At 35.9% G+C, this 47,104-nt stretch carries 35 protein-coding genes, 4 tRNA genes, 2 rRNA genes and 3 pseudogenes; 33 read left to right on the forward strand and 11 right to left on the reverse strand.

Translation table 11 applies throughout. The annotated features are described in order from the left end of the window. The 5 genes from A9G24_RS09790 to A9G24_RS09810 all read left to right on the forward strand — a co-directional run. Nucleotides 1–510 (forward strand): 23S ribosomal RNA (locus tag A9G24_RS09790); the annotation flags it as partial. Nucleotides 511–636: 126 nt separating this feature from the next. Further along, a 5S ribosomal RNA gene (rrf, locus tag A9G24_RS09795) occupies nt 637–752 on the forward strand. 33 nt (nt 753–785) lie between these two features. Beyond that, nucleotides 786–862 (forward strand) — tRNA-Asp (locus tag A9G24_RS09800). 9 nt (nt 863–871) lie between these two features. Further along, a tRNA-Trp gene (locus A9G24_RS09805) sits at nt 872–947 on the forward strand. Nucleotides 948–1,079: 132 nt separating this feature from the next. Further along, nucleotides 1,080–1,418: a DUF413 domain-containing protein gene (locus A9G24_RS09810; RefSeq protein WP_065638849.1), complete on the forward strand. Its 339-nt coding sequence runs from the start codon at nt 1,080–1,082 to the stop codon at nt 1,416–1,418. Nucleotides 1,419–1,423: 5 nt separating this feature from the next. Here A9G24_RS09810 and A9G24_RS09815 read toward each other — a convergent pair whose 3' ends face one another. From A9G24_RS09815 to znuC, 3 genes are all read right to left on the reverse strand, one after another. Further along, entirely contained in the window at nt 1,424–2,947 is a 1,524-nt protein-coding gene (locus tag A9G24_RS09815; RefSeq protein ID WP_065638850.1) for a YifB family Mg chelatase-like AAA ATPase, read from the reverse strand. Nucleotides 2,948–3,070: 123 nt separating this feature from the next. Beyond that, on the reverse strand, nt 3,071–3,871 hold the full coding sequence (gene znuB, locus A9G24_RS09820) for a zinc ABC transporter permease subunit ZnuB (RefSeq protein ID WP_065638851.1): 801 nt from the start codon (nt 3,869–3,871) through the stop codon (nt 3,071–3,073). Then, a complete protein-coding gene (gene znuC / locus A9G24_RS09825) occupies nt 3,864–4,646 on the reverse strand; it encodes a zinc ABC transporter ATP-binding protein ZnuC (RefSeq protein WP_065638852.1) in 783 nt (260 codons plus the stop codon). Before znuC ends, znuB begins: the two co-directional genes overlap by 8 nt. A 93-nt stretch (nt 4,647–4,739) precedes the next feature. Between znuC and znuA the strand changes: the two genes are divergently transcribed. From znuA to A9G24_RS09865, 8 genes and pseudogenes are all read left to right on the forward strand, one after another. Then, nucleotides 4,740–5,696, forward strand: coding sequence for a zinc ABC transporter substrate-binding protein ZnuA (gene znuA / locus A9G24_RS09830; protein WP_218056284.1), 957 nt, complete (start codon nt 4,740–4,742; stop codon nt 5,694–5,696). A gap of 28 nt (nt 5,697–5,724) precedes the next feature. Continuing rightward, nucleotides 5,725–7,074 (forward strand): murein DD-endopeptidase MepM, encoded by a 1,350-nt coding sequence (gene mepM / locus A9G24_RS09835; protein WP_065638853.1) that lies wholly within the window; start codon nt 5,725–5,727, stop codon nt 7,072–7,074. 173 nt (nt 7,075–7,247) lie between these two features. Continuing rightward, nucleotides 7,248–9,539, forward strand: a pseudogene (gene mrcB / locus A9G24_RS09840) (bifunctional glycosyl transferase/transpeptidase); the annotation flags it as partial. A 15-nt stretch (nt 9,540–9,554) separates the two neighbouring features. Then, nucleotides 9,555–10,364, forward strand: a complete 810-nt coding sequence (gene mutM, locus A9G24_RS09845) for a bifunctional DNA-formamidopyrimidine glycosylase/DNA-(apurinic or apyrimidinic site) lyase (protein ID WP_065638855.1) — start codon at nt 9,555–9,557, stop codon at nt 10,362–10,364. A gap of 414 nt (nt 10,365–10,778) precedes the next feature. Beyond that, nucleotides 10,779–12,074, forward strand: a complete 1,296-nt coding sequence (gene tolB / locus A9G24_RS09850; protein WP_065638880.1) for a Tol-Pal system beta propeller repeat protein TolB — start codon at nt 10,779–10,781, stop codon at nt 12,072–12,074. 168 nt (nt 12,075–12,242) lie between these two features. After that, nucleotides 12,243–12,722, forward strand: a complete 480-nt coding sequence (gene pal, locus A9G24_RS09855; RefSeq protein ID WP_065638856.1) for a peptidoglycan-associated lipoprotein Pal — start codon at nt 12,243–12,245, stop codon at nt 12,720–12,722. A gap of 67 nt (nt 12,723–12,789) precedes the next feature. Beyond that, nucleotides 12,790–13,530, forward strand: coding sequence for a tol-pal system protein YbgF (gene ybgF, locus A9G24_RS09860; RefSeq protein WP_065638857.1), 741 nt, complete (start codon nt 12,790–12,792; stop codon nt 13,528–13,530). Nucleotides 13,531–13,661: 131 nt separating this feature from the next. Beyond that, nucleotides 13,662–13,737: transfer RNA gene (locus A9G24_RS09865), tRNA-Lys, on the forward strand. A gap of 112 nt (nt 13,738–13,849) precedes the next feature. On the opposite strand, the gene pepT is transcribed toward A9G24_RS09865, so the two are convergent. Next, on the reverse strand, nt 13,850–15,088 hold the full coding sequence (gene pepT / locus A9G24_RS09870; RefSeq protein WP_065638858.1) for a peptidase T: 1,239 nt from the start codon (nt 15,086–15,088) through the stop codon (nt 13,850–13,852). A 20-nt stretch (nt 15,089–15,108) separates the two neighbouring features. Continuing rightward, a pseudogene (locus tag A9G24_RS13390) lies at nt 15,109–16,673 on the reverse strand (AbgT family transporter). A gap of 650 nt (nt 16,674–17,323) precedes the next feature. On the opposite strand from A9G24_RS13390, the gene murJ reads away from it, so the two are divergent. Together murJ and A9G24_RS09885 are read left to right on the forward strand one after the other, a co-directional pair. Then, nucleotides 17,324–18,862 carry a murein biosynthesis integral membrane protein MurJ gene (gene murJ, locus A9G24_RS09880; protein WP_065638859.1) on the forward strand — a complete coding sequence of 513 codons (1,539 nt, stop codon included), beginning with the start codon at nt 17,324–17,326 and terminating at the stop codon, nt 18,860–18,862. Between the two features lie 76 nt (nt 18,863–18,938). After that, entirely contained in the window at nt 18,939–19,832 is an 894-nt protein-coding gene (locus A9G24_RS09885; RefSeq protein WP_065638860.1) for a hypothetical protein, read from the forward strand. 424 nt (nt 19,833–20,256) lie between these two features. Here A9G24_RS09885 and dusC read toward each other — a convergent pair whose 3' ends face one another. The 5 genes from dusC to A9G24_RS09910 form a co-directional block, all read right to left on the reverse strand. Then, nucleotides 20,257–21,228 (reverse strand): tRNA dihydrouridine(16) synthase DusC, encoded by a 972-nt coding sequence (dusC, locus tag A9G24_RS09890; RefSeq protein ID WP_065638861.1) that lies wholly within the window; start codon nt 21,226–21,228, stop codon nt 20,257–20,259. After that, entirely contained in the window at nt 21,225–21,998 is a 774-nt protein-coding gene (locus tag A9G24_RS09895) for a molybdopterin-synthase adenylyltransferase MoeB (RefSeq protein ID WP_065638862.1), read from the reverse strand. Before A9G24_RS09895 ends, dusC begins: the two co-directional genes overlap by 4 nt. Nucleotides 21,999–22,076: 78 nt before the next feature. Continuing rightward, nucleotides 22,077–23,396, reverse strand: a complete 1,320-nt coding sequence (locus A9G24_RS09900) for an amidohydrolase (RefSeq protein WP_065638863.1) — start codon at nt 23,394–23,396, stop codon at nt 22,077–22,079. Nucleotides 23,397–23,416: 20 nt separating this feature from the next. Then, nucleotides 23,417–23,866 (reverse strand): hypothetical protein, encoded by a 450-nt coding sequence (locus A9G24_RS09905; protein ID WP_065638864.1) that lies wholly within the window; start codon nt 23,864–23,866, stop codon nt 23,417–23,419. After that, nucleotides 23,863–24,654, reverse strand: a complete 792-nt coding sequence (locus tag A9G24_RS09910; protein ID WP_065638865.1) for a DUF3100 domain-containing protein — start codon at nt 24,652–24,654, stop codon at nt 23,863–23,865. Before A9G24_RS09910 ends, A9G24_RS09905 begins: the two co-directional genes overlap by 4 nt. A gap of 276 nt (nt 24,655–24,930) precedes the next feature. On the opposite strand from A9G24_RS09910, the gene aspS reads away from it, so the two are divergent. The 5 genes from aspS to A9G24_RS09935 all read left to right on the forward strand — a co-directional run bounded on the left by aspS (nt 24,931) and on the right by A9G24_RS09935 (nt 30,344). Continuing rightward, entirely contained in the window at nt 24,931–26,688 is a 1,758-nt protein-coding gene (aspS, locus tag A9G24_RS09915) for an aspartate--tRNA ligase (RefSeq protein ID WP_065638866.1), read from the forward strand. Nucleotides 26,689–26,697: 9 nt separating this feature from the next. Then, nucleotides 26,698–27,147: a dihydroneopterin triphosphate diphosphatase gene (gene nudB / locus A9G24_RS09920; protein WP_065638867.1), complete on the forward strand. Its 450-nt coding sequence runs from the start codon at nt 26,698–26,700 to the stop codon at nt 27,145–27,147. A 14-nt stretch (nt 27,148–27,161) separates the two neighbouring features. After that, complete coding sequence (locus tag A9G24_RS09925) at nt 27,162–27,578, forward strand: hypothetical protein (RefSeq protein ID WP_065638868.1); 417 nt, start codon at nt 27,162–27,164, stop codon at nt 27,576–27,578. Nucleotides 27,579–27,667: 89 nt separating this feature from the next. After that, nucleotides 27,668–29,131, forward strand: a complete 1,464-nt coding sequence (ubiD, locus tag A9G24_RS09930) for a 4-hydroxy-3-polyprenylbenzoate decarboxylase (RefSeq protein ID WP_065638869.1) — start codon at nt 27,668–27,670, stop codon at nt 29,129–29,131. A gap of 148 nt (nt 29,132–29,279) precedes the next feature. Continuing rightward, the gene (locus A9G24_RS09935) at nt 29,280–30,344 is read left to right on the forward strand and encodes an SEL1-like repeat protein (protein ID WP_065638870.1); all 1,065 of its coding nucleotides are present in this window, start codon (nt 29,280–29,282) and stop codon (nt 30,342–30,344) included. A 564-nt stretch (nt 30,345–30,908) separates the two neighbouring features. Here A9G24_RS09935 and ppc read toward each other — a convergent pair. After that, on the reverse strand, nt 30,909–33,554 hold the full coding sequence (ppc, locus tag A9G24_RS09940) for a phosphoenolpyruvate carboxylase (RefSeq protein WP_065638871.1): 2,646 nt from the start codon (nt 33,552–33,554) through the stop codon (nt 30,909–30,911). Between the two features lie 351 nt (nt 33,555–33,905). Between ppc and A9G24_RS09945 the strand changes: the two genes are divergently transcribed. The 13 genes and pseudogenes from A9G24_RS09945 to A9G24_RS10005 all read left to right on the forward strand — a co-directional run. Continuing rightward, entirely contained in the window at nt 33,906–34,397 is a 492-nt protein-coding gene (locus A9G24_RS09945) for an NADH-quinone oxidoreductase subunit J (RefSeq protein WP_065638872.1), read from the forward strand. A 1-nt stretch (nt 34,398) separates the two neighbouring features. Further along, nucleotides 34,399–34,701 (forward strand): NADH-quinone oxidoreductase subunit NuoK, encoded by a 303-nt coding sequence (gene nuoK / locus A9G24_RS09950; RefSeq protein WP_065638873.1) that lies wholly within the window; start codon nt 34,399–34,401, stop codon nt 34,699–34,701. A 107-nt stretch (nt 34,702–34,808) separates the two neighbouring features. Next, nucleotides 34,809–36,545 carry an NADH-quinone oxidoreductase subunit 5 family protein gene (locus A9G24_RS09955; RefSeq protein WP_176701196.1) on the forward strand — a complete coding sequence of 579 codons (1,737 nt, stop codon included), beginning with the start codon at nt 34,809–34,811 and terminating at the stop codon, nt 36,543–36,545. Nucleotides 36,546–36,562: 17 nt separating this feature from the next. After that, nucleotides 36,563–38,107 carry a complex I subunit 4 family protein gene (locus A9G24_RS09960; RefSeq protein WP_081303160.1) on the forward strand — a complete coding sequence of 515 codons (1,545 nt, stop codon included), beginning with the start codon at nt 36,563–36,565 and terminating at the stop codon, nt 38,105–38,107. A gap of 6 nt (nt 38,108–38,113) precedes the next feature. Beyond that, a complete protein-coding gene (locus tag A9G24_RS09965) occupies nt 38,114–39,856 on the forward strand; it encodes an NADH-quinone oxidoreductase subunit N (protein ID WP_065638875.1) in 1,743 nt (580 codons plus the stop codon). A gap of 185 nt (nt 39,857–40,041) precedes the next feature. Continuing rightward, nucleotides 40,042–40,371: a preprotein translocase subunit YajC gene (yajC, locus tag A9G24_RS09970; RefSeq protein WP_065638876.1), complete on the forward strand. Its 330-nt coding sequence runs from the start codon at nt 40,042–40,044 to the stop codon at nt 40,369–40,371. A 60-nt stretch (nt 40,372–40,431) separates the two neighbouring features. Next, on the forward strand, nt 40,432–42,288 hold the full coding sequence (secD, locus tag A9G24_RS09975) for a protein translocase subunit SecD (RefSeq protein WP_081303161.1): 1,857 nt from the start codon (nt 40,432–40,434) through the stop codon (nt 42,286–42,288). A gap of 15 nt (nt 42,289–42,303) precedes the next feature. After that, complete coding sequence (gene secF / locus A9G24_RS09980) at nt 42,304–43,299, forward strand: protein translocase subunit SecF (protein ID WP_065638882.1); 996 nt, start codon at nt 42,304–42,306, stop codon at nt 43,297–43,299. Between the two features lie 126 nt (nt 43,300–43,425). After that, nucleotides 43,426–43,501: transfer RNA gene (locus tag A9G24_RS09985), tRNA-Ala, on the forward strand. Between the two features lie 183 nt (nt 43,502–43,684). Continuing rightward, nucleotides 43,685–44,935 (forward strand): annotated as a pseudogene (locus A9G24_RS13395) (integrase domain-containing protein). 789 nt (nt 44,936–45,724) lie between these two features. Then, the gene (locus A9G24_RS09995) at nt 45,725–46,102 is read left to right on the forward strand and encodes a terminase small subunit (RefSeq protein WP_065638878.1); all 378 of its coding nucleotides are present in this window, start codon (nt 45,725–45,727) and stop codon (nt 46,100–46,102) included. Nucleotides 46,103–46,298: 196 nt separating this feature from the next. Next, a complete protein-coding gene (locus A9G24_RS10000; RefSeq protein ID WP_065579793.1) occupies nt 46,299–46,580 on the forward strand; it encodes an IS3 family transposase in 282 nt (93 codons plus the stop codon). Between the two features lie 11 nt (nt 46,581–46,591). Next, nucleotides 46,592–47,104, forward strand: a 513-nt coding sequence (locus tag A9G24_RS10005; protein WP_255307247.1) for an IS3 family transposase, incomplete at its 3' end; no start/stop codon positions are given.

Consider the following 47,104-nt stretch of genomic DNA (forward strand, 5'->3'; position numbering starts at 1 on the left):
TGATCCGGTGGTTCTGAATGGAAGGGCCATCGCTCAACGGATAAAAGGTACTCCGGGGATAACAGGCTGATACCGCCCAAGAGTTCATATCGACGGCGGTGTTTGGCACCTCGATGTCGGCTCATCACATCCTGGGGCTGAAGTAGGTCCCAAGGGTACGGCTGTTCGCCGTTTAAAGTGGTACGCGAGCTGGGTTTAGAACGTCGTGAGACAGTTCGGTCCCTATCTGCCATGGGCGTAGGAAAATTGAGAGGGTTTGCTTCTAGTACGAGAGGACCGAAGTGAACGCACCGCTGGTGTTCGGGTTGTGATGCCAATTGCATTGCCCGGTAGCTACGTGCGGAATAGATAAGTGCTGAAAGCATCTAAGTACGAAACTAGCCTCGAGATGAGTTTTCCCTGAAGAGATTCAGTAAGGTCCGTTTGAGACTAAGACGTAGATAGGTCAGGTGTGTAAGTGTAGTGATACATTGAGCTAACTGATACTAATGAACCGAGAGTCTTAACCTTACAACTCGGAGTTGTTTTGGGATTATGCGATTGATAGTATAAAAGTTGAAATAACAGTTTGTTCCGGATTGAGAGATTAGTGCAGATATGAGATAATGTAGCTAATTGAAAAGAGTACAGGATATGTCTGGCGGTAATAGCGCGGTGGTCCCACCTGACCCCATGCCGAACTCAGAAGTGAAACGCCGTAGTGCCGATGGTAGTGTGGGTATTACCCATGTGAGAGTAGGGTGCCGCCAGACTTTTAAATTTTATATATACACACCAAATTCGGTGGAGCGGTAGTTCAGTTGGTTAGAATACCTGCCTGTCACGCAGGGGGTCGCGGGTTCGAGCCCCGTCCGTTCCGCCACCTTTATTTAGGGGCGTAGTTCAATTGGTAGAGCACCGGTCTCCAAAACCGGGTGTTGGGAGTTCGAGACTCTCCGCCCCTGCCAAAAAATGACATATTGTTCTAATTTTATTCACTTGGTCACTTTCATCTATATAAATAAAAAAATTTTGTTTACAGATTAATTGAGTTAATTATAATTCTCGCCCAAACACTTTTACAATCTAGAGGATAGAACATGGCTGAGAGTTTTGTAAGTCAACAACGCTTTTTTGATAATAAAAATTATCCAAGAGGATTTTCCCGACACGGGGATTTTACTATTAAAGAAGCTTTGATTTTAGAAAAGCATGGTTGTGCTTTTAAAGATCTTGATGCAGAAACCAGAAATCCTTCTACTGCAGAAGAAAGATCATTTGTAGCCGTTTGCAAAGGTAAAAAGGAACCATCTACAGATTTTGAAAAAACGTGGCTGAAATATCTTTCTCGTATAAATAAACCAAAAAGGTTTCATACATTATCCGGTGGAAAACCGCAAGTTGATGTGAGTGATGATTTTGTAGATAGTGATGACTAATTCTTTTAACCAATGTTTTTGTGTAATTGAATTAGTAATCGATCCATAGAACGATAACTCAATGCTTCTGAAATGTGTTTTCGTTCTATGTTTTCTGACAAATCTAAATCAGCAATTGTGCGTGATACTTTCAATATTCGATGCCATGCTCGAGCAGAGAGTCCCAATTTTATCAATGCCTGCTCTAAATATTCATTATTTTCGTTCGACAACTGACAATAGCATTGAATTTCATTTGTACTTAACTGACTATTTAATTTATTGTTTCTTTTAAACTGAATATTTCTTGCCTGTAAAACTCGCTGTTTTACTGTTTCAGTTGATTCTGAAGAAGTAGCTATTTTACTCAGTGTACCTTTCGGTAGTAAAGGTACCTCAATAGAAATATCAAACCTATCAAGAAAAGGTCCTGAAAGTCGATTTAAATAACGTATAGTTTGTTGTGGTGTTGTTCTATTATGTGTTCCTTGATAATGCCCTGTTGGACTTGGGTTCATTGCAGCTATTAATTGAAACTTAGCGGGAAACTTTATTTTTGCATTGGCCCTTGAAATGATAATTTCACCCGATTCAATTGGTTCTCTTAAAGCGTCTAATACCTTTCGATTAAATTCAGGCAATTCATCTAAAAATAATACACCATTATGTGCTAGCGAAATTTCTCCTGGTTTGGGAATCGTTCCTCCACCAACTAGTGCTGCGGTTGATGCGCTATGATGGGGTGATCTAAAAGGTCTTTTCCGCCAATTTTTAATTGAGCCATTTGGGCTAACTAAACTGGTTATTGCTGCACTTTCAAGTGCCTCGTCATCAGACAGTTGAGGTAATAAGGATGTTAAACGAGTTGCTAACATCGTTTTCCCTGTGCCTGGAGGTCCAATTAATAATAAATTGTGGCCTCCTGCTGCCGCAATTTCTAAAGCTCTTTTGGCGTGTTCCTGTCCGATTACATCTTGTAGACTAGCTGAGCTATTGTCAACATCATGATATTCACGATATTGTACGGTTGGTAAATCAATTTCTTTGTATAAATACTGACATAACTCTAATAAATTATTAGTAATTAATGTATTATTTTGATGAATCAAAGATATCTCAGATTGGTTTTCAGCAGAAATTATTAAGGTACGCTTTTTCTTTTTGGAAGAAATAGCAGCAGGAATCGCTCCTTTTACCGCTCTAATATTTCCTGATAACGCTAATTCGCCTAGAAATTCATAATGTAATAAATCTTCTGTTGGAATTTGTTCTGTTGCGGCAAGGATAGCAATAGCTATTGGTAAATCAAAGCGGCTTCCTTCCTTGGGTAGATCTGCTGGAGATAAGTTTACCGTTATTTTTTTAGCTGGAAAGGTAAAACCGCTATTAATAATGGCACTTCTAACTCGATCTTTGGCCTCTTTAACTGTTGCTTCAGGTAAACCAACTAAGACAAAGCCTGGCAAGCCATTACTAATATGAACTTCTACGTTTATTAAGGGTGCTTGTATTCCAATAGATGCCCGCGTATAAATAATTGCTAGTGACATAGTTTCTAATTATTAATATGTTGAATTGTATTGTTATAATATTAGAAAATATCAAGCAACCCATTAAAGCCATTTTATTAATGGGATATGATACGCAATAAATAATACGATTTTGCGATGTTTTCAATTCTTTTTATTTAAAATGAGTTTTGAAATGAATAATGATATAAAAAATAGACAAGTATTACTTAATACTATTGATGGACCTGTTGGCGTGTCGTAAATAAATGAAAACATCAATCCAGTAATAACTGATAACATACCGATTATTATTGCAATTAATGCCATTGTTTCAGGGGTTTTCGAATAATATTTGGCGGTTGCGGCAGGAATAATAAGCAAAGAAGTAATAATCAGTGCTCCGACAAATTTCATCGATAGACCTATTGTTAACGCTAATAGTAGCGTCAAAAGTAATTTTGTGATTTGCACATTAATACCATGGCTAAAAGCTAATTCTTCACTCACAGTAATGAATAAAATGTTATTCCATCGCCAAAACAATAAGGCACCAATAAATGCTACACAAATAATAATTTGATAAAGATCTGAATATGTTACTGATAACAGATCACCAAATAAGTATCCCATTAAATCAATACGAATATTGCCTATTAAACTAATTACTACTAAGCCAAGCGATAATGCACTATGAGCCAAAATACCAAGTAAAGTATCAATTGGAAGTTGTTTTTGTGCTTCTAACCAAATTAATCCTAAGGCGAGTAGAAGAGTTATAAAAATGACAGCATAAAATAAATTGATATTCAGTAAAAATCCAAATGCGATACCAAGTAAAGCAGCATGTGATAACGTATCGCCAAAATAGGACATCCTACGCCAAACAACGAAAGTACCTAAAGGTCCTGTTATGCTAGTTAAGCATAATCCAGCTAATAGAGATGGTAATAGTAACTCAATCATTATTTTTCCTTTCATCGCTAGGCAAAACAATTACCTTATTTTGTTTAATAGGGGATTTGCAACAATCATATTGGTGATTGTGATGGTGTTTATAAACAGCAATTTGTGATGCATCATGTTGACCAAAAAGAGAAATAAATTCTGGGTCATTAGATACAATGGCTGGCGTACCAGAGCAACAGATATGATGATTTAAACAGATTACTTCATCTGTTTTTGCCATCACTAAATGAAGATCATGAGAAACCATTAAGACACCGCAATTAAACTGATTTTTAGCATCTACGATTAAATCATATAACAGTACCTGACCATTGACATCTACGCCTTGAGTTGGTTCATCAAGAATCAATAATTGCGGTTTCTTTGCTAAGGCTTGAGCTAGTAAAACACGCTGTAATTCACCACCCGATAATTGATGCATTGATGTATTGATTAAATATTCAGCTTTTACCATAGATAATATGTTAAGAATATCTTCGTTATTTAAATGCTTATTTAAGCGCATAAAACGTTTAACAGTAATAGGAAGAGTTGAATTTAAGTTGATTGACTGTGGAACATAGCCCATTGTTAAATTAGGTGAACGCCTGATTGTCCCTGATGTGTACGGAACTAACCCCAAAATGACTTTTACTAAGGTCGATTTACCTGCACCATTAGGGCCTAATAATGTAATAATTTGATTAAGATGTATTTTTAATGAAACGTCATATAATATTTTTCGATGCCCAACTTCTACCGAAATATTATCAAGCGAAATTAGTGGTGTCATATTATTAAAAGCCCTTGCCCATAAATACGTTATGTTATACCATAACAATGGTTAACTCTATTCTATCATACTTTATAAATATAGGATAATGATGTGAAAAAATATATTTTATTAAATTGTAAACGATTAGTCTCTTTTTTAAAAATACTTGTTTCATTAGTATTTATCCAAAGCATTGCTAATTATGCTAACGCGAAAATTGTTTCGTCGGTAAAACCGATAGGGTTTATCGCTGAAGCCATTGCTTCAGGAGTGACCGATACTGATATTTTACTTCCTGATGGCGCCTCTCCCCATACCTATAATTTAAAGCCATCTGATTTGGCTAAACTGAAGTCAGCTGAACTTGTGATTTGGGTTGGTGAAGATATGGAAGCTTTTATGCCAACAATCCTAAAAAGTATTGATAATCAAAATCAAATTGAATTAATGACAATACCAGAGATTAAAGTGTTATTACGAACTAGTCATGATGTTCATGAGCATGAAGAACATCATTCTGCTGATATGACTGCTCAAGATCACCATGGTGAATATGATGAGCATATTTGGCTTTCACCTAACATTGCTAAGATTATTGCGCAATCAATCCATGATAGGCTTATTACACTGTATCCAGATAAAAGTGTATTGGTTGATGAAAATTTGCGCGAATTCAATGTTAAGCTCGCAGAAATAGAACAAAACATTGCAAAAAAACTCATTACCGTACAAAATAGAGGGTATTTTGTGTTTCATGATGCGTATGGGTATTTTGAGGCACGGTTTGGATTAAAAAGACTAGGTAGTTTTACTATAAATCCAGCAGTTCAACCCGGTGTTCAAAAGGTTTATGCTATTCAACAAGAGCTCAAAGAACACAAAGCAGTATGTGTATTTCATGAGCCACAGTTTAGCCCAGCAGTTATTGAAAAATTAGTGGATGGAACAGATGTTCGAATTGGAGAATTAAATCCATTAGGAACAGGTATCGCTCTTTCCAAAGATGCATATTCACAATTTTTATTAAAATTAACACAGCAACTGTTGGATTGTTTAGATAGAAACTAGTTTTAATAATAAATAGTTAAGGTTAATTTTGGCAAGACGAATAAAATCCCCTGATATTGAAAAAAATAATTTTAAAACTCCCTATTTTTCAATATTAGGTGTTCTTTTTATTGTTATTTTATTTACCGTTCTGTGGCGTCCACTCAATTTGGATCGAACGGTTTATGTCCCTTTAAATCCTCAAGTTGAAACTACTGTAAATAATAACTCCCACTTACTTTCTGATGATGGCAGAATTGAGATGGTAAATGGAAAAACGGCTACAATTACCGAGTCATCAGATGTTCCTGAAGATGAGATTGTTAAAGATGAATTAGATGACATCGTTGATGATAAAGATAATTCGGTGCAATATACTATTGTGCGTGGTGATACTCTACATGATATCTTAATTCGCTATAATGTTAATCGAAATGATATTTATCAGTTAACGACTAAATTTAAACAACTCGCAAATTTAAGAATAGGCCAACAAATTAGCTGGACGACTGATGATAATCATAATTTGCAAACTTTTAGTTGGACAATATCAAGTAATAATATTCAAATCTATGAAAAATCGGGCGATAATTTTGTAGAAAGTTCTGAAGCCGCTGAAGTAGTGCCACAAAATGTTGTTATAAAAGGTGATATTAAAACTAATTTTGTTGCTGATGCTCGCAAAAATGGTTTAACCAGTAATGAAATTGGTATTATTACCCGCGCTTTACAGTGGCGTTTAGATTTTAGACGATTACAAGTTGGTGACAAATTTTCGGTTGTTTTAACACGAGAAATGCATGGTAAAAGTTTATCCAATAGCCAGTTGCTAGGTGTCCGTGTTAAAAATGGAACCAAAGATTATTATGCTATTTTAGCTGATGATGGTAAATATTATGACATCAACGGTAACAGTTTATCCCAAAGCTTTTTTCGTTATCCTTTAGCAAAAAAAGCGCGTGTTTCTTCTGGATTTAATCCACGACGGTTGCATCCAGTTACAGGACAAATAGCCCCTCATAATGGTGTTGATTTTGCGGTATCGCGTGGTACACCTGTATTATCCGTTGGTAATGGTGAAGTAGTCATTGCAAAGTATAGCGGTTCAGCAGGTAACTATATTGCTATCCGGCATGGTCGTCAGTATATGACCACTTATATGCACTTGGATAAAATTTTAGTCAAACCAGGGCAACAAGTTAAGCAAGGTGATAAAATTGGACTATCGGGAAACACTGGGCGTTCCACGGGGCCTCATTTGCACTTTGAATTACATATTAATAATAAGCCTGTTAATCCGTTAACTGCAAGCTTACCTATTTCGGAAGGATTAACAGGTAAGTCGAAAAAGGCGTTCCTGTCAAAAGTTAAAAGTGTTGGATCCCAGCTAAATTTTTAAATTTATGCATTTGTTTTATACTTAAATACCTACTTACCTGAAACTTTTTTACAAAAAGAAGAGCGAGGTATCCTTAAAAAAATTATGTTATCATAAGTTAATTTTATTGAATAATAAATGTTAGGTGCAGTTTGAATACATCAACTAAAACAGCAAAAAAACGATCTTCTAAAAAGACTAAAAAAAATAAAAAGCCTACACTTTGGCGACGATTCTTAACATTATTATTTAAGTTATTTCTCGTATTTGCTGCTGTGGCTATTATTTATGGTGTCTATCTCGATCAACAAATCAAAGAGCGGATTGATGGGAATGTGTGGGAGTTGCCCGCTGCAGTTTATGGGCAAATTATTGATCTTGAGCCTGATAGTGAATATAGCTTAAATGATGTGATTACAATGTTGGTTGGTGCACAATATCGTCAGCAAGAGACTAAAGCTACCCGCCCAGGTGAATTTATTGTAAAACATGATGCGGTTGAAGTTTATCGTCGGCCTTTTACTTTTCCTGATGGTGAAGAGCAAGCTTTTAGAGTCAGAATCACTTTTTATGAAAATCGTATCGATCGTATTACTAATCTAGAAACAGGACGTGATTTTGGATTGCTTAAAATTGATCCTAAATTAATTACTATGATGCATTCTCCAAATGGCGAGCAACGGTTATTTGTTCCATTAAAGGAGTTTCCTGATTCTTTGTTACAAACATTAGTTGCAACGGAAGATAAACGTTTTTATGATCATCATGGTGTAAGCCTATATTCTATAGGTCGTGCTATTTTTGTTAATTTAACAACAGGCCGTACCGAAGGTGGTAGTACATTAACTCAGCAAACCGTCAAAAATCTTTTTTTAACTAATGAGCGTAGTTTAAACCGTAAAATACGCGAAGCTTATATGGCACTGATTTTGGATGGCCGTTATAGTAAAGCGCGTATTTTAGAACTTTATTTAAATGAAGTATATTTTGGACAAGCGGGTAGTGAAGAGATCCATGGTTTTCCATTAGCTAGTCTTTACTATTTTGGTCGCCCAGTTAATGAACTTACATTGGATCAGCAAGCAGTGCTGGTTGGTATGGTAAAAGGAGCTTCGCTATATAATCCTTGGACACAACCTCAACAAGTTATCGAACGTCGTAATGTGGTTTTAAAACTGGCTGAGCAGCAAGGTATTATTGATGATGAGCTGTATACTTTATTAAGTCAGCGCCCACTAACAGTTCTACCTAAAGGTGGTGTGATTTCACCACAACCAGCATTTATGCAAGTTGTGCGCAGTGAACTTCGAAAACAATTAGGTGATAAAGCAGATCATTTGTCTGGTATGAAGATTTTTACTACCTTTGATCCTGTGGCTCAATCCGCAGCAGAGCAAGCGGTCACTAATGAAATTGAGAAACTACGTACATCAACCAATAAAGAATTACAAACAGCAATGGTGATTGTGAGTCGCGAGACAGGGGAAATTCGCGCTATTATTGGTAGCGCAGAGCCGCGTTATCCGGGTTATAATCGTGCTTGGTTAACTCAGCGAGCAATTGGTTCATTAGCTAAACCGTCAACTTATCTAACCGCACTTGGACAACCCGATCATTACCAACTTAATACTTGGCTTAACGATAATCCTTTGTCGATCAAGCTTGATGGTGGGGGATATTGGGAACCGAAAAACTATGATCGTAAATTTCGCGATCGTGTTATGTTGGTCGACGCCCTAGCGCTTTCACTCAATGTACCTACTGTTAATTTAGGTATGGCATTGGGGCTTGATGCAACAAAGAATACGTTACAAGCGTTGGGCGTACCAGCAGAGCGTATACCTAATTTACCATCAAGGTTACTTGGTGCTTTAGAATTAACACCGTTAGAAACTGCACAGATGTTTCAAACGATAGCTAATAATGGTCAACGTTCTCCACTTTCTATTTTAAGATATGTATTGACGGATAAAGGTGAGCTTGTTTATCAACGCTATCCACAACAGCTTCAGGCAGTATCTCAACAATCGGCTTATTTAACTACTTATGCTATGCAACAAGTGGTTAATTCGGGGACATCTCGTTCATTAAAAGCTAAATACGGTTCGTTTAATTTAGCGGCTAAGACAGGAACAAGTAATGATTCTCGTGATAGCTGGTTTACAGGGATTGACGGTAAAAATGTTGCTGTTATTTGGATTGGTTTAGATGATCATTCTCCAATGAAATTGACAGGAGCAACTGGTGCCTTAAAAATTTATAGTGAATATTTACAAAATAACCCACCAAAGAAATTAGTATTGCCACAGCCTCAAAATATTTTTATGGTGCCTATTGATAGTGATGGACAGTGGCAATGTAATGGAAGTGGCATTCGATCTTTACCTGTATGGACGATTAATCCTCAGAGCTTATGTACTGGCAATAAGCAGTCAGTGCCTGCTCAGCAAGCTCCAACTTGGGTTACAGACCTATTAAATAACTAGGAGGGGGGAAAGAATATGCCTGAATTACCAGAAGTTGAAACAAGTCGCCGAGGCATCTTACCGTATTTAAAGGGACAAACTATAGATAAAATTATTGTTCGACAATCTAAATTACGCTGGCCAGTGGATAGGGCTATAAGTAATGCTCATGGACAAGTGATTTTAGATATAAAACGTCGTGCAAAATATTTATTATTACAGCTATCTAACAATTGGATTGTGATTCATTTGGGAATGTCAGGTAGCTTACGTATTTTACAAAACCACCAAAAAGCAGAGAAGCACGATCATATTGATCTAGTTTTAGGAAATGGCGTCATATTACGTTATACCGATCCTAGGCGTTTTGGATCTTGGCTTTGGGCAAATTCATTAGGCGAAATATCTCAATTACAACATTTGGGACCAGAGCCTTTAAGTAATGAATTTACGGTGGAATATCTATTCGAAAAAGCCCGAAATCGTCAAGTACCCATTAAAAGCTGGATTATGGATAATCATATTGTGGTTGGAGTCGGTAATATTTACGCTTCTGAATCGTTATTTATGGCTAAAATTAATCCTAATCGCAAAGTCAACACTTTACAATTTAATGAATTTGAAAGATTGGTTGATTCCATTAAACAAGTTCTTACCAAATCAATTGAACAAGGCGGAACAACACTAAAGGATTTTCTTCAGTCTGATGGCAAACCTGGATATTTTGCTCAGGAGTTACTCGTTTATGGACGGGATGGCAAGCCATGCCTAATTTGTGGTACAGAAATAAAATCACAAAAAATAGGACAGCGTAATACTTTTTATTGTGAGAATTGCCAAAAATAATAGCATTTTTTTAACCAAAATTCTCATTTCCTTATGGTCGCTATCAAAATTATAAACTTTTTGATATATCCGCTCTTTTTCATGTATAAAAATATCTTTTCAAACTCTTTAAACCTTATTTAAATAGGATTAGTATAGGCACCTACAATAGAATAATTTTTTATTATTACTTTGAGTATTTTATATAGTAAAGCCATTATTATTACACAAATCTTTTTATTTTAAAGACTATGGACTTGTTACCAGATATCGGCTATCTTTCTCGCTACCAAATTGTTTATGTTTTGTGAAGTTTAGTATGTGGAGTTAGTTAACGGCAATATATTGATTTTCAAAGGTTTTATTTTCTGTTTTTTATCGGTTTATGTTTAATTTAACTCAATGTTTCTTGCTCTTATTAAGGAATTTAAGATGATCAAATTCGCTTCTCGCTTTTTGACAACTTGCTTTATTTTATTTTTTACCACGATGGCTAATTCTGAGGTCAGAATTATTATTACCGATGGTGTGAGTTCTGCTAAACCAATCGCTGTTGCTCCATTTAAATGGACTGGCGGTGGAGAACCTCCACAAATTATTGAAGATATTATTGCTTCTGATTTGCGTAACAGCGGTAAGTTCAATCCTATTGACGTTAATCAAATGCCTCAAAAACCAACCACTGCTTCAGAGGTTACTTCTGCGGTATGGAATAATCTTGGTGTCTCAGCGGTTGTAGTAGGGGCAATTCAACCTGATGCATCCGGAAAATACCTTATAAATTATCAATTAGTTGATACAGTCAACCGTCCTGGTACAGTTTTGGCACAAAACCAATTTTCTATTGAAAAACGCTGGGTTCGTTATGCGGCGCATACAGCTAGTGATGAAATCTTTGAATCACTAACGGGTATTAAAGGTGCATTTAGAACGCGAATTGCTTATGTTGTTAAAACAACCAAAGGACCTTTTTCGCATGAATTAAGAGTGTCTGATTATGATGGTTATGATCAAACCACTGTTCATCGCTCTAAAGAACCGTTAATGTCTCCTACTTGGTCACCTGATGGTAAAAAATTGGCCTATGTGACTTTTGAAGGCGGTCATTCTGCATTGGTTTTAAAAACATTAGAGAGCGGTACGATTCAAACAATTGCATCTTTTCCTCAACATAATGGCGCTCCGGCATTTTCTCCTGATGGTAGTAAACTAGCTTTTGCTTTATCTAAAGGGGGAAGCTTAAATTTATATATGATGGATTTAAGTAGCAAAAAAATCACGCAAATTACCTCTAGTCGTAGTAATGATACGGAACCATCTTGGATGCCGGATAATCAAACTATTATTTACACTTCTGACCAAGCGGGGCGTCCTCAATTATATAGTATCAACATCAATACGGGTGAATCACAGAGAGTAACGTGGGATAATACGCAAAATCAGAATGCTCGAGTGTCACCAGATGGTTCTTTTATTGCTATGATCTCAACTAATAATCGTGAACAACATATTACTCGATATGATATGGATACAAAAACTTATCAACGTCTAACAGATACTTTTTTAGATGAAACGCCAAGTATTGCGCCAAACGGTACTATGATTATTTATAGTTCATCACAAGGATTAGGCACCATTTTGAATATTGTTTCTACCGATGGTAATTTTAAAGCAAGGTTACCAGCAACCGATGGGCAAGTAAAATTCCCCGCATGGTCACCATATTTATAAGAAGAGCCTAGCATTTATACAATATTGCAATGATTAAAATTGTGTTAAGTATAAGGGCGTTATAATATATATGTCTAATCTTTCAGGTCGGTAACAAGTGTTACTTTGAAGTTGGTTAGATGTATAATATTTAAGTAATAATTTATTTAAACAAAAGGAGTTAATACAATGCAATTTTCTAAATTTTTTAAAGTAGCCGCGGTTGCTTTACCATTAATCGCTGTAACTGCATGTTCGTCTAATAGCAGCCACAACGAGAGTGGTAATTTAAACGGTACTTTATCAAAAGAAGCTTTAGAGCAACTTCAAAAATTACAACAAATCAACACGGTATATTTTGATTTTGATAAATACAATGTTAAATCTGAATATGAAACATTATTAAATGCGCACGCTGTATTTATTCGTTCAACTAACCTAAAAGTTGTTATCGAAGGTCATGCTGATGAACGTGGTACCCCAGAATATAACATCGCCTTAGGTGAACGTCGTGCTGCAGCAGTTAAGTCATACTTACAAGGTAATGGTGCTTCTGCAAGCCAAATGGAAATCGTTTCTTATGGTAAAGAAAAACCAGCTGTATTAGGTCATGATGAAGCGACTTATGCTAAAAACCGTCGCGCTGTAGTAACCTATGCTGGATATTAATAGCATTTTATAACGGCTGATTATTCAGCCGTTTTTTATTTTCTAAGTTCACGACGAGTCAAATAATATGCATAAAAAAATACTCACATTGTTCTTATTTCTTTTATTCACTGGTTACGGTTGTGCTGCCGGTAGCTCTGATATCGATCGAACCATTCAAGCCCAAGGGCAGTTGTTGATTCAAAACCAACAAAAAATTAGCGATTTACAAGCCGATGTAGATACCCTTCGTGGACAGTTAGAAGAAACGAAATATCAACTTAATCAAACAATTGAACGCCAAAAAATGATTTTTCAGCAAATGGCTAATGGTTCTGGATTCTCATCGAATTCTAATTCTGACTCACAAGAAAATAGTTCAATACCATCTTCTGGCTCGACCTCATCAATATCTTCTTCGTCAGATTTATCAGGATGGACAACTTCAGGTGATGATAAAGCCGATTATAATTTTATAATTCAGTTTGTTAATGATGGCAAACAAAATAGTGAGACGATTGCTGCATTCCAAAAGTATTTACAAACCTACCCAAAGTCTAAGTACCGAGCTAATGTTAATTATTGGCTTGGTCAACTTTCATATAAACAAAACAAAAAAGACGATGCCTCATTTTATTACGCAACCGTAGTAAAAGATTTTCCATCATCTCCGAAAGCTGCTGATAGCCTTTATAAAATAGGATTAATTTTACTCGATAAAGGGGATACTAAAAAAGCTAAAACTGTTTTTCAACAAGTGGTAAAGAAATACCCAAAAGATAAGAATGTAGTTGATCGTGCCAATAAAAAATTAGCATCACTAAAGTAAAGTGTATAAATAACCAGCTATTGCGTAAAAATGACAATAAAAGGGTTGCGTAGCATCACAATTATAAGTATTATACCAACCCGAAATCGCTTGTAGCTTTAAGTATTAAAGGTAAAGTGGTTTTGTCGAATGGGTCGTTAGCTCAGTCGGTAGAGCAGCGGACTTTTAATCCGTTGGTCGAGCGTTCGAATCGCTCACGACCCACCATTTATCTCATAAATCTTCATTACTTCATTTTTAGCTAACACCTTTTCAATATTTGGATTGTGAGCTGCATAATTAATATGCTTAAAAGGGAGATATCCCCCCTCTTTTTATATTATTTAGCTTTGGCGGCTAATTCGATAATTTTCATCGTTACTTCAAAAGATTTAAGAAATGATGATAATGGTAAGAACTCAAAGCATGAATGAAAGTTATGTGCACCAGTAAAGTAATTTGGTGTTGTAAGACCTCTAGCAGAAAGCGCTGAACCATCCGTTCCACCCCGCATAGCGATCGTATTTGGCTGAATATTGAGTTGCTTAAATGATTGATAAATCAAATCAATACAGCGACGATCATTACCCAAATAGTTAGCTATATTGCTATAAGTATCGGTAATTTTACACTCAATTTTAGCCCTTGGATATTTTCGACTAATAAAACTCACCACTTCTTGGATGTAAGCTTTACGTGCTTCATATTTAGCTAAATCAAAGTCACGAATACTCATTTTTAATGTTGTGGTACTTTGATTGCCAACAATATCATTAAACCAAAAATAACCTTCTTTACCCTCGGTATGTTCAGGTGTTTCGAAACTATCAAAACAGTTAATAATATCATTAGCTACACGAATAGGATTGATTAAAACATTTTTTGCCGACATTGGATGAGCAGAGACACCAGTAATCTCAATGATTGCTGAGCCAGCATTGAAAGTTTCATAAACGACTTCACCAAGTTCACAACAATCGATTGTATAAGCAAAATCAGGTTTGAAGCGATTTAAATCAAGTTTCTTAGCACCATTTAAGCCTACTTCTTCATCAGGTACAAATGCCACATAAATATCACCATGTGTAAGATTTTGTTGTTGTAATTGATCTAACATTGTCATCACAACGGCAATGGCGGCTTTATTATCAGCACCAAGTACACTTGTGCCATCAGTGACAATCAATTCATCATTAAGATACTTATTCAATTCAGGATGTTCATCAACTTTAAACCAGATATTTTTATCTTTATTTAACAGGAAATCTTGACCGGTAAAGGTCACTCTCTGTGGATTGATTTTATCTGATAAGGCAACATCGACTGTATCAAGATGGGCAACATAACCAATTTTTGGTGCATTTGGATTATTGCCTGGTAGTTTAGCCGTTACAATACTATGCTCATCAAGGTGAACATCTTGTAAATTAAGTTCGATCAACTCTTGTTTGAGTAATTTGGCTAATTCTGTTTGCCCTGAGGTTGAGGGGACATGCGCACATCCAAGAGCACTTTGACTTGGAACGTTAACATAACGTAAAAAACGCTCAACTAATTGTTCGGTAATATTATTCATCATAGGTTGACTCCTTATGGCAACTAATTATTTACGGGTGGATATACATAGCCACTATCAAAACCAATTGGTAGATCTAAGAACCAAAAGAGCAATAAGTTTACCGTTAATGCAATAAGTAGTGCGGCGGTATAAGGAATCATCATCGAACTCAATGTGCCTACACCTGTGTTTTTGCAGTATTGCTGGCAATAAGCAATAATCAAAGGGTAAAAAGCAAACATAGGTGTGCTAACATTAACTGCCGAGCTGATACGATAAGCCGCTTGCGTTAGTTCTGGTGAGATGCCAACTGACATAAGCATTGGTACAAAAATCGGTGCTAATATGGCCCATTTAGATGATGCAGAGGTAATTAACACATTTAACATGCTCGTTAGAATTATTACTCCAAAGATTGTGACAACTGAAGGCAGATGTAGCGCTTTTAAAAACTCAGCACCACCAATCGCAATTAATGTTCCAATTTGTGAATGAGAAAAGACATATAAAAATTGTGCACAAAAGAACGCAAAAACAATAAATGGAATAAGAGATTTTGTGATGTTCTCCATCGCTTTTACAACATCGCGCGACGATTTAAATGCTCCGGTTATAAAACCGTGAATTAAACCTGGAATGGCGAAAAATACAAACAATAGTGGCACAATAATTTGCATAATTGGTGCTTTATTGCTTGTCATACTTCCATCAGGAGCACGTAATAAAGAGTTTTCTGGTAATAATAATAAAACCAAACCAAACCAATAGCAATCACTAAAAAGACAATTGAAGCGACTTTAAATGCTCGGTTCTCAACCGGCGTAATCGCTGGCGAATTGGCAATATTATCTAACTTTAAATCATTATTTAAAGGCATGGTTGCATTTAAACGAGGTTCGACGATTTTATCGGTAACAAACCAGCAAGCTAATAATACAAAAAAGGTACCACCAAAGCTCAAAAAGTAGTTACAAAGCACATTGACTTGATAAGAGGGATCGATAATTTGTGCAGCACTTTGGGTAAAGCCTTGCATAATTGGATCGATAATTGACGGAGTATAACTTGAGCTAAAACCACCAGCTAAGCCTGCAAATGAAGCTGCAATACCAGCTAGTGGATGACGCCCGATTGCATAAAACATCATCGCTGATACAGGCATTAAAATCACATAAGCCGAATCAGCAGCAATATGGCAAACCATACTGACAAAAATAACTGATGGTGTCACTAATTTTTTAGGAGTAATAGCCAATAATTTTTTAAGTAGCACATGGATATAACCACTACTTTCAGCAATACCAATACCTAATGTTGCCACAATAGTAATGCCAAGTGGTGGGAACGAGACAAAATTAGGCACCATCTTGGTAAAAAAAGTGACCAAATGATCGGGAGCCAGCATATTGACAACAACAAGTTTATTTTGCGTAACAGGATTAATGTAATTAAAGTTTACAAAAGAGAGTAATAAAGAAGCTACAAAACAGATAATTAAGGCATAAAAAAACAGTGTTGTTACATCGGGAATTTTGTTGCCAATTCGTTCAATAGTATTTAGAAAGCCACCTGTTCTTATAGGTGAGGGATTTATTGTTTTATTCATAATAAAATTAGTATAAATATTATTCGGGATGATAATTTAACACAGATTTATTATGCTGGTAAATAACGCAAATCGCTATATTTTTATACTTAAACACGCTTTTATCTGAAGCTTTTTTACACTACAATTCTTGTAGATAAGTTTATCTTTAAACTAACGTTAATACGCATGTAGCTAAGTATGGTACTCATTGATCTTGAATATCGTTTAAACGGTATTAGGATTAATTTGCGAGCTATTATTCACTTTTGTTACATTTTTTTGTTAATTGTAAGTAAGATCATAAAATTACATATTGACTACTTGGTTTTAAAAATAGAATGTAGTTTGTGAGTAAAATACTAAACTAACCTAATCAACATAAAAGTTTAATAGCTATTTTTGTTATTAATTAACATATTCCTAACTATTAAGGCTACCTACAATATGTCCTCATTTTGCAGAAAATTCGTGATCGGCTCTAAATGGTAGTTGGATACCTAAGCTTATCAAGGTGATACACAACGCATTACTTTTGCAAAAATATCAACTATCAGTTTGATTTGTAAAAAACTAAGTTTATTGAAAAAAGCATGGTGATTTAAAGTAATAGTTTGTAGACTATGCTCAATTATCGGTTTTAGGCTGTATACTTTGTATATAAATTGAATATGAATCTTTTAAAATCTTTAGCCACAGTTAGTTCAATGACGATGGTCTCACGCGTATTAGGTTTTGTGCGTGATGCCATTATTGCGCGTTTTTTTGGTGCTGGTATGGCGACCGATGCTTTTTTTGTTGCCTTTAAACTTCCTAATTTACTGCGTCGTATTTTTGCAGAGGGGGCTTTTTCACAAGCCTTTGTGCCTATTTTAGCTGAATATAAAAATCAGCAAGGTATTGAAGCAACGCGTACTTTTGTTGCTTATATTGCAGGATTATTAACGCTAGTATTAGCTATTGTTACCCTAATTGGTGTTGTCACAGCACCTTTTATTATTATGCTAACAGCACCAGGATTTATGCAAGAGACAACCGAAAAATTTGAACTTGCAACGACCATGTTGCGTATAACCTTTCCTTATATCTTTTTTATATCACTGGCTTCACTTGTTGGCGCTATACTCAACACGTGGAATCGTTTCTCGGTTCCCGCTTTTGTACCAACACTACTCAATGTGAGTATGATTATATTCACGCTATTTTTAACACCTTACTTTAACCCTCCCGTATTAGCACTTGCCGTGTCGGTTGGAGTTGGCGGGATTTTGCAATTACTCTATCAGCTACCTTATTTAAAAAAGATTGGCATGCTAGTATTGCCCCGTATTAGTCTTAAAGATAGCGGTGTTTGGCGCGTTTTAAAACAGATGGGGCCGGCAATTTTAGGGGTATCTGTTGGGCAAATATCATTAATTATTAATACGATTTTTGCATCATTTCTCGTTTCTGGCTCGGTTTCGTGGATGTATTATGCGGATCGATTAATGGAATTCCCTGCCGGTGTACTTGGTGTGGCATTAGGTACCATATTATTGCCATCGTTAGCCAAAAGCTTTTCTAAAGGCGATCATAAACAATATTCAGAGTTGTTAGATTGGGGATTACGCCTCTGCTTTTTATTGGCTTTACCAAGCACGATTGCATTAGGTGTTATTTCTCGACCGCTTATATCAACGTTATTTGAATATGGCCAATTTACCTTAAATGATACATTGATGACACAGCGAGCCTTAGTGGCTTATTCTATCGGTCTACTTGGATTGATTTTAATTAAAGTGTTAGCACCCGCATTTTATTCGCGTCAGGACATTAAAACCCCCGTCAAAATTGCAATTGTCACGTTAATTTTAACACAGCTAATGAATCTCGTTTTTATTGGGCCATTACAGCATGCAGGCCTTTCACTATCCATTGGTTTAGCCGCTTGCTTTAATGCTGGATTATTGTATTGGCAACTGCGTAAAAAACAACTGTATCAACCCCAACCTGGTTGGTATCACTTTTTAATTAAAGTCATTATTGCAGTAATATTAATGTCCACAGTGTTATGGTCTGGCTCACAGCTATTACCTGACTGGTCAACGGGTTCAATGTGGGTTCGTATTGGGCGATTGTTTTTATTGGTAATTGTTGGAATTGTTGTTTATTTTGCGTCATTGATTTCTATGGGATTTAAGATCAAACACTTTATTAAAAGAATTGATTAACAACAAACAATCATTAAAATTTTATTAAAAATTTAGCTAATAGGAACGTTTAAGTAAAAATTAATAAGGAAATAAGATGAAAAAAGTGTCTTTTTTTACTCTCCCCATTATTGGGGGTGTAGTTTATTTTTTATTGAGTTGTTTTTTTTCAATGTATTTCGCATTTGTGCAATACCATTACGAAACTTTTTTAGACGTATTTCGGTTACTAGATTTTGGTATTTCATTTTATTTCTATCAAAATAAATTTGTAGATACATTATGGGTTTTTGGCGTGTTGTCGCTTGTTCTTCATTACAAAAATGTTCATATTATTAATAAAATCAATGTAATATTATTGATTTTTATGATGATAATATTTTCAATAATTGCTGCATTTATTCAACAAAGTATAATTATTTATTTCTACGAGCTAGCTATTTTTCCGAAAATAATAATTATTATTTCATCAGTTATTTTTTACGCTTTGCTATACAGCTTATTAATTTACTATTTAACAAATTTATTTGAAAAATACTTTATAAAAAGCAAACAGACATTTGCAATTACAGAAACTAATAGCTCAAATATTCACTTCATTTTATTTTCAACGTTTATTTGTTTTATTTTGATTAAAGGATATGTATTAATTGTTAATGCTTTTAACTTAAGTTTTCGTTATTTTCAAGAGTTTTTGTATATTGGCGCTATATTGTTTGGGATGTTTTTGTCTAAAAAATGTTTTAAACAGCCCTTTAATAAAATTCAATCAGAAAAACTCATTAAAAGTGTTTCTGTATCTGCCATGATGATTTTTATTTGTGACATTCTTTATTTTACTTTCATGTACAAAATGCCGATAAGATATTATATTAACGCTGATATATTGATTCGTGCAGGTCGTAGCCTGCTCCTGTTGATATTGCTTATTATGCTAATTTGTTTAATTCTTAATAAAGTGACTAAGCATTATTTTCTAAAACAAACATAATAAAATCAAAGTGATGAAATTGAACGCCCTTTTAAAGGAGGGGCCATCAAATCTCCTCCTTGACATTGAACACCAAACAACAAACTGTCAGGAAAAGTATTGATTTTATCCAAGTTTTTATTGTTGTTATTTTTAATAAAAAAATCAACGGTTTATATAACATAGCAAAGCGCCAGTAGCAGACAAATCCGAAAAACTACGAATAGAGCGCCTTAATAACAGTCATTTAATCACCCCAAAAAAATTGGTCAAAAATAATACTGGTTTATTAAAGCGATAAATAAAAAATTAAATAAAATCAATTTAATGTATGAGTTGTTTTTATAGAAAAAAAGACAAAATATAACCTTTGCTTATTAAAGTTAATTAATATTTTAATAGCAATTAAGGAGATTATATTTTGATTAGTAATATGTAACGTAGCTTATTTATTGGTTGAATATATATTATTTTTATCACCACTAGTTAAGAAATCATAGATTTCTTGCTGTGATTTGAGTGTTCTAATATTTTGTAGGACGTCTGCTGCTTGAGCATAGTGCTGTTTTAAGTAAGCAAGCCACTGTTTGATGCGTGCAGAATGATAAAGCGGTTTAACGTCATCAATGGAGGATGTCGCATAGTGGATTAAAATTTCCATCACTTGTTGCCAACTGAATGCTGATTGTTCAGTCCGAATCATATTGGCCAAGTTAGGAATCGTTAAAATACCACGGCCTAGCATAATATCGTTAGTTTGGCTTTGGTTTATGCAATTTTTTGCATCCTCAATAGAAAAAATTTCACCATTAGCAATAACGGGTATGTTTAGATGTTGCTTGACTTGACCTATTGTTTGCCAATCTATTTTTTCGGCTTTATAACCATCTTCTTTGGTTCTACCATGAATAGCAATTTCATTAGCACCGGCAAGCTCAATGGCGCTGGCGATGTCGTGGCAATGTGATTTATTATCCCATCCTAAGCGAATTTTGACTGATAATTTATTTGTTGCCCCTATTGCTTGCCTTACTTGGCTGACAATATTAAATATCTGTTCGGGATATTGTAATAAATAAGCGCCTCCGTGACTGCCAACGACCGTTTTGGCTGGGCAGCCAAAATTGATATCGATACCATAAGAGCCTAATTCAATAGCTTTAACGGCATTTTCCGCCATCCACTCTGGCGACTGGCCAAGAATTTGTACCCGAACTGGCGTGCCAGATTTAGTTTTTCCGTTATGGTAAAGCTCAGGACACAGGCGATAAAAAGTCCGATTAGATAATTTATGATGGGTTACTCTAATAAATTCAGTCACACAATAATCAAATTGGTTAATTTCAGTTAAAAGTTGCCTGACTTGATAATCAAGCACACCCTCCATGGGCGCTAAAATAATTCGGTTAATTTTCATTGAGAAACCTGATTAGTATGACTATTTCCACAAATGCGACAGTTAAGTTGTTTGGTAAATTTAACTTGGTTAAATTCCATTGTCATTGTATCAATCATTAATATACGACCAATTAATGGTTTTCCATATTGGGTTAGCACTTTGATGGCTTCTAAGGCTTGCATGGTGCCAAACATGCCAACAAGTGGCGCCATGACACCCGCTTCAACACATGTGAGTTGATCTTGACCAAATAAGTGGCTCAAACAGTGATAACAAGGTTCATCAGGTTGATAAGTAAATACGCTTAATAACCCCTCCATACGGATAGCCGCTCCAGAAACTAGCGGTTTTTTTACATGAAAACAACAACGGTTAATTTGCTCTCGTGTCACTAAGTTATCAGTGCAGTCGATGACAATATTATGCTGTTTGATAAGCGAAATGAGCTTGTCATCGTCAAGTTGCTGATGCACTGTTTCAATTGACGTATTGGCATTGATATTGGTTAAGGCCTCTTTTGCCACCTCGACTTTGTATTGATTGATAGCGCTTTCAGTATATAAGATTTGTCGATTTAAGTTGGATTTTGATATGGTGTCAAAATCAATTAATGTTAATTTACCTAAACCTGATGCAGCCAAATAGAGCGATGCCGCACAGCCGAGTCCACCTAAACCGATGATCAGTGCTGAACTGTTTTTTAATATTTGTTGTTTATCAATATCAAAACCATGCAATGTGATTTGTCTATCATAACGAAACAGTTCTTGATCAGTCAGTTCTTGCATAGTGGGTATTTATTGTGGTTAATTATGAAGAAGCATTATAACAGAAACTTGGCACAATAAAGTGCCAAGCCATTAAGATTATTTGTCAAAACCAGATAGGAATGTTAAATATTCTTCTTTGGTCATGAGTGGTTTATATTCTGACATCAGTGTTTGTGCTGGTTTTGCGTCGTCATAAAGTAAATCGATAATTGTACAGGCCATCATTTGTGCGGGACGGATGTAAGCCATATCTTCATCAAATACGGTATAATCTTTACCGTGTAAAACACCGCGAACCGAACCAATCCATGGGTGGCTAACAGGCATAATGTGGGATAGATCGCCAGTATCCGTGCTTCCTGTCATATGAGGGGCAACCGAAACATTTTCTTTACCAATTAACGCTTCGGCATTACGTTTTAACAGCTCGTTAAGCGTTGAGTTGTTATTTAATGGTAGATAGCCAGGCAAGTCCTTAATTTCACAGGTTGCCCCAACCGCCATAGCGCCTGCTTTTAGTGCTTGATTAATTCGCTCATTGGCATCAATCATGGCGGGCACATTGCCTGCTCGTACATAGCTTTCCATTCTGACATCGCTTGGAACCACATTAACTAAATCACCGCCTTGGGTAATAATTGGGTGGAATCTAATATAGTCTTTTTCTTGAAATGTTTCGCGAATAGCATGCACACCCATCATTCCCATCATAGCTGCATTTAAAGCATTGACACCCGCATGTGGCGCAGCCGCCGCGTGTGACGCTTCGCCTTTATATTTAATCAGTTTACCGATAAAACCATTACTGGTGGTTGATATTTCGATAAAACCATCTTGGCGGTCATTGGGTACGCTAGTTAAGTGTATTTGCAGTGCCATATCAACATCGTCAAATTCACCCCGCGAAATTAGCTCTGGTTTGCCACCAATATATTTGATTTTACCTTCTTCAATTAAGCGATTTCGATAAGTGATTTCAACATATTCTTCAGCAGGTACCGCAAAAGGTACGACATCGCCTGCTAAAAATTGCATAGCCCCTGCATCAATTAATCCCATTGTGACTGCCATCATATTGGCAATTTGCGCATTATGCCCACAACAGTGCGCAGCGCCAGATATTTCGTCAGCAGCAGGGTGATCAGCACAAATAATGGCATCAAGCTCGCCAATAACAGCAATGCTGTACTTACTACCTTTTCCACCTTTTAAGCGAGCTTTTACGCCAGTTATAGCTAATTTATTTTTAAATGGTACACCTAATTTTTCAAAAGCTTCTTCGACTTTTTTAGCGGTTTTGTGTTCTTTATAACCAAGTTCTGGTTCTGCCCAAATTGACTGAGCAATCGCTTTGATGTCAGCTTTTCGGTTTGCTATTGCGTTACAAACCTTTTTTTTTAGTTCTTCGTTTGTCATACGTTAAATCCTAATTCAAATTAGATAACACCTTCCCAATGCAAGGTGATTTGTGCAATGATTGCCGCAAAAATAAAGGTACCTGAAAACACGGCTAACGAAACAGGGATGATTCGCCAAGAGATACTTTTAAATAATGCTAAATCTTTGCCAATAGCTAGTCCTGCATAAGCAAGTACTGGGGTACAAACAGCCAATAAAGAAACCTGATCAGTAATTGAAACGACTTGTTCGTGATAAGGAAATATTGGTGATGAAGCTGCTGCGGCTACGACTGATACCCATAAAATAACTGGGAATTTGTTTAATAGTGGAATTTTACCAACAAAATAGCCGACTATTGATATAGCAACTAAGATTGATAATGCTTGTAATGACAGCATAAAATCGATTTTGTAGCCCACCGTATTGCCGGCAGCCATAATAATGGCAACTAAGATCAGTAAAAATATTGTTTCTAGGCATTTCATGATAGCGATCCTTCTTTGTTACGTCGTAAGCGGGCAAAAAGATTATATAAGAAAGAGGCAAAAGGTAATGAAAATAGCGTATAAATATAAATGCCAACAATACTCGACATTAAGTTTGCGGTTGTTGCATAGGCTTTGATTTCACTAGCCATTTCAGGATAAAGGTCACTTATTGGTGCAAGTGATGCCGCCATCATACTACCACTTCCAACTCCAGCCCCCATCGCTAATGCATAAGGATGGAGGATATCTAATTTTGCCATTACACTAGCAAGTATGCTCATCCAAATAGCACCATAAAGTGTGCCACAAACATACATCGCCATAACGCCTCGACCTTCAGCAGAATCTAATCCATATTTATCGGCAACGATCGCGATATTGGGTTCGCGAGCAACTGAATACGTTGCGCCCACCGCTTCACGTTTCATGCCTAATATCATTGCCAGTGGTAAACCTAATAAAATCGTGCCGGCAAAATGCCCCAACTCTTGAAAAATTAAGGCTAACTTCGCATCTTTTAGAATCATATCAATTTTAGGACCAACCGAGACGCCGAGCTTGGCAACAAGTAGCATTAACGTGACAATCATGATGGCACTGGCATGGTTCATATTTTTTAGTTTTAATATTTTTAATTTGGGAAGGCTAATTATTCCGCCAATAATCATAGCGTATAACATCGGGTACACTGAGATAGTCCAGATCGATTGTTTACCGATGAACTCACATACTAAAACAACGACTAGTGCAAGAGCATGTACTCTATAGTCTTTTAAAATTTCCATCCTTATGGCCTCATAGAATATTTTATTGTTAATAAAATTAGTTATGGTCACTAAAATCGTGATCAACAATTATTATTGTGCATTTAATATACACAACCTAATTTACTTACGTCAACAAACAAGTTTCATCAATTACGCGTTAGTAAACAATATGGTAATGACAACACAAATATTTAAACAATTAAAGAAGAAATCTCAATAAATGCCTTTATAAGGGTTTTATTTGTTTTATAATAAACGCTATTTTTAAAGATTGGTACTTAAACAGGATATTTTATGCGTTCAATTTATTGCGGTCAGTTAACGGCATCTCATATTAATCAAGAAGTAACATTGTGTGGATGGGTCAATAAACGTCGAGATTTAGGCGGTATGATTTTTATTGATATGCGCGATCGTGAAGGCATTGTTCAGGTGTTTTTCGACCCTGATTATCAACAAGCGTATCAACTTGCTGGTGAGTTACGTAATGAATTTTGTATTCAGATCAAAGGGAAAGTGAGAGCTCGACCTGAAGGTCAAATCAACAAAGAGATGGCAACTGGCGAGGTTGAAATTTTGGCCACTGAGCTGACTATATTTAACCGTAGTGATGTTTTACCTCTTGATTTTAATCAAAATAATAGTGAAGAACAGCGTTTAAAATATCGTTATATAGATCTTCGTCGCCCTGAAATGGCAACGATTTTTAAAACTCGAGCCAAAATTACTGCGTTTGTTCGTTCATTTATGAATGAGCATGGTTTTTTAGATATTGAAACTCCAATGTTAACCAAAGCAACACCAGAGGGGGCTCGAGACTATTTAGTGCCAAGCCGAATTCATAAAGGTGAATTTTATGCGCTTCCACAATCGCCACAATTATTTAAGCAATTGCTGATGATGTCAGGATTTGATCGCTATTATCAAATTGTAAAATGTTTTCGAGATGAAGATTTACGTGCCGATCGTCAACCTGAATTTACTCAAATCGATGTTGAAACTTCATTTATGACAGCCGAACAAGTGCGTGAGGTTATGGAACAAATGATTCGTGAACTTTGGCTGCATGTTAAGAATGTCGATTTAGGCAAGTTCCCTATCATGACTTTTGCTGAGGCAATGCGTCGTTTTGGTAGCGATAAACCCGATTTACGTAATCCGCTCGAAATTATTGATGTGGCTGATATTGTTAAAGATGTTGATTTTAAAGTGTTTTCAACTCCAGCCAATGATCCTAAAGGTCGCGTAGCTTTACTTTGTGTACCAAATGGCGCCCAATTAACTCGCAAGCAGTTAGATGAATATACACAATTCATTTCGGTTTATGGTGCTAAAGGTATGGCATGGATTAAGGTTAATGAACGGCATAAAGGGCTAGAAGGCGTACAAAGTCCTGTGGCAAAATTCTTTAATGAATCACAAATGGAAGCCCTACTTAATCGAACCAATGCTAAAGATGGCGATATTCTATTATTTGGTGCTGATAGTTATAAAGTTGTGAGTGATGCACTCGGCGCATTACGTTTAAAAGTTGGTAAGGATTTAGGCTTAACTGATGAAAGTAAATGGGCAGTTCTTTGGGTTGTTGATTTCCCTATGTTTGAAGAAACCGATGAAGGACTAAGTGCAATGCATCATCCATTTACATCACCAAAAGATTATACACCAGAAGAACTTATCAAAAACCCGGAAAATGCTGTTGCAAATGCTTATGATATGGTTATAAATGGTTATGAGGTTGGTGGCGGATCGGTTCGTATTCATCGTAGTGAAATGCAGCAAGCGGTTTTTTCAATTTTAGGTATTGATGAACATGATCAACGTGAAAAATTTGGCTTTTTACTTGATGCATTAAAATACGGCACACCACCACATGCAGGGTTAGCATTTGGATTAGATAGATTAAGTATGTTATTAAGTGGAACCGATAATATTCGTGATGTGATAGCATTTCCTAAAACAACAGCAGCAGCATGTTTATTAACCGATGCTCCAAGCCCAGCTAACGCGGTGGCATTAACTGAACTAGGTATTGAAGTAAGTAAAAAATAGCGATATTTGATGCAAAAATTCAAAAATCCTGAATCTGTTCTGGTGGTGATTTTCTGCCAGACAACAAATCGCTGCCTTATGTTGCAACGTCAAGATGATCCTTTTTTTTGGCAATCAGTTACAGGTAGCATGGAAGCTAATGAATCGCCATTAGATACTGCGATTCGTGAAGTTTTTGAAGAAACAGGCATTGATATTATAGGGCAACATCTTGAGTTAATTGATGCAATGCATACCGTTGAGTTTGAGATTTTTCCTCAATTTAGACATAGATATGCGCCAGAAGTTAAGATAAATAAAGAACATTGGTTTTATCTGCCTCTTCTTAATGAGATAACACCCGTGCTTACTGAACATTTAACTTATCAATGGCTAACGATTGATGAGGCTACCAGTCTTACTTTATCGCCAAATAACAGTGAGGCTATTGGTAAAATTAGTAGTTTGATTAAATCTTAATTAAGAGGTCGAAAATGAAATTGAGTCTATCTGCTCTTGTGTTTTCCTATTTATGTTTTTTTGTACCAATTAGTCATGCTGAAATAAGTATAAAAAAGTGTCAATCCAATCAAAGTGATTATATTATTTTTGATGAATATGACGCTAAAATCGCTGAAAAGATCATTAATTATAAATTACATGACCAACCCGAAAAGCGTGAAAATAGTATTATTCAGATATTTGCTAATGAAAATAGTGATGATCGCAATGACTGGTTAGCCTCGTTCCGATTCGATGATGAATCTGAAAAATATTTATTTTATCAAGTTGATCAGAATGAATTTATTGAAATTGACAAAAAACAGTTTGAAACCCTATTACCTAAAATTGTTGCTTGTAATCAAAATAAACAAGTACCTATTTACAGTGAAAACTTTGATGCTGACTAATTCAATTGCATGATAGGTTTCCATCAAGGATTAAAAGACTTTTAGATTTGGTTAACTCAAGATGAGTCAGTAACAGGGAGTAATAATACATGCATTTTTCAAATTTTAGAGACTTTTTAGATTATCTTGAGCAGCAAGGCGAATTAAAACGAATTACTTTTCCAGTTAATCCTTATCTTGAAATGACCGAAATTGCTGATCGTGTATTACGCAGCGAAGGTCCTGCCTTATTATTTGAAAACCCGATTGGTTATGATATGCCTGTTTTATGTAATCTGTTTGGTACTGCCAAACGTGTTGCGATGGGTATGGGGCGTGAAGATACTTCAGCTTTGCGTGAAATCGGTGAGTTATTGGCATTTTTGCGTGAACCCGAACCACCCAAAGGCATACGGCAATTTTTTAATGTCTTACCTAAATATAAACAAGTGTTTAATATGCCTGTCAAACATCGTTCATCAGCCCCCTGCCAAGAGGTGATTTTTAAGGATGATGAAGTGGATTTGACGCGTTTACCTATTATGCATTGCTGGCCCGATGATGTGGCACCGCTATTATCTTGGGGACTGACTATTACTAAAGGTCCTTATAAAGATCGGCAAAATTTGGGTATTTATCGCTTGCAGCTTTTAGGTAAAAATAAATTAATTATGCGCTGGCTTTCACATCGTGGTGGGGCGCTTGATTTTGCCGAGTGGCAACAAGCAAATCCTAATCAAAAATTCCCTGTTAGCATTGTGATTGGTGCCGATTCTGCAACCATTTTAGGTGCAGTGACACCGGTTCCAGACACTTTATCCGAATATGCTTTTTCTGGTTTATTACGTGGTAGTCGAACCGAAGTGGTGAAATCGTTATCAAACGATTTAGATGTTCCAGCTAGTGCAGAAATCGTGCTTGAAGGTTATATCGATCCTAATGAATTAGCATCAGAAGGTCCGTATGGCGATCACACCGGCTATTATAATGAAGTTGAGCAATTTGCCGTATTTACCGTGACACATTTAACTCGTCGTAAAGATGCGATTTATCATTCAACCTATACTGGGAGGCCGCCAGATGAACCGGCGGTAATGGGACTTGCGTTGAATGAGGTCTTTATACCGATTTTACAAAAACAATTTCCTGAAATTGTCGATTTTTATTTACCTCCCGAAGGATGTTCATACCGTATTGCGATTGTGACAATTAAAAAACAATATCCAGGTCATGCTAAACGCGTCATGATGGGGGTTTGGTCTTATTTACGGCAATTTATGTATACAAAATTTGTGATTGTCTGTGATGATGATATTAATGCCCGTGACTGGAAAGATGTTATGTGGGCTATTTCAACACGTATGGACCCGCAGCGTGATACCACTTTTATTGATAATACACCTATCGACTATTTAGATTTTGCCTCACCGATTTCAGGATTGGGCTCTAAAATGGGGTTGGATGCGACCAATAAATGGCCGGGTGAAACCAATCGTGAATGGGGAAAAGTTATCAAGAAAGATCCTAAAGTTATTGCTCGGATTGACGAAATTTGGGATGAACTTGGTTTATAGCTTAATATATTGTTTATTAAAGGGAAAATAAACTTATACAGCTTGGTATAAAAAATATAATTTCATACTGAATAGGTATTAAACAAACGCTATTCCCTTTGGCTACATTTATGTATAATTATTATTAATGTCACTATAATTAAAAAATATGAAAAAAAATCGAATTTTATTAGTACTACTATTATCTATTTCTTATGGTGCAATGGCTACAAATTATAGGGTCCAGTCTGACGATACGCAATTAAAGATTAAAGAGTCAGAGTTACTGCTCCCATCTTTACGCTTGTCTGCAGAAAAAGGAAACGCAGAAGCTCAGTATTCATTAGGTGGTGTTTATAAACAAGGACTGGGTGTTGAAGCTAGTGATGTTCGTGCTTTTTTTTGGTATAAAAAAGCAGCAGAGCAAGGACTTGCCAAAGCACAAAATAATTTAGCGTTTATGTATCAAAGCGGATTGGGAACCAATCGTGATTTAAACGAAGCAGTTAAATATTTTAAATTAGCATCTGATCAAAATTATGCATTGGCTAAATATAATTTAGCTTTAATGTATCAAGAAGGTGAGGGCGTAGAAAAAAACACATTAACTGCAATTGACTATTTTACACAAGCAGGTGATGAAGGTATTTATGATGCTTATTTAAACTTGGGTATGATCTATTTTTTTGGTGATGGCGTACCCGAAGATCGCATGACTGCAGCGGACTGGTTTAGCAAAGCTGCGAAAGATAATATTCCAGAAGCACAATATTATTTGGGGCTAATGTCAGAAAATGGTGAGGGTCTGACACAAGATTATATGGCTGCTAGCTATTTTTATACACAAGCGGCACAACGAGGGCATGTGCTAGCTATGTATAATTTAGCCATTATGTATGCAACAGGAACGGGAACAAAACCCGATAATACGCAAGCAGCCTATTGGTTTACTAAAGCTGCTGAAGCCGGCAATGCTGATGCTCAATATAATATTGGCGTGATGTATGATGTAGGCGGTGGTGTTGCTAAAGACGAGAAAAAAGCCGTTGAATGGTATCTAAAAGCTGCAGAGCAAGGCAGCGTTGATGCTCAATATAATTTGGGCGTTAAATATCTAGAAGGTGAAGGTGTTGATAAAGATCAAGAGCGTGCTATCTATTGGTTTACTAAAGCTAGCGAGCAAGGGGATCAAGACGCTAAAGCTTATTTAGAACAGTTATTACCTAAAAAATAAAAAAGCATGGCGCTTTTTAGATTGTTGACAAACCTCGATATCATTTGGGGTTTGTTTTTTATTGGGATGCTATCAAAAAAGACTTAAAAATACGCTATCGTCTACCATACCTTTTTGTTCATTGTGATAATAATGTGCTGTGTTTGATTAGTCATAACGGCGATATTTTTGGATAGTTGTTTTATCAATTCATACCTGTCTGGTAGTAAAAATATCGGTGCTTTTGGAGCTATTATAAATATACTTCCTTTTGATTTCCCTCTTGATATATCAATCTATTATCAGCACTTGTTTTTTGCCCCATATTACATCAATAAATGATCTTTGTTAAAAAACAAAAAATAAAAAATTAAATAAAATCAATGTGTTTTCTGACGATTTTTATTGGTAATAAGATCGCTTTTTGTTCGGTGGAACGAACTTATATTTGATACAGTTGGATTTAGGACATTTGAGTATTTTCGACATTGAGCAATCGCTTTGGCTATTTTATACATCAATGAGATCAAAGAACTCGTTAAAAAGCGAGTTCTTTGTTAACAACAGAAAAAGCATTGATCTTTTTTAACCTGAGTTTCGCATACCAGCTGCAATTCCAGAAATAGTAATCATTAATCCCTGTTCTACGATGATATTCTCGTTATCGCTGTATTTTCGTGAACGACTTAATAATTCAGCCTGTAATAAATTTAATGGTTCAATATAAGTATTACGCAAAGCCACCGACTGTGCTATCCACGGTAAATCAGCCATTAAGCTAATATCATCAGTAATGGTTAGCACGGTATTGATATCTTGGGTTAACAAATTTCTTAACTCTTCGCCTAATGGCCATAAAGCAGGATCAACTAAACGTTGTTCATAATATTCGTGGATGTTTGGTGCCGCTTTGGCATAGACCATTTCAAGCATACCTAATCGGGAATTAAAAAAAGGCCAATTGTGATACATCTCTTTAAGAAGATTTTGTTTACCATCTGCAATTGCTGCTCTAAGTGCACTACCAGCACCAAGCCAAGACGGTACCATTAAACGGTTTTGTGTCCAAGCAAAAATCCATGGGATAGCACGTAAACTTTCAATACCACCGCACATGCGACGTTTTTGTGGTCTGGAACCAAGTGGTAATCTACCTAATTCAGCCTCTGGCGTTACTGCTCTAAAATAATCAACAAACTCAGCACGTTCTCGTACATAACTGCGATAGCAATTGCATGAAAGTTCTGACATTTTATCCATGATCTCGCGCCATTCATGTTTGGGTGCTGGCGGTGGCAATAAGTTGGCTTGTAAAATCGCTGATGTATACAGCATTAAACTGCTGAGCGCCACTTCTGGTAGACCAAGTTTGAAACGAATCATTTCGCCTTGTTCGGTAACTCTAAGCCCGCCTTTTAATGATCCTGGGGGTTGTGAAAGTAGTGCGGCATGCGCTGGTGCTCCACCTCGACCTATTGAACCTCCTCGCCCGTGGAATAGTACTAAATTAGTATTATATTTTTTGAATAAGCTAACTAATTCTTCTTGCGATCGATATTGTGCCCAAGATGCTGCGAGTGTTCCTGCATCTTTAGCCGAGTCAGAGTAGCCTATCATCACCATCTGCTTACCTTGAATTTTATTGCGATACCAAGGAATATCCAGCAGTTTTTGCATCACCGATTTTGCGTTATTTAAGTCTTCTAATGTTTCAAATAACGGTGCAACTGGAATATATTTTTGGCAATCAACAATTTTCAATAATAAGTAAACGGCTAATATATCAGAAGGGGCTTTAGCCATTGATATTACGTAAGAGGCAATCGATTCTTCGCCAGCTTTTTTTATTACACGACAAGTATCTAATACTTCTTGGACCATTTGATCTGGTTGCCAGCTATAAGGTAATAATGGTCGATTAGATTGTAACTCTGTTAATAAAAATGCTTGTTTTTCTTCCTCTGACCATTTTGCATAGCTGCCTAAATTAAGTTCTTTAGTTAATGCGTCAAGCGCCTCAGTATGTGCAGAGCTGTCTTGGCGAATATCTAATCTGACTAATTGTAAACCAAAAATTTTTATGCGTCGTAAAGTATCAAGCAATGGACCATGGGCTATGGTTGACATGCCATTATCAATTAATGACTCATAACAGGTATAAAGCGGTATCCATAATTGTTCATTTTTTATTAAAATATCACTAGGTGGTAATACTCTTTCATTATTCAGCAAAGCTTCAATATAATTGTGAGTGGTAATTAAACGTGTTCGTAACTGTTTCATTACAGCTCGATAGGGCTCGGAAACGGTTTTGTTTTTTTCATCTAACAGATCAATAACTGAATCACTACATTCCGTCATTGAAAGTTCACGAACAAGTATTTGAATATCGGCTAGAAATAACTCAATGGCTTTTAATCTAGCTTGTAGCATGACCTTTTCGGTCACTTTTGCTGTCACATTTGGATTACCATCACGATCTCCGCCCATCCATGAGGTGAATTTAATAGGCACATGCTCAACCGGTAATTGCTCATCAAAGGCATCTACTAACTGGTCATTAAGCTCACGCAAAAAGAGAGGCACGCCTTCCCATAAGCTATCTTCAATGACCGAAAAACCCCATTTGGCTTCATCAATGGGGGTAGGGCGTTTTTTGCGGATTTCATCGGTATACCATGCCTGACAAACTAACTGTTTTAAACGGCGCATAATTCGTTCTATTTCATAGTCGGCTAAATCATCATGATCCAGTTGAGATAAACAGTTATTAATAGCCGTATAAGTATTTATCATGGTTCGGCGATTAATTTCGGTCGGGTGTGCAGTTAGCACCAATTCAATCGATAACTCATTAATCGCTTCTGTAATAGTTTGAGTTGAAAAATTAAGATTTTTAAGTGTACTAAATAATTCAGTCATTTTTTTGGGGCTACTAGATGCTTCTCCATGGGGAGAAATACCATAATATTCAGCAGCCGTATTGACTAAATTTAAAAACTGATTAAATGCGCGTGCAACATGTAATAAATCATCATCATTAAGGTTTTCAATTAGTTTGAGTAGCTCATTATGTGCTTGGGTGTTTCCTTGTTGAGCCGATTTTGATAGTTTTCTTATTTTTTCAACTAAATCAAAGGTTTCATTGCCAGTGGCGCGTTTTATCGCATTGCCCAGTAAAGTGCCTAACATATTGACATTACTTCGCATTGAGGAATATTTATGATTCATGATTTTCTCGTCTTCGATTTTATTATGCCTAAGCATCTTTAAGCTGCATGACCCAAATGATAAATTAATGGGATAGGTATAATTGTTGGTTAATGTGCGTAAGTTATATACTTTATAACAATGTTGCTTTGAATTTAAATAATAAAATTTTATGGTTTTTATTATTTTTAGTTGTTTTAATTATATTTACTATGAAAAAATCAAGAAATAATAATGTTCTTTTAATCGCGAAAAGTTTAAGACAATACAGCTTAACGAGTTTAATTTTCGATAAACACTGTGTTTGTAAACTGTATCTTAATATCATTTGGGTATATACTAAAGCATTATCAATACATATTGGATTATTTAATGATCGTTGTTTTTTATATTGCGTCGATTATTGCTGTTTTTGCCAGTGTAAAAGTGATTAGTAGTTTACGGATTGATAAAGCAATCTTATATCTTTGTATTTCACTTTTTGCATCAGCGCTGATATTTATCCTGCTTGCAACGTATTTTTCTGCTTTTTTATATATCCTATTATTTATTGGCGGATCGGGGACACTTTTTTTACTTGTCGCATCTATTCTGAAAATTAGTGTTGATAATGTAGAAAACAATAAACGGGGTATTAGCCCTAAAATCTGGTTAGGGCCACTGATTTTAGCTTTTATTTTACTTGTGGCTCTTATTTATGGCGTAGTAAATGCTAACTATTCAGAACTGAAAGAGTCTCATGAATTAATGCATGAAATGTCTGTATATGCTTACATTTTAATGGCTGAACTAGCGATATTTTTATTATTGGGTGCAGCCGTGATTACTTACCATTTTATGCATCGGCTTATGTCGGAGAAATAATATGATTCCACTTATGCACAGTCTTATTTTATCTTCTATTTTATTTGTGATTGGACTGCTAGGAATAATGATTCGGCGCCATCTCTATTTTTTATTACTTAGCTTGATTGTTATGAACAATGGTGCGATAGTCGCATTATTTGCGGCAAGTAGCTATTGGCAACAATCCGATGGACAAGTACTTGCAATATTAGCGGTAATAACAACCTTAGCAGAGGTTTGCGTTGGTCTTGCATTAATGATGAAACTATTCTACCGTCGAAAAATCTTTAATATTGACTCATTGAGTGAAATGAAAGGATGAATTTACTTTATTTAACTATTATTGTTCCCTTGCTCTCTTTTTTAATATTGGTTTTGCTAGGGAGACATATTCGAACAATTAATGTGATGATTATAGGCATTACTACGATGCTGATCATTGCATTAATTACTCTATTTTCTTACATTGATTTTAGTTCAAACACGGTACCTGACATGGCTTTAGTTTATTCTAGACCATTGTGGAATTGGTTCTCTGTGGGTGAATTTTCGGTGCCGATTGCTTTAATATTGGATGGTTTATCACTAACATTTTTAGTTTTAATATCGTTCTTTGGTTTTTTGATATACTTTTTTGCTGCTTGCTATTTAACGTCAAGAAAGGATATTTATACTTTTTATGCTTATAGTAATTTGTTAATTGCCAGTATATTAACCATCATATTAGTTGATAATCTATTTGTTATGTTAATTGGCTGGGAAGGAGTGAGTCTAAGTACTTACTTACTGATCGGTATTTACTATAAACAGGCTCGAAATGGTTATGCTGCTGCAAAAGCCTTTATCATTATGCATTTAACTGATATCTTTTTAATTATTGGCATATTTTTATTGTATCAAACTGTAGAAACATTAAATATTCATGATGTATTGGCACAAGCACATGATAACTTGGCTGTTGACTCAGACATCATATTTTGGATAACTTTAATGTTGTTCCTTGGAGCAATGAGTAAGTCTGCACTATTTCCTATGCATTCATGGTTTGTCGAAACAACATTAGCACCAATGCCTGCTGTAGCTTTGTTACAATCTTCAACAGTGATTTTGACGGGAGTGTATTTAGTTTTAAGACTTAGTAATTTGTTTATGATGTCGAGCGATGTCCTTGCTATTATATCGATAATGTCATCATTAACCATATTGTTTGCTAGCACTATCGCCTTAGTGCAGTATGATATTAAACGAATTATCACTTATATCAATTTAGCGCAAATTAGCTATCTATTTTATGCTTTTTCCACCAAGAGTTGGAGCTTGTCTCTTAATTGCTTAATTAATTATTCCATAACAAGCACATTACTGATTTTAGCCTCATCAATTTTAATCAAAAAATGTTATGGTGAACGTGATATAAGCAAAATTGGCGGTTTAATTAAATCATTTCCAATGCTATACGCGGTCTTTTTGTTAATTATGCTGTCACTAAGTGCTATGCCTTGGATTTCATCATCATTTTATATCAAGGGGGATATTATATTGGGCTTAATGGCTCAAGATAAATTGATATCCGGAACCATTGGTTTACTCGGTATTTTACTTTCCAGTTTAGGTATTTGGCGTTTAATTGCCATGGTATTTTATCACAAATCCAAAAAGCATGACTTTGTAGAAACTAAATGGATCAGTTTTTGCCCAATTTTTATATTATCGATATTTAGCACAGCATTGTTTATCTATTTTCCATTGCCAATTCGTGGCATCATTCCAATCGCTGAGTTAGATACCAATGGGCAGTTACCCTTTCAGCTATTGTTGGCAGCGGTGACAGGATTAAGTTTTCTTATTGCCTATATTTTATATGTACGCCCAAATAGTGAGGTACACGAGATTATAAATACACCAATGGTAAAATACTATTTACGTTTATGTAATAGTGATTGGCATTATGATTATTTGTTGAACACACTATTTGTTAAACCTTATGTCTATTTGGCCCATTTGTTAAAAAAAGACCCTCTAGCATTATGGGATGATTGGATAATGAGAGGAATCAAAAAAGTAAACTCGTTCATCGTTGATCTCGAAAATGGGCAAATTCGGTGGTATATGGTCTCGATGGTTATAGGTAGCATTATCATATTAATGTTACTGATTTTTATTTAATAAAGGTGTAATCATTCATGTTATTATGGCTTGTTTTTTTACCTGTAATAGGCGGATTTATTGGTTGGTTATGCCATGTATGTTTACAAAGAGGCGTTGTTTCCGTCGATGTACAAATGCGCTGGTCAAAACTACCAATAATGGTAGCGTTTATTACAATTTGCATTACATTATTGATGGCGATAGTATTTTGGATAGATGCCATAAATGTGTTGAATCAAGGGACAAACTGGGTACAGGAAGTGAATCTAGACTGGATTCCTTTGTTAGGTATTCATTTTCATCTTGTTTTAGATGGTCTATCGATGGTTGTTATCACCTCAACACTATTTATTGTGTTATTGACGATTGTTTATTCTAGTAAAGAAAGCCTAAACAATCTTGGTCTATTTTACTTATGTTTATTATTTATGACATCAGCCATTATGATGTTATTTGTTATCACTGACTTATTTTTAATGTTCTTCTTTTGGGAAGCGGTCGCAATTCCTATTTATTTTTTAATTTCGCTATGGGGACGACGAGATTCAAGCTCACAATTACGTTTTAATGGTGCCAGCAAATTTTTGATTTATACCCAATTGAGCAGCTTACTTATGTTAATCTCAATTGTGTCATTAGCCTTAACTAACTGGAACTTAACAGGACATTGGACGTTTGATTATCAGGTATTAACAAAAACGCCAATTTCAAGTGATACCGAATTTTGGCTCATGCTAGGATTTTTAGCGGCTTTTATTGTGCGTATTCCTTTTGTTCCCTTTCATAGCTGGTTTATTGAAGCCAATATCGAATCTTCAACAACTGGCTCAATGATGATCAGTGGTTTATTACTCAATACAGCTACATTTGGTTTACTGCGTTTTGTTATACCGCTATTTCCTAATGCTTCAATCATGATTATGCCATTCATGTTAGCTTTTGCCCTGCTTACGGTTATTTATGCTGCATTACTTGCATTTAATCAAACTGATATAAAAAAACTCATCGCTTATATTCATATCGCATTAATGGGGTTTGTGACGGCAATTATTTATAGTGGTTCTGTTATTGCTTATCAAGGCGTGGTTATTCAAATGATAGCCATCAATTTAGCAATAGTTGGCATGTTTATCATTAGTGGATTGCTAGTTGAATGCTATTCAACACGAAATATAAGCCAATTTGTTGGGCTTAAAGAGCGTGTGCCTTATCTATCTTCGTTTACCCTGTATTTTTTATTAGCGGTATTAGGGATTCCAGGTACAGCTAATTTTGTTGGTAATTATATGATGTTACTTGGTAGTTATAACACTTTTTCATTTTATACAATTTTGTTAGTTATTGGTTTATTATTACTGTCGATATCATTTATTGTACGGATGCAGCCAATTTTTTATGGTGCTATTGATAAAGGTGTTGCAACAAAGCATCTGCTCAGTAAGAAAGATCTTTTATTATTATCGAGCATCTTAATTGTCCTTATTTTTATTGGTTTGTATCCTCAAGTGGTTTTAGATATGTCTTATTCTGTCGTGAATCAAACACAACAATACATAGCCACAGAGCGAGTGGGAGAGTAATAATCTATGATAGCCTTATCGCCAATTTTTGTATTAAGCTTTTCGATCATTGTTTTGTTATTTTCACTATTTGTTTTTAAAATAAGCACCAGAGGTTGCACTATTTTAACGGTATGTGGATTAGTTTGTGCGTTGATCTGTTCTGCAGTAGTTGGCTATAAAATTTCATTTAGTACTCAGACTATTACTGATATCAGCAGTGACAATATGCAAATATCGGTGTCAGTTTCTGAACCAACTAAAGAACCAAATCCATCAAGTGAAGAAACAATCGCAATTGATACTGTACCTAATGACACTATGGAATCATCAAGTGGAAGTGAAGACACAAGTATTGATAGTAATATCAACAACAGTAAGATTGATAATACAGCGACAGATATCGATACTCATTCTAATATTGATGATAATTCAAAAATTGATGGTAGTTCAAAGGATGAATGGAAAGCGCGCCATATTACCGCACTTTTTACCTGTGATGGCTACGGCTTACTTTATACCAGTTTGATTTTAATGATATCTATTGCAGTTGCATGTTTTGCTTATCGCTGGTTTAAACAAGAGCAGATTCATCACGGATTATTTTATTTGATTCTGCTCTTTATGGCATTAGGAGGTGTAACACTGGTATACGCTAGCCATTTAATCGCCCTTTTTATTGGGATTGAACTGTTATCTATTCCATTTGTAGGACTAATTGGTTATCAATATACACAAACTCATTCATTAGAAGCCACAGTCAAATACATGATTTTATCTGCTGTTGCCAGTGTATTTCTATTGATGGGGATCGCCTTTTATTATGCAACGACAGGGGAGCTCACTTTTAGTGGTTTAAGTTATCAACTTTCAACGATGCCTTACCTAAGCACATTATTACTAATGGGTGTTTGCTTAATGTTGGTTGGTATAGGTTTTAAATTATCACTAGTGCCCTTTCAACTTTGGTTGCCGGATGTTTATCAAGGCGCGCCAACGATTGTCGCCTTATTATTATCAACAGTTGGAAAAGTTGCGGTTTTCTGTGCCATAGCAAGGCTATTCCTATTGGCACCGATCGTTAATAATGAAACCATCCGTATTATTTTAGTTATTATGGCTTTTTGTTCTATTTTGTGGGGCAATTTATTAGCGTTAAAGCAAAGTAGCTTAAAGCGGTTACTTGCCTATTCATCAATAGCACATTTCGGCTATCTATTTACGGCTTTAATTGCTGTCCAGTATCAAGTGCTTGCATTAGAAACCATTGGCGTTTACCTAATTGGGTATATATTAGCTAATATCTGTATATTAGGTGCGATCAGTTTGGATTCGCATTCTAATGAACTGCAAGATCATGAAAACGAAATTGATCTTTCAGGACTATTTTGGCGCAGACCAATTCTTGCATTAGCGATGGGCATTGGTTTTTTATCTTTAGCAGGGACACCACTAACTGCGGGGTTCGTTGGGCGATTTTTACTGGTGTTATTAGGCGTCACTGCGGAATTATGGTGGTTAGTTGCCGCTGTGGTTATTGGTAGTGCATTGGGGCTTTACTTTTATGCTCGTTTAATTATCAATCTTTATATTAGGCCGCCTTGTCGTGATGGACAAATATTAAGTGGAGCTTCGATTAAATTAAAATGGAAGGATATTAGAATAAGCGAGTTAATCATTGTATTATGTGCCTTATTGACACTGCTTTGTGGAATTTACCCTAAATGGTTATTTAACTTAGTTAGCATGGCACAATATTTAACCACGTAATCAACGTTTATCCGCCATCATCGCTTGATTGGCGGAGTTATATTAAACAAAGTAGCTTAAAACACTTTTTATACTAAAACGCATACTTTCCTGAAACTTTTTGACAAGAAATAGTTAATAACAGATTTATTTATTGTGTTATAATTCCGACCTTTAAAAATTTAGTTTGAAACAAGAGGACCAGTATGGATTTTTTAATCTCTAATGCCTATGCAGCCGATGGTAGCCAACCAGGTGGCGATTATTTTATGCCAATTATGTTAGTTGTGTTTGGTTTATTTTTCTATTTTATGATTATGCGCCCACAGCAAAAACGTGCTAAAGCACATCGTGATTTAATGGCATCAATTTCAAAAGGTGATGAAGTGTTAACCAATGGCGGGCTTATAGGTCGTGTATCAAAAGTTAACGAAAATGGTTACATTGCGCTAGAATTAAATGATACAACTGAAGTTGTGATCAAGCGTGACTTTATTACATCAGTTTTACCAAAAGGAACAATGAAATCACTATAATAGAGTGTTATCTATTATCGTTCATTGTATTAATTACCTAATCCCACAAGAGAATATGTCGTGTTAAACCGCTATCCTTTGTGGAAGTACATTATGTTGGTCGTTGTCATTTGCCTCGGCCTTCTTTATGCACTTCCAAATATTTATGGTGAAGATCCCGCTATACAAATTTCAGGTTCAAAGACTACTGAAATTGATGTTGCTATGCAAGATAAGGTCAAAAAACTTTTGGCCGATAATCACATCGAACCGAAATCATTGGTTTATGAAAATAAATCAATTTTAATTCGTGTTGGTGATAACGACACCCAGCTTAAAGCGAAAGAACTTATATCTGAAGCATTGGGTGAAGAGTATATTGTTGCATTAAATTTAGCACCAGCAACGCCTGCATGGCTTACTCTGTTAGGCGCAGAACCGATGAAACTGGGTCTTGATTTGCGTGGTGGTGTTCACTTCTTAATGGAAGTCGATATGACCACTGCATTAAGTAAACTCACTGAACAATCTATCGAAAACATCAAAGCTGAATTTACTAATAGCAAACTAAATTATAAAACCATCAGCAAAGATAGTAATCAGCAAATTGTAATGCAATTTGATAATACTGAAGATCGCAATAAAGCCATTACCAAGATCAATGGGATACAAGATTACAAAGTGATCTCTCAACGCGACAACAGTATCTTCATCAATGTCAGTGAACAACGTTTACAACAAGCGAAAAATGATGCTGTTGAGCAAAACACTACCATTCTACGTAATCGTGTTAACCAACTCGGTGTTGCTGAACCCATTGTTCAACGTCAGGGGGCAGATCGCATTGTTGTTGAATTACCCGGCATACAAGATACCGCATTAGCCAAGCGTATTTTGGGAGCAACGGCAACATTAGAATTTAGACAGGTTAACGAAGAAAGTACCCCTAATTTGCCTGCTATTCTAAATGGCGATATGCGCATTCCTTATGGTTCCGAAATTAAGTATATGGAAAGTGGTCGTCCTGTACTACTGTATAAACGTATTGTATTAACAGGGGATCATATTACCGATTCTTCATATCGGGTTAATCAATATGGCCAACCCGAAGTAGCTATTACACTTGATGGTTCAGGCGGTAAAAGGATGTTTGATTTTACCCAAAAAAATCTTCATAAAGCGATGGCAACTTTATTTGTTGAATACAAAGACACCGGTAAGCGTGATGAAAACGACAAACCAATACTTGAAAAGCAAGAACGTGTTATTAACGTAGCGACTATTCAGGGTATTTTTAGTGATCGTTTTCAAGTAACCGGTATTGGTAATATTGATGAAGCTAAAAATTTATCACTATTATTACGTGCAGGGGCATTAATTGCACCTATTCAAATTATTGAAGAGCGAACAGTAGGGCCTTCAATGGGGCAAGAAAATATAACCCAAGGTCTAGAATCTTGCGCATGGGGGTTAGCGATTTCTGTCATCTTTATGCTAGTGATGTATCGTCTGTTTGGCGTGTTTGCTAGCCTTGCATTAGTTGCAAACTTAATTTTAATTGTTGGTGCAATGTCTTTACTTCCTGGGGCAACGCTAAGCATGCCTGGTATCGCAGGTATTGTGTTAACTGTGGGTATGGCTGTTGATGCCAATGTACTAATTAATGAACGAATAAAAGAAGAGCTTAGTAATGGACGTGGCGTTCAGCATGCAATTAACGAAGGGTACGCAGGTGCTTGGAGTAGTATTTTTGATGCCAACCTGACCACTTTAATTACGGCTATTATTCTTTATGCAGTTGGTACAGGATCAATTAAAGGTTTTGCCATTACACTAGGCATTGGTATTGTAACATCAATGTTTACATCGATTGTCGGTACTCGCGCATTAGCCAATCTTATTTATGGCGGTCGTCGCGTTAATAAGTTATCAATTTAGAGGTTTATTGTGAGTATTACTAAAAAACAAAATCATGATGTTAGAGAATTAAATCATGGCCGCAGAGTCCTCGACTTTTTAAAATTTGGCTTTATTGCTTTTGTTATTTCAATGTTATTAGTTGTGGCGTCGTTTGTGGTTATTTTTGTTAAAGGATTTAATCTAGGACAAGATTTCACTGGCGGTACAACAGTCGAGCTCACCGTAACAAAAGCCGTTAACCTTGATGACCTTCGTAACAGCTTACGCAATGCTGGCTATCATGAGCCGATAGTACAATATTACGGCAGTAGTAAAGATATCATCATTAGATTACCTGCGGCTAAGCAAGAAGATAGTAGTGTCTCATCCGCTATTGATAATGCACTAGGCACAAAAATTTCCAATTTAATCCATAAAGATATTGATGCAGAAGCTCAAATTAAACGGATTGAATTTGTGGGGCCAACTGTTGGTACTGAACTTGCGCAAGATGGTGTTTTGGCAATTTGTGCCGCATTAGTGTGTATTTTAATCTATATTGCCTTTCGTTTTGAGTGGCGATTCGGTACAGGTGCGGTTGTTGCCTTAGCGCATGATGTTATTATTACCGCGGGTTATCTATCGCTATTTGAACGAGAACTCGATTTAACTATCATTGCTGCGATGTTATCGATTATTGGTTATTCTCTTAACGATACCATTGTTGTTTTTGACCGAATTCGCGAGAATTTTAGAAAGATTCGCCGAGCAGAACCTTACGATGTTATTAATATCTCGTTAACACAGACATTGCATCGTACTTTAATGACATCAGGTACAACTCTTGCAGTGGTCATCATTCTGTATATCTTTGGCGGTTCAATGTTAAAAGGCTTCTCTGAAACATTAGGCGTTGGTATTGTGCTTGGTACAATCTCATCAATTTATGTAGCGGCTTATATGTCACTTAAATTGGGGGTAAAACGTGAACACTTTATGCCACCTAAAATTGAAGCAGAAGGTGCAGATCAACCTTCAATATTGCGTTAATTATGTTAACTCTGCCATTAATGGGCAGAGTTTTATTCGGCTATTTTTCAAACAAATAACTTCAAATCGATTGACACTTATTATTTAGTTGCATATTATTAGCCACAGTTTTATCCCTTTCTATTTGGGGCCATAGCTCAGCTGGGAGAGCGCAACGCTGGCAGCGTTGAGGTCAGGGGTTCGATCCCCCTTGGCTCCACCAATTCAATAATCAGTAACATTCTTTAAAACCCAACAAAGCACACTAAACCAAGTAATAACAAGCCTTAAAGTCTATTTTATTGCCCATTAAGTATCAGTAAGGTACATTTACAACCATAATTTTTAGGTATATGCTTAGGTATACAGACGCAATATACCTATATATCGTATACCTAAAATAATTATGGCAAGGAAAACACATCCATTAACAGACACCCAAATAAAAGCCGCCAAACCAAGAGATAAAGATTACTCTTTATTTGATGGCGGTGGTATGTATCTCTTAGTTAAATCGAATAATTCTAAAATCTGGCGTTTTAAGTATACGCGTCCATATACCAAAAAGGGCGCATTAATTAGCTTCGGTAGTTATCCTGAGGTTTCACTACAGCAAGCGCGAAAACAACGAGATGAAGCGCGAGAATTAATAAAGCAAGGTGTAGATCCTCAAGAGCACAAAGCAGAATAAGAACAACGTAAGCATGACGAAATTACTAGCACCTTTAAAAAGGTAGCCCCTGATTGGTTTAAAGTTAAAAGTGGCAAAGGACTAACTGAAAGCACCTTAAAAAGAACGTGGGAATCGTTAGAGTTACATTTATTTCCTTATATTGGTGATAAATCAATCTTTAAATTAAAAGCAAAAGAATTTATTAAGGCCATGGAGCCACTAAGAGCTAATGGTAAATTAGAAACAATTAAAAGACTTTGCCAACGTATCAATGAGATTATGTTTTATGCGGTGAATATAGGCTTGATTGATGCTAACCCAGCAGCCAAGATAAAAGATGCTTTTGAAAGCCCTATAAAAGGGCAAATGCCAACAATAAACGCGCAAGAGCTGCCCCAATTTATGCAATCCCTTGCTATGGCCAGAATCGAATTACAAACGCGTTGCTTGATTGAATGGCAATTATTAACAATGACACGCCCAAATGAAGCGGTAGGGGCAAAATGGCAAGAGATTGATCTAGACAATTGCTTATGGGTTATTCCTGCCGAAAAAATGAAAATGAGGCGAGAGCATACTATTACACTCAATAAGCAGGCTATGGCTATATTATCAATTATGAAGCCTATAAGTGGGCATAGAGAGCATATATTCCCAAGTATGAAACCGCCTTATACAACCCCGATGAATAGTAGTACTGCTAACATGGCAATAAAGCGCATGGGATATAAAGATAAGCTTGTTGCGCATGGCTTAAGAGCTTTAGCAAGCACGATATTAAATGAGCAAGGCTTTGACCCTAATATTATTGAAGCGGCACTAGCCCATGTTGATACTAATAGCGTCAGGCGAGCCTATAACCGTGCTACTTACCTAGAACAGCGCAGAATTATGCTTGACTGGTGGGGTGACTTTGTCGAGCAAGCAAGCCAAGGAAATGTCTCACTATCAGGTAACCGCAATTTAAAGCTAGTTAATCATTAACCATATCGCGCTATTCATACCGTGCCCCATATTTGGGTTACGATAAAACCGTAACTCAAATTTGAGTTACTCGCTTCAATAACTTCATATTAAACCACTCCTCATATCTGAGGGGTGCTTTTTCAAATGTCATCCTTTACCTATGCCAATGATTAGGTTGTTTTTATACTTACCTCCCCATAATCTTAAACTTTTAATATAAAGTGTTCACTACTATTCACCAACCTAATATTAATTTATATATATCAATATATTATATACTTATTATATATATTTTTTTGTGTTCACTAGTATTCACTAGTGTTCACTACTATACACATTCTTAAAATAATCCTGATCCTGTAATTAACCAATTGAAATATAAATATATTTATATAACGTTATTATTTTATTAAAATAAAATAATTATTAATCATAATGTTAAGTTAAAGTGATTTTAAGGTTGATCCAGGGCTATTATTGGAGGAAAAGACTAAATGTTCTATGGTGATTTTCACCATTCAGGTATTAAATTTGCAATCTCTAAAAAGCCAGCAGGTTTATTACATTGGTTTGAGTTACGCAACTATAGCTATTTATAATTACCCATTTAGTAATAGCAGTCAAAAAAATTATTTCAATTCGCGGTTTTGCATAAAAAGGAGGTTGGGCGGTTTTAGACGTGTAGAGTTATAGAAATTTGCTACCCCCTCCTATTGGCTGGGCTAATTTTGGACACGTTAAAAAGCAATCTAATAATTTGCCTTATTGGATTATAATAACCTTATTATTAGTAAGTTAGATGGCAATATGGTAGGAAGAAAATCAAAATTAAAGGAAATGTTAGAGCTAGGGCAAGAGTATTTGCATAAGCAGGGTTATATCAATAATGGTGAAATGATCCCCTCTGTGGCTGGACTGGCTTTATATGCTAACTGTTCAAGGTCAAGTTTATATAATTACGCAAGTTCAAGCGAAGAATTTAAGGATATATTAGAACTGATCAAAGCGCGCCAAGAAGTGGAATTAATTAATAAAGGCTTAAAAGGCGAATTTAACGCGAGTATTGCCAAATTGATGCTTGCTAATCATGGTTATTCTGAAAAGCAGATATTAGATCATCAATCTATGGGTAGTGGCATTACAACCAAGTCCAAACCAATGCGTATTGAGCTAGTAGCACCATAATCTAATAGATAATCACTAGTACTTATAAAAAGGTATCCAAGCAAGTATCCAGCGAAAAGGCACCTAATAAGTGGATACCAATTTCATCATACAAGCCAGTTAATAAGTTAGCGCACTCCAAAAGCGTGATCCTCGCCAAAAAAGTGGACAAAAGTTGCCTCTATGATATAAACAAAAATCATAGGAGACAAATATCATGGTCAAAAAATTTAGTATCGAATTCAAACAACAATCGGTGGATTATGCGTTATCTAATGCACACCTTTCTATCAGCGAACTTGCCAACCATCTAGGTGTGGGTAAATCAACCCTAGATAAATGGATTAGGCAACTTTCCCCGAATAAAACCAGCCGTCGAGAGTTAACGGCTGAGCAACAGCGGATTATGGCGTTAGAAAAAGAGATTAAAGAACTGAAAATGGCCAATGATATACTAAAAAAGGCGCATGTGTACTTCATCAACAATCCAAGTCGGTGAAGTACGCTTATATGAAAAATCATTTAATCTGCTATCCCGTTACTAAGATATGCTTATTACTTGGTGTCAGTTCATCGGGTTATTATGCTTGGTTAAAAAGAGCAAACAAATCAGCCAAACTCAGCGAGTATATTAAAAAGCAGTATTGGCAACATAAGGCCCGTTTGGGTGCGCCAAGCCTGCTTCATGATGTTAGGGAAGCGGGCTATCAAGTTTCAGAAAGGACAATTAGCCGTGTTTTGCAACAATTGGGATTACGGAGTAAAGCAGCACGTAAATTCAAGTATAAAACAGACACGGCTCATCGCAATATTGCGCCCAACACGTTAAATAGGCAATTTAACCCTGATAAGCCAAATACGACATGGGTAACCGATATTACTTATATTAAAACGGGTGAAGGGTGGTTATATTTGTCGGTGATTATCGATTTATATGGACGAAAAGTAATTGCTAGGCAAACGAGTCGCTACATAGACCGTCATTTAGTGTGTAATACATTAAAACAAGCCTTATTTCGGCGT

Source organism: Gilliamella sp. App6-5, assembly GCF_001690525.1.
Taxonomy (GTDB): Bacteria; Pseudomonadota; Gammaproteobacteria; order Enterobacterales; family Orbaceae; genus Gilliamella; species Gilliamella apicola_H.

Bases quoted from the DNA above. Each gene is read 5' to 3' on its own strand.
- pal (WP_065638856.1), top strand. From the start codon at position 12,243: ATGCAATTTTCTAAATTTTTTAAAGTAGCCGCGGTTGCTTTACCATTA.
- yajC (WP_065638876.1), top strand. From the start codon at position 40,042: ATGGATTTTTTAATCTCTAATGCCTATGCAGCCGATGGTAGCCAACCA.
- A9G24_RS09935 (WP_065638870.1), top strand. From the start codon at position 29,280: ATGAAAAAAAATCGAATTTTATTAGTACTACTATTATCTATTTCTTAT.
- A9G24_RS09995 (WP_065638878.1), top strand. From the start codon at position 45,725: ATGGTAGGAAGAAAATCAAAATTAAAGGAAATGTTAGAGCTAGGGCAA.
- A9G24_RS09895 (WP_065638862.1), bottom strand. From the start codon at position 21,998: ATGCAAGAACTGACTGATCAAGAACTGTTTCGTTATGATAGACAAATC.
- A9G24_RS09910 (WP_065638865.1), bottom strand. From the start codon at position 24,654: ATGGAAATTTTAAAAGACTATAGAGTACATGCTCTTGCACTAGTCGTT.
- A9G24_RS09810 (WP_065638849.1), top strand. From the start codon at position 1,080: ATGGCTGAGAGTTTTGTAAGTCAACAACGCTTTTTTGATAATAAAAAT.
- znuC (WP_065638852.1), bottom strand. From the start codon at position 4,646: ATGACACCACTAATTTCGCTTGATAATATTTCGGTAGAAGTTGGGCAT.
- A9G24_RS09965 (WP_065638875.1), top strand. From the start codon at position 38,114: ATGATAGCCTTATCGCCAATTTTTGTATTAAGCTTTTCGATCATTGTT.
- dusC (WP_065638861.1), bottom strand. From the start codon at position 21,228: ATGAAAATTAACCGAATTATTTTAGCGCCCATGGAGGGTGTGCTTGAT.
- A9G24_RS09905 (WP_065638864.1), bottom strand. From the start codon at position 23,866: ATGAAATGCCTAGAAACAATATTTTTACTGATCTTAGTTGCCATTATT.
- aspS (WP_065638866.1), top strand. From the start codon at position 24,931: ATGCGTTCAATTTATTGCGGTCAGTTAACGGCATCTCATATTAATCAA.
- A9G24_RS09960 (WP_081303160.1), top strand. From the start codon at position 36,563: ATGTTATTATGGCTTGTTTTTTTACCTGTAATAGGCGGATTTATTGGT.
- A9G24_RS09900 (WP_065638863.1), bottom strand. From the start codon at position 23,396: ATGACAAACGAAGAACTAAAAAAAAAGGTTTGTAACGCAATAGCAAAC.
- murJ (WP_065638859.1), top strand. From the start codon at position 17,324: ATGAATCTTTTAAAATCTTTAGCCACAGTTAGTTCAATGACGATGGTC.
- A9G24_RS09925 (WP_065638868.1), top strand. From the start codon at position 27,162: ATGAAATTGAGTCTATCTGCTCTTGTGTTTTCCTATTTATGTTTTTTT.
- A9G24_RS09955 (WP_176701196.1), top strand. From the start codon at position 34,809: ATGCTGATCATTGCATTAATTACTCTATTTTCTTACATTGATTTTAGT.
- A9G24_RS09885 (WP_065638860.1), top strand. From the start codon at position 18,939: ATGAAAAAAGTGTCTTTTTTTACTCTCCCCATTATTGGGGGTGTAGTT.
- pepT (WP_065638858.1), bottom strand. From the start codon at position 15,088: ATGATGAATAATATTACCGAACAATTAGTTGAGCGTTTTTTACGTTAT.
- A9G24_RS09815 (WP_065638850.1), bottom strand. From the start codon at position 2,947: ATGTCACTAGCAATTATTTATACGCGGGCATCTATTGGAATACAAGCA.
- znuB (WP_065638851.1), bottom strand. From the start codon at position 3,871: ATGATTGAGTTACTATTACCATCTCTATTAGCTGGATTATGCTTAACT.
- A9G24_RS09945 (WP_065638872.1), top strand. From the start codon at position 33,906: ATGATCGTTGTTTTTTATATTGCGTCGATTATTGCTGTTTTTGCCAGT.
- mutM (WP_065638855.1), top strand. From the start codon at position 9,555: ATGCCTGAATTACCAGAAGTTGAAACAAGTCGCCGAGGCATCTTACCG.
- nudB (WP_065638867.1), top strand. From the start codon at position 26,698: ATGCAAAAATTCAAAAATCCTGAATCTGTTCTGGTGGTGATTTTCTGC.
- A9G24_RS10000 (WP_065579793.1), top strand. From the start codon at position 46,299: ATGGTCAAAAAATTTAGTATCGAATTCAAACAACAATCGGTGGATTAT.
- nuoK (WP_065638873.1), top strand. From the start codon at position 34,399: ATGATTCCACTTATGCACAGTCTTATTTTATCTTCTATTTTATTTGTG.
- ybgF (WP_065638857.1), top strand. From the start codon at position 12,790: ATGCATAAAAAAATACTCACATTGTTCTTATTTCTTTTATTCACTGGT.
- ubiD (WP_065638869.1), top strand. From the start codon at position 27,668: ATGCATTTTTCAAATTTTAGAGACTTTTTAGATTATCTTGAGCAGCAA.
- ppc (WP_065638871.1), bottom strand. From the start codon at position 33,554: ATGAATCATAAATATTCCTCAATGCGAAGTAATGTCAATATGTTAGGC.